Below are 50,000 nucleotides of genomic sequence, written 5' to 3'. Positions count from 1 at the left end.
CCGTGAGGGAAAGGTGAAAAGCACCCCGGAAGGGGAGTGAAAGAGATCCTGAAACCGTGTGCCTACAAATAGTCAGAGCCCGTTAACGGGTGATGGCGTGCCTTTTGTAGAATGAACCGGCGAGTTACGATCCCGTGCGAGGTTAAGCTGAAGAGGCGGAGCCGCAGCGAAAGCGAGTCTGAATAGGGCGTTTAGTACGTGGTCGTAGACCCGAAACCAGGTGATCTACCCATGTCCAGGGTGAAGTTCAGGTAACACTGAATGGAGGCCCGAACCCACGCACGTTGAAAAGTGCGGGGATGAGGTGTGGGTAGCGGAGAAATTCCAATCGAACCTGGAGATAGCTGGTTCTCCCCGAAATAGCTTTAGGGCTAGCCTTAAGTGTAAGAGTCTTGGAGGTAGAGCACTGATTGGACTAGGGGTCCTCATCGGATTACCGAATTCAGTCAAACTCCGAATGCCAATGACTTATCCTTAGGAGTCAGACTGCGAGTGATAAGATCCGTAGTCAAAAGGGAAACAGCCCAGACCGCCAGCTAAGGTCCCAAAGTGTGTATTAAGTGGAAAAGGATGTGGAGTTGCTTAGACAACTAGGATGTTGGCTTAGAAGCAGCCACCATTTAAAGAGTGCGTAATAGCTCACTAGTCGAGTGACTCTGCGCCGAAAATGTACCGGGGCTAAATACACCACCGAAGCTGCGGATTGATACCAATGGTATCAGTGGTAGGGGAGCGTTCTAAGGACAGTGAAGTCAGACCGGAAGGACTGGTGGAGTGCTTAGAAGTGAGAATGCCGGTATGAGTAGCGAAAGACGGGTGAGAATCCCGTCCACCGAATGCCTAAGGTTTCCTGAGGAAGGCTCGTCCGCTCAGGGTTAGTCAGGACCTAAGCCGAGGCCGACAGGCGTAGGCGATGGACAACAGGTTGATATTCCTGTACCACCTCTTTATCGTTTGAGCAATGGAGGGACGCAGAAGGATAGAAGAAGCGTGCGATTGGTTGTGCACGTCCAAGCAGTTAGGCTGATAAGTAGGCAAATCCGCTTATCGTGAAGGCTGAGCTGTGATGGGGAAGCTCCTTATGGAGCGAAGTCTTTGATTCCCCGCTGCCAAGAAAAGCTTCTAGCGAGATAAAAGGTGCCTGTACCGCAAACCGACACAGGTAGGCGAGGAGAGAATCCTAAGGTGTGCGAGAGAACTCTGGTTAAGGAACTCGGCAAAATGACCCCGTAACTTCGGGAGAAGGGGTGCTTTCTTAACGGAAAGCCGCAGTGAATAGGCCCAAGCGACTGTTTAGCAAAAACACAGCTCTCTGCGAAGCCGTAAGGCGAAGTATAGGGGGTGACACCTGCCCGGTGCTGGAAGGTTAAGGAGAGGGGTTAGCGTAAGCGAAGCTCTGAACTGAAGCCCCAGTAAACGGCGGCCGTAACTATAACGGTCCTAAGGTAGCGAAATTCCTTGTCGGGTAAGTTCCGACCCGCACGAAAGGTGTAACGATTTGGGCACTGTCTCAACCAGAGACTCGGTGAAATTATAGTACCTGTGAAGATGCAGGTTACCCGCGACAGGACGGAAAGACCCCGTGGAGCTTTACTGTAGCCTGATATTGAATTTTGGTACAGTTTGTACAGGATAGGCGGGAGCCATTGAAACCGGAGCGCTAGCTTCGGTGGAGGCGCTGGTGGGATACCGCCCTGACTGTATTGAAATTCTAACCTACGGGTCTTATCGACCCGGGAGACAGTGTCAGGTGGGCAGTTTGACTGGGGCGGTCGCCTCCTAAAGTGTAACGGAGGCGCCCAAAGGTTCCCTCAGAATGGTTGGAAATCATTCGTAGAGTGCAAAGGCATAAGGGAGCTTGACTGCGAGACCTACAAGTCGAGCAGGGACGAAAGTCGGGCTTAGTGATCCGGTGGTTCCGCATGGAAGGGCCATCGCTCAACGGATAAAAGCTACCCCGGGGATAACAGGCTTATCTCCCCCAAGAGTCCACATCGACGGGGAGGTTTGGCACCTCGATGTCGGCTCATCGCATCCTGGGGCTGTAGTCGGTCCCAAGGGTTGGGCTGTTCGCCCATTAAAGCGGTACGCGAGCTGGGTTCAGAACGTCGTGAGACAGTTCGGTCCCTATCCGTCGTGGGCGTAGGAAATTTGAGAGGAGCTGTCCTTAGTACGAGAGGACCGGGATGGACGCACCGCTGGTGTACCAGTTGTTCTGCCAAGGGCATAGCTGGGTAGCTATGTGCGGAAGGGATAAGTGCTGAAAGCATCTAAGCATGAAGCCCCCCTCAAGATGAGATTTCCCATAGCGTAAGCTAGTAAGATCCCTGAAAGATGATCAGGTTGATAGGTTCGAGGTGGAAGCATGGTGACATGTGGAGCTGACGAATACTAATAGATCGAGGACTTAACCATATAATATGAAGCAATGTTATCTAGTTTTGAAGGAATATGCCTTCATAGTTTGGTGATGATGGCAGAGAGGTCACACCCGTTCCCATACCGAACACGGAAGTTAAGCTCTCTAGCGCCGATGGTAGTTGGGACCTTGTCCCTGTGAGAGTAGGACGTCGCCAAGCAACTAAAAACACAAGTCATTTGACTTGTGTTTTTTTGTATTGTTAAAAAGAATGGGAAAGAAGTAATGGAAATACAAACACGTTGCCCAAGAGTTAATCATATTATATAAAAGATGGGTGTATATTTTTCTGTAAATTGTTAAGGATTAGAAGTATAAAATAGGTTCACTTAAATAGGGAGGGAAGATTATGAAATTACAAAGTGAAGTTTGTATTGTTTGTGAGACAAAAAGAAAAGAAGGTATATATGTTTATAATAATTTAATATGCCATGAATGTGAAAAGGATATGGTGAATACAGAGACAGATGATCCGAAATATATATATTATTTAAAGCAGCTTCGAAAATTAGAAGTATCATATTTTTAAATAGGCATATGCCTATTATTTTTTTTGTTCTGTATAATAGATAGAGAATGAATAATAAGGAAGAGATGTAGATGAATCAAAATCGTATGCCTTTATATGAGGCGTTAATAGAGTTTAAAGAAAGTGGGCCGTTATCCTTTCATGTTCCTGGTCATAAGAATGGTTTAAACTTCCCTCAGGAGGCAATAAGAGAGTTTAAAGGTATTCTATCTATTGATGTAACTGAATTAGCAGGACTAGATGATTTGCATAGTCCGTTTGAATGTATAGATGAGGCACAACAATTATTGGCTGAAGTTTATAATACAAAGAGAAGTTATTTTTTAATTAATGGTTCAACAGTCGGGAACTTAGCGATGATTTTGTCTTGTTGCGGGGAACATGATATTGTTCTTGTACAAAGAAATTGTCATAAATCAATTATTAATGGTTTAAAACTTGCGGGAGCAAATCCCATTTTTTTAGATCCATGGATTGATGAAGCTTATAACGTACCAGTGGGAGTTCGTAATGAAATTATTAAGAACGCAATTGGAAAGTATCCAAATGCGAAAGCACTTATTTTAACGCATCCTAATTATTATGGTATGGGGATGGATCTAGAGGCAAGCATCGCTTTTGCACATGCACATAAAATCCCTGTTTTGGTAGATGAGGCACATGGGGCACATCTATGTTTGGGAGAACCATTTCCGAAGTCAGCATTAACATATGGTGCAGATATTGTAGTTCATTCTGCACATAAAACATTACCCGCAATGACAATGGGTTCCTATTTACATATAAATAGTCATTTAGTAGACGAAGATAAGGTTACTACTTATTTAAGTATGCTACAATCTAGTAGTCCATCGTATCCAATTATGGCTTCCTTGGATATAGCACGCTTTACAATGGCGCGTATAAAAGAAGAAGGTCACAGTGAAATTGTTGAGTTTTTACGAAGATTTAAGGAACAATTACGTTCTATTCCCCAAATCACCATTTTAGAATATCCGTTGCAAGATGAGTTAAAGGTCACCGTACAAACTCGTTGTCAGTTATCAGGGTACGAATTACAGTCTGTATTTGAAAAGGTCGGTATATATACAGAGATGGCTGATCCGTACAATGTCCTATTTATTTTACCCTTACAAGTAAATGAGGGATATATGAAGGTTATAGAGATGATCCGAGTAGCATTGCAACATTATGAGGTGAAAGACAAGAGGGAATCTATTCGTTATACTTATAATGGTGAATTCTCTCTTTTACCGTATACGTATAAACAACTAGACGGATATGAAACAAAGATAGTATCTATAGAAGAGGCTGTTGGAATGATAGCGGCGGAAATGGTGATTCCGTATCCACCTGGAATTCCATTAATTATGTATGGAGAGAGAATTACTTCAGAGCATAAAGAGCAAATTATGTATTTAGAAAGAGCAGGAGCTCGTTTTCAAGGTAATACGAAATATATGAAAGTGTATGATATAGAAAGTAGGTTTTAGGATGAAGGGATTATTTGTAACAATTGAGGGCCCAGAAGGTTCAGGTAAAACAACGTTAATTAAAAGCTTATTGCCATATTTTGAACAAAAAGCACGGAAGGTAATGGCGACAAGGGAACCAGGCGGTATTGCAATTTCTGAGGACATTAGGACGATTTTACATAAACAAGAATATACGATGATGGAAGCACGTACAGAAGCGCTTCTTTATGCTGCTGCGCGCAGACAACATTTAGTAGAAAAAGTTATGCCAGCACTTAATGAGAACTACCTCGTGTTATGTGATCGTTTTATAGATAGCTCTTTAGCATACCAAGGCTATGCAAGAGGATTGGGTATGGATAAGGTATTTGAAATAAATCGTTTCGCAACAGAGGACTGTATGCCTAGTTTAACAATTTATCTAGACATTGAGCCTGAGGTTGGTTTGGCTCGGATTGAAAAAGATGCAGGACGTGAAGTAAATCGACTAGATATGGAAGATATCTCTTTCCATAAACGTGTGCGCGAAGGGTATTTACAAGTTGTAGAACGTTTCTCGGATCGTATTGTATTGGTAAATGCTGATCAACCGATGGAAAAACTTATAGAAGAAGTTGTTCAGATTATAGAAGATAAATTGTTATAATAGAAGGAAAGAATGAAATAAGTGAGGTATGCATTATGACGAAGACGTGGGAGCAGCTTTCTGCTATACAACCCATCGGTGTAAAAATGTTGATGAATAGCATTGCAAAAGAGCGTATATCCCACGCTTACTTGTTAGAGGGAGGGAAAGGGACAGGAAAGTTTGCCACAGCAATTCAAATGGCAAAGAGTTTCCTCTGTTCTGAGCGGAATGGAGTAGAGCCCTGCCATGTATGTACAAACTGTAAGCGAATTGATTCAGGTAACCACCCTAACTTACATATTGTAAAACCAGACGGATTATCTATTAAGAAGCAGCAAATTCATGATTTACAAGAAGAGTTTTCAAAAACAGGATTAGAGGCAAATAAAAAATTATATATTATTGAGCACGCAGATCGTATGACAGCAAATGCGGCAAATACACTTTTGAAATTTTTAGAAGAACCAAGTAGTGATACAACTGCTATTTTACTTACTGAACAAAGTCATCAAATTTTAAATACGATTTTATCTCGCTGCCAAGTTGTTACGTTTAGACCGTTACCTACGGAATCTTTAATTAGAAGATTACAGGATGAAGGGATTACAGCATCTTTATCGACACTTGCTGCTCAACTTACAAATAGTTTTGATGAAGCTTTAGCTTTATGTAGTGATGAATGGTTTGCACAAGCACGAGCTTTAGTGATAAAATTATGTGAAGCGCTCGAAAAAGATAAAACCTCTATTTTTTTTGTACAAGAAAAATGGGGAAAACACTTTGGAGAGAAAGAACAATTACAGCAAGGTTTAGATATGTTACTCCTTATTTATAAGGATTTATTATATGTTCAACTTGGAGAAGAAGATCGTCTTGTTTTTCATGAGCAGAAAGAGATGTTTGAATCGTTTTCCTATGCTCAGAAGCGCATTGTATCAGCTCTCTTTAATATATTAGAGGCAAAAAATAGAATCAACGCTAATGTAAATGCGCAGCTTGTGTTCGAACAGTTAGTGTTGCGGTTGCAGGAGGGATGACCGTTTTGTATGATGTAGTAGGTGTTCGCTTTAAGAAGGCCGGAAAGGTATATTACTTTGATCCAAACCAGTTCGATATCTCTGAAAATGAGTTTGTCATTGTAGAAACGGTAAGAGGTATTGAATACGGAAAAGTAGTTATTACCAAAAAACAAGTTGATGAAAACGACGTTGTATTACCGCTAAAAAAGGTTATTCGTATTGCAAATGAAAATGATCGTACCATTGTTGAAGAGAACAAACATGCTGCCAAAGAAGCATATCAAGTTTGTCAACAAAAGGTAGTAGAGCATAATCTTGATATGAAACTTGTAGATGTAGAGTATACATTCGATCGTAATAAGATTATTTTCTATTTTACTGCGGATGGTCGGATCGATTTCCGCGAACTAGTGAAGGACTTAGCCGCAATTTTTAGAACAAGAATTGAACTAAGACAAATTGGTGTTCGTGATGAAGCGAAGATGCTAGGTGGTATTGGTCCATGTGGTCGTATGCTTTGTTGTTCTACTTTTTTAGGGGATTTTGAACCTGTATCCATTAAAATGGCAAAGGATCAAAATTTATCATTAAATCCTGCAAAAATCTCTGGTTTATGTGGTCGCTTAATGTGTTGCTTAAAATATGAGAATGATGAATATGAGGCAGCAAAGGAACAACTTCCTGATTTAGATCAACGTATACAAACCCCGCATGGTACTGGCCGTGTTATCGGATTAAATATTTTAGAAAGATTAATTCAAGTGGAACTAGTAGACAAGGAACGGATAGTAGAATATACGTTAGATGAGTTAGTGAATAAAGGGGTCGTTTCGAGTCAAACCACAGATTAATGAGGTGGGTGCTTGTGGAGAAAAAAGATATTTTTGAATCGGTTTCTAGTATGGAAGAGCAAATTGGACATTTATATAAACAGTTGGGAGAGTTAAAACAGCATCTTGCAGAGTTGTTGGAAGAAAACCAACATATAAAAATGGAAAATAACAATTTGCGACACCGTTTTGAAGAAGTGCAGAATAAAGAAAAACAAAAAACTCAAAAACGTAAAGAAGTGAAGCCGAAAACAGATATTGGTGAAGGCTATGACAATTTAGCGAGACTATATCAAGAAGGTTTTCATATTTGCAATCTACATTATGGAAGTGTACGTAAAGAGGGAGATTGTTTGTTCTGTCTTTCATTCTTAAATAAAAAGTGAAATTACCTTTCCAATTATAATTGGAAAGGTAATTTTTTATACATGAAATAGGGTAGGTTAAGGGTAAGAAAAGGAGCAGTATATGAATTTATATGAAGATGAACGTTTAGATTACTTATTAGCACAAGACATGAAGATTATACAAAGCCCATCAGTATTTAATTTTTCTTTAGATGCCGTTTTACTTGCAGATTTTGCATGGGTACCAATTCAAAAGGGGAATTTACTTGATTTGTGTACAGGTAACGCGGTTGTTCCCCTTCTATTAAGTACAAGAACAAAAGGAAATATTACTGGTGTGGAAATTCAAGAACGCTTATATGATATGGGAGTAAGAAGTGTTCAATACAATGGGTTAGAAGAAAGAATTCACCTCATACATGGAGATTTGAAAGATATGCCAGAGAAACTTGGGCGTCATCAATATGATGTTGTTACATGTAATCCACCATATTTTCAAACACCTCAAACTTCAGAGAAAAATATGAATGAACATTTAGCGATAGCTCGTCATGAAATTATGTGTACATTAGAAGATGTTGTATCTGCAAGTAGTCAGTTAGTAAAACAAGGTGGGAAAGTAGCGTTTGTACATCGTCCAGGGCGATTACTAGACATTGTCACATTAATGCGTAAATATAAAATTGAACCAAAGCGTGTGCAATTTGTTTATCCTAAGGTTGGAAAAGAAGCAAATACATTGTTAATTGAAGGAATTAAGGATGGAAATGCAGATTTGAAAATTTTACCGCCTCTCGTTGTATATGAGAACAATAACGAATATACAAAGGAGCTACGTTCAATTTTATATGGAGAAGAATAAGCACTTTTTTTATGTGGTAGAGTGCTCTGATGGAAGTTATTATGCTGGATATACAAACCATATAGAAAAGAGAATTCAGACTCATAATAGCGGCAAAGGGGCTAAGTATACACGCGTCAGGCTTCCTGTCGTTTTAAAATATGTAGAGACCCACGATGATAAGCGTACAGCTATGCAAGCGGAGTATTACTTTAAGCAATTAACGAGAAAACAAAAAGAGGCATATATGCAAAAAGGAGAACGCTATGTGGCAACAAAAAAGCTTTCAACAAAATGAAAAGGGAGTTTTATATTTAGTACCAACTCCTATTGGAAATCTAGAAGATATGACATTTCGTGCAATCCGAATTTTAAAAGAAGTTGATTTAATTGCTGCTGAAGATACGAGACAAACGAAAAAACTTTGTAATTATTTTGAAATTGAAACACCTGTCACGAGTTATCATGAGCACAATAAAGAAGTAAGTGGGAAGAAACTATTAGAGAAATTAGAGGATGGAAAGAATATAGCACTTGTTAGTGACGCTGGTATGCCGTGTATTTCTGATCCAGGTTACGATATTGTCGTTGAGGCAGTAGCTGAGCAATATCATGTAATTCCGCTTCCTGGAGCAAATGCAGCCCTTACAGCATTAATTGCATCCGGTCTTGAAACAAAGCAGTTTTATTTCTATGGTTTCTTGCAGAGAAACAAAAAGGAACGGAAGATGGAGTTAGAAAAGCTTCGTTATGTACAAACTACAATGATGTTTTATGAAGCACCTCATCGTTTAGATGATACTTTAATTTCGATGCAGGAAGTGTTGGGAAATAGAGAGATTGTATTATGTCGAGAGTTAACGAAAAAATTTGAGGAATTTATTCGAGGAACAATCGAAGAAGCAATTGAGTGGACGAAGCAAAATGAAGTACGTGGTGAATTTTGTATTTTAGTAGCTGGTTCAACAGAAGAACCTGCTCCAGAAGAACAATGGTGGGAATCTCTTTCGGTATATGATCATATTGAATATTATATAAATGAAAAAAGTATGAATTCAAAAGAAGCGATTAAAACAGTCGCTAAAGATCGAGATTTGTCGAAAAGAGATGTATATCAAATCTATCATGTCGATAAAAAATAAGCTTCTCATAATTGAGAAGCTTATTTTGCTGTTTCGATATAATCTTGAAGTTCGTTTAAGATTTGCTCAGCGCCTTCTTTGCTTAAGATGATTTTACCTTCAGCTAAAGAAAGGTTACCGTCAGATACTTCACCAGTTACTTGGCAAGTCATGTTTGGTTTATATTTCTTTAAGATGATTTTTTCGTCATCAACATAGATTTCAAGAGCGTCCTTTTCTGCAATACCTAAAGTACGGCGTAATTCGATTGGAATTACTACACGACCTAATTCATCAACTTTACGAACAATACCAGTAGATTTCATAATTTTTTTCCTCCTAAATAAATAGTTTATAAGTTTCGAGTCTATTTTTAGATTCGTCATTTTTCGACAAAATACCCTATGGACATATGATACCAATCATTTACATTTCCGTCAATTCTTAAATTCTATATTTTTTAAAAAGATTTATAGATTTCTTATTTCTTATATATAATAGATTGAGAGGAAATTCCACAATTATTTACATTATTTTCTGAAAAAATGATAAATTCAAAGTGGATATTGTATATTTTTTTGAAATATGAGCAATAGATGATAAAGATATCGAGCATTAAGACCTAAATTGAAAATTAGGTTGGCGTAAAGAAGATAAGTTAGATTTGGGCTGCTCGTAAAAGCCCAATTAACGTGGGCTAATAATTAGTGGGGAGGAACAAAAACCCTACTGATTAAAGTTTCACTTTATATATGAGTTTTTGATATACTGTTTATAAATACATATGAGGTTATTCGGGAGGTCCAAAACAATGACAGAGGAAAATAAGTCCTTTTATATTACTACCCCAATTTATTATCCAAGTGGAAAATTACACATTGGACATGCTTATACGACAGTAGCAGGAGATGCGATGGCACGATATAAGCGTATGCAAGGTTATAATGTGCATTATTTAACAGGAACTGATGAGCATGGACAGAAGATCCAAAAGAAAGCAGAAGAGTTAAATATTACGCCACAGGCATATGTTGATAACATTGTTGCAGGAATTAAAGAGCTTTGGGAGAAGATGGATATTTCTTATGATGATTTTATTCGTACAACTGAAGATCGTCATAAAGATGTTGTCGAAAAAATCTTTAAACAATTAGTAGATCAAGGTGACATTTATCTTGATGAATATGAAGGTTGGTATTCTGTACAAGATGAGACGTTCTATACAGAGCATCAATTAGTAGATCCAATTATGGAAGGCGACAAAGTAGTTGGAGGAAAAAGCCCAGATAGTGGTCATGATGTAGAACTTGTTCGTGAAGAATCTTATTTCTTTAGAATGGGTAAATATGTCGACAGACTATTAAAGTTCTATGAAGATAATCCACATTTCATTCAGCCGGAGTCTCGTAAAAATGAAATGATTAATAATTTTATTAAACCAGGATTAGAAGATTTAGCAGTTTCTCGTACTTCATTTGACTGGGGAGTTCGTGTTCCTGGTAACCCAAAACACGTTATTTATGTATGGGTTGACGCATTATCTAACTATATTACGGCGTTAGGTTATGGAACAGCAAATGAAGAGAAATATAAAAAATTCTGGCCTGCAGATGTGCATTTAGTTGGGAAAGAAATTGTTCGTTTCCATACAATTTATTGGCCGATAATTTTAATGGCATTAGATTTACCTCTTCCGAAGAAAGTCTTTGCTCATGGCTGGATTTTAATGAAGGATGGAAAGATGAGTAAGTCAAAAGGAAACGTAGTAGATCCAGTTACATTAATCGATCGTTACGGATTAGATGCATTACGTTATTACCTACTTCGTGAAGTTCCATTTGGATCTGATGGCGTATTTACACCAGAAGGATTTGTGGAGCGTATTAATTTCGACTTAGCAAATGACTTAGGTAATTTATTAAATCGTACAGTAGCTATGATTGATAAGTACTTTAACGGAGAAATCCCTGCATTTAAAGCAAATGTGACGGAATTTGATGAAACGTTAGTAGCGTTTGCACAAGATACTTTGAAAAAAGTAGAAGAAGCAATGGAGAATATGGAGTTCTCTGTAGCGTTAGGATCTATTTGGCAACTAGTTAGTCGTACGAATAAATATATTGATGAAACACAACCATGGGTATTAGCAAAAGATGAAAATGATCGTGAAAAGTTAGCCTCTGTAATGGCTCATTTAGCAGAAGTACTTCGTCAAACAGGTATTATGCTTATGCCATTCTTAACAGTAGCACCAAGCAAGATGTTTGCTCAGCTTGGCCTTACTGATGAAGCTCATAAATCTTGGGAAAGTCTCTCTACAATTGGCTGCATTCCAGCTGGAACAAAAGTAGAAAAAGGAAACCCAATTTTCCCTCGTTTAGAAATGGAAGTGGAAGTAGAGTACATTAAAGAACAAATGAAAAGCTCTGCTCCTAAAGTAGAAGAGAAAAAAGAAGAAGAACCGAAGGCAGAAGAAATTACAATTGATGATTTCTTTAAAGTAGAATTACGCGTAGCTGAAGTACTATCTGCTGAACCTGTGAAAAAAGCAGACAAGCTGTTAAAAATTCAACTAGACTTAGGTACAGAAAAGCGTCAAGTTGTTTCTGGAATTGCAAAATTCTATTCGCCGGAAGACTTAAAAGGTAAAAAGGTTATTTGTGTAACAAACTTAAAACCTGTAAAATTACGCGGTGAATTATCGCAAGGTATGATTTTAGCGGGTGAAGAGAATGGCGTATTGTCATTAGCATCAATTGACCAAAATCTACCAAATGGTACAAAAATCAAGTAATTAAGACAAGAAAAGAGATGTTTCACGTGTAACATGTGTGAAGCGTCTTTTTTCTTTTTACACTCTCTATTTTTGCATTAAGATTGTAGTATTGTTATCGTTAAGTCATTAAAGAACTTATTTTTGTAGAATAAACTTGATTTCAATATAAAAGGAGTTATGTATTATGTTGTTTGATACACATTCACATTTGAATGCAGAGCAATTCGAAGGAGATTTGCAAGAGGTTATTGCCCGAATGAAAGAAGCGGGAGTTACTTATACAGTTGTTGTTGGATTTGATGAAGTAACGATAAAAAAGGCGATGGAATTAGCTGAAGCCTATGATTTTATTTACGCTGCGGTTGGGTGGCACCCAGTTGATGCAATCGACATGACAGAAGAACATTTAACTTGGTTAGAAGAACTTGCTTCTCATCCTAAAGTCGTTGCACTTGGAGAAATGGGCTTAGATTATCACTGGGATAAGTCTCCAAAAGAAATACAGAAAGAAGTATTCCGTAAACAAATTGCATTAGCGAAAAAAGTAAAATTGCCGATTATTATACATAACCGCGATGCAACTCAAGATATTGTTGATATTCTAGAAGAAGAGAATGCAGCTGAAGTAGGAGGCATTATGCATTGCTTTAGCGGCAGCGTAGAGGTAGCAGAGCGATGTGTTGATATGAACTTTTTAATTTCGTTAGGTGGACCAGTTACATTTAAAAACGCTAAGAAGCCGAAAGAGGTTGCTACGGAGATTCCATTAGAGAAATTGTTAATAGAGACGGATTGTCCGTATTTAACACCGCATCCATTTCGAGGGAAACGAAATGAACCGAGTTATGTAAAACTAGTAGCAGAAGAAATTGCGAATTTAAAAGGAATTTCTTATGAGGAAGTAGCAGAAATGACAACTAAAAATGCAAAAGTTTTATTTGGTGTTGAATAAAAAAGAATGGGGAAACCTGTTCTTTTTTATTTTGAGGAAAACTAGTAGAAGTGATGAAGAAAATAAATGTGAATGATGAAGTGTTACAATAAGGACAGAGAACAAAGATTTTTCTATTCTATTTTTTAAAATATGAGAATGGGGAAAATAATAATGGAAAAGTCGTCATTTTTTTGTTTTACTAAGTAGAGACGAAATGAGTGTGGAGGCAAGCATGAAAATAAAAGAGATTATCGTTGTAGAAGGTAAAGATGATACAGTTGCGATTAAGCGTGCTGTTGATGCGGATACAATTGAAACGAACGGTTCAGCAATCGGTGATCATGTTATTGAGCAAGTTAAATTAGCGCAGCAAAAAAGGGGCGTTATTATTTTCACAGATCCGGATTATCCTGGAGAGCGTATTCGAAAAATTATTTCTGACAAGGTTCCTGGCTGTAAGCATGCCTTTTTACCGAAGGAAGAAGCGCTTGCTAAAAGGAAAAAGGGTGTTGGGATCGAACACGCTTCTAATGAGTCGATTCGCCGCGCTCTAGAGAATATACATGAAGAAATGGAAGCTTACACAAGTGAAATTAGTTGGAGCGATTTAGTCGATGCAGGCTTAGTGGGCGGAGAAATGGCAAAGAGCCGCAGAGAAAGAATGGGTAAGCTATTAAAGATTGGTTATACAAATGCAAAACAGTTACATAAACGATTACAGATGTTTCAAGTTTCAAAGGAATCATTTGCAGAAGCTTATAAGCAAGTAATACAGGAGGAAAAAAAATGAAGGATATCGCAACGCCAAATCGTACAAAAGACATTGTTGAAAAGTATGGATTTTCATTCAAAAAAAGTTTAGGACAAAACTTTTTAATTGATACAAATGTATTAAATCGTATTGTCGATCATGCAGAAATTGGTTCAGAAAGTGGTGCAATTGAAATTGGACCAGGTATTGGTGCATTAACAGAGCAATTAGCAAAGCGTGCTAAAAAAGTAGTGGCTTTTGAAATTGATCAAAGACTATTACCAATTTTAGATGAGACGTTAGCGCCATATGGTAACGTTACAGTTATTAATAAAGACGTACTAAAAGCAGATGTACATGAAGTATTTAATGAGCAATTTGAAGAAGGGCAAGATGTAATGGTAGTAGCTAACTTACCATACTATATTACAACGCCAATTTTATTTAAATTGCTTGAAGAAAAGTTACCAGTTCGTGGATTTGTTGTTATGATGCAAAAAGAAGTTGGAGATCGTTTAGCTGCTAAACCTGGAACGAAAGAGTATGGTTCTTTATCGATTGCCATTCAGTATTATACAGAGGTTGAAACAGTTATGACTGTACCGCGTACAGTGTTTGTACCACAGCCAAACGTTGATTCTGCAATTATCCGCCTTCTAAAGCGTCCTAAACCGGTTGTAGAGGTGACAGATGAAACGTTCTTCTTTGAAGTAGTACGAGCAAGTTTCGCACAGCGCCGTAAAACTTTAATGAATAATTTATCAAATAATTTAAATGGTTTCCCGAAAGATAAGGAGTTATTGGATCGAATTTTAACAGAAGTAGGAATTGATCCAAAGCGAAGAGGCGAAACGCTATCTATTGAAGAGTTTGCAACATTAAGTAATGCATTAGTTCTTCATAAATTAGCATAAGAATATGAAAGGGACAGTTCAACTTGAACTGTCCCTTTTGTCACCTTTCTCTCTCTAAATTCATACTTTAAAAACAGGTAAGATGGCCTAATGAGTTTGGAGGTAGGAGAATGGTTTTACATGTTGGAGAATTAGTGGAACGATATTCTCATAAGAGGGATATTCTTTTTCGTATTATAGAAATAAAAGGTGAGATAGCTATATTGTTTGGAGAGGAAATTAGACTGGTGGCGGATGCGCCACTTGAAGATTTAATTAGTATAGATCAAAGAGAACATAAAAAAAGGGTGAAGCGTGAGAAAGAAACAATGGAGCGCACGTATCGTTTATTTCAACAAGATTATGTACTGATGAAACAAAGGCATGAACATACTTCAACTGGTGGATACACAAGTGAGGTGAATTATTTTCAAATGCCGGGACGTGTATTGCATATAGATGGAGACCCTTTATATTTGCGCAAGTGCTTAGACTTATATAACAAAATTGGCGTTCCTGTTCAAGGTATTCATTGTAAAGAAACGGAGATGCATGAAAAAGTAGTAGACTTAATAGATCACTTTCGCCCAGACATTCTCGTTATTACAGGGCATGATGCATATACAAAATCAAAAGGAGTGAAGGGAGATTTAGCGGCATATAGGCATTCAAGGCATTTTGTACAGGCTGTTCGTGAAGTGCGAAAAAAATATCCATCACTGGATCAACTTGTTATTTTTGCTGGGGCATGTCAATCACATTTTGAGGCACTAATTCGTGCAGGGGCCAATTTCGCTAGTTCACCATCTAGAATTAATATTCATGCACTAGATCCTGTATATGTAGTTGGTAAAATTAGTTTTACTTCATTTATGGAGAGAGTCAATGTATGGGATGTCGTACGTAATACAATTACTGGTGAAAAGGGACTAGGTGGAATTGAAACGAGAGGGATTTTACGAACGGGATTACCTTTTCAACATTACGAAGAGTAAGCAGGATACATATGTATCTTGCTTTTTTGTATGGAAGGATTTAAATGAATTTGGATAAAAAGAGGTAAGAACGTACAGACTACGTAATGATACTTTTACAATATAGTATTTCTTCTATCTATTCAAACGCAGGATGATATTAGCTGTGAATCGCGGTTAATAATTAGGATAGATATATCGTGCTTTAAGTGTTCAATCTAAATTACAGCGAGGTGTAGCGAAGTATATGTCAAAACGTTTAGATGAAATTAAAAGCGAATTAGATCACCATCTTGGACAACGACTTATGTTAAAAGCAAATAGTGGAAGAAGAAAAACTGTGGAGCAATCAGGTGTACTAGCAGAAACATACCGTTCCGTTTTTGTTGTACAATTGGATCAACAAGAAGATGCGTTGCAACGTGTATCTTATAGTTATGCAGATGTTTTAACAGAGACAGTAGAGTTAACATTTTATGGAGACCCTCATAATGAGGTCATTTTATAATCCGTATATCATTACATATATTCCCATAAATGAAAAGCTATATTATTTTGCATACTAACTATACCGTAGCAAAATAAGGAGGGACTCTGCATTGAGTAGACGAAGAGGTGTCATGTCAAACCAATTTAAAGAAGAGCTAGCAAAAGAGCTTGGCTTTTATGATGTTGTTCAGAAAGAAGGATGGGGCGGAATTCGTGCGAAAGATGCTGGTAACATGGTGAAACGTGCTATAGAAATTGCAGAACAGCAATTAATGAAACGAAACCAGTAGTTGTAAGATACTTTCTATGCTACGGTAGCCGAGGAGACATTCCTCGGCTTTTTGTACTCTAAAAGGTGCCATCATTTTACATAAGTAGTTTCATTCTGAATGCTTTTCGTTATAATTAGGGAAGTGTCATCGTCTTACTATAAATTTATGGTAAAATAAACGATAAAAGATTGAGTACATAGAGTGGGTGAATAGATTGAAGCTACTAGTGAAAGCACCAGCAAAGATTAATCTGTCGTTAGATGTACTGGGAAAAAGACAAGACGGATATCATGAAGTGAAAATGATTATGACAACCATTGATTTAGCAGATCGTCTAGAACTAACGGAATTAGCAGAAGACCGTATTGAAATTTTATCCCATAATCGGTATGTCCCAGACGACCAACGAAATTTAGCTTATCAGGCAGCGAAATTATTAAAAGAGAAGTTTAATGTAAAAAAAGGTGTATCTATTACTATTGAAAAAACGATTCCAGTAGCAGCTGGATTAGCAGGTGGAAGTAGTGATGCAGCAGCGACATTACGTGGTCTTAATAAATTATGGAATTTAGGGCTTACAATTGATGAGTTAGCAGAGCTTGGCGCAGAAATTGGATCAGATGTATCGTTCTGTGTATACGGAGGCACAGCAATTGCCACTGGAAGAGGAGAGAAAATTGAGCATATAAAGACTCCGCCTTCTTGTTGGGTTATTTTAGCGAAACCACATATAGGTGTATCTACTGCTGATGTGTATGGAAATTTAAAGTTAAATCGAGTTACACATCCGAATGTAGATAAAATGGTTGATGTCATAAATTCTGGTGATTATAAAGGAATTTGTGATACTGTTGGTAACGTTTTAGAAGATGTAACATTTGGAATGCATCCTGAAGTTGCCCGTATTAAATCACAGATGAAGCGATTTGGAGCGGATGCTGTATTAATGAGTGGAAGTGGTCCAACTGTATTTGGACTTGTACACCATGATTCACGAATGCATCGCATTTATAACGGATTAAAAGGATTTTGTGAACAAGTCTATGCGGTACGTTTATTAGGAGAGCGAGAAACGCTTGAATAAAGACGTATAATACGTTATGATTTGTTTAGAATATTCGTGATTTGAGGTGAGAGTATGAAAATTAGAAGAAGTACAAGGTTAGTCGATATGACTTATTACTTGCTACAAAACCCTCGTCAGCTAGTATCTCTCACTTTTTTTGCTGAAAGGTATCAATCGGCTAAGTCTTCCATTAGTGAAGATTTAGTTATTATTAAGCAAACGTTTGAACAACAAGGGGTCGGCACATTGCAAACGATACCAGGAGCAGCAGGAGGAGTGAAATATATACCGTATATAAGTGAAGAAGAGGCAGATCTAATTATTGATGAGCTTTGTGGCTTATTTGAAAACCCAGATCGTATTTTGCCTGGCGGTTACTTATACATGACAGATTTATTGAGTAATCCTCGCCATATTAATGGCGCAGGTCGTTTGTTTGCTTCTGTTTTTGCTAGGCAACCAATTGATGCAGTTATGACGGTGGCAACGAAAGGGATTCCACTTGCTTATGCAGTGGCAAATTACTTAGATGTACCAGTTGTAATTGCAAGGAAAGATAATAAGGTAACAGAAGGTCCGACTGTTAGTATTAACTATGTGTCGGGTTCTTCTAAACGAATTCAAACAATGACGTTAGCAAAACGCAGTCTTCCAGAAGGGTCGAATGTTTTAATTATTGATGACTTCATGAAAGCTGGCGGAACAATTCAAGGTATGATGAGTATGTTAGAAGAGTTCAAGGCTAATGTTGTTGGTATTGGTGTATTAGTAGAATCCACAGATATTGAAGAACGATTAATTAATAATTTTGTATCATTAATTCGTCTATCGGAAGTTGATGTGAAAGAAAAAACGATTCAAGTGGAAAAAGGGAATTATTCTCTTGCGCCATTTGATGAAGGGCTTGTAGAGGCGGAATAAAAGATAGAGCAGATAGCTCTATCTTTTTTTATTTTATTTATAGATTATAAAATAGGTGGACAAACTGCCTTTCGTACACTATTTTTAAAGAGTAAAATAAATAATAAAAGGGTGAAAAGTATGAAAGTTGTTCAAACAAGCAAGGCACCACAAGCAATTGGACCTTATTCACAGGGGATTATTGTAAATAACATGTTCTATAGCTCAGGACAAATTCCATTGACGGCAAATGGGGAGCTTGTAACAGGAGATGTAACAGTACAAACAGAACAAGTATTTCAAAATTTACAAGCGGTATTAGAGGAAGCAGGTGCTTCATTTGATACAGTCGTAAAAACAACAGTATTTTTAAAGGACATGGATGATTTTAATGCTGTGAATGAAGTATATAGCTCTTATTTCTCTACTCATAAACCAGCTCGATCTTGTGTGCAAGTAGCAAAATTACCGAAAGATGTTTCCGTTGAAATTGAAGTAATCGCTCTAGTTAAGTAACCTTTTGTAAGCGATAACCTCTACTAATCTCTATATTCAACTACATTAAAAATTTTTATCTTAAAAATTTTTAAAAAATTAAAGGGAAAATAGAAAATTTGTGGAATTTATACAAATATATCGCTTATTTAGAAAAGGGTGGTGAACACAAGATGGAAGTGACTGACGTAAGATTACGCCGCGTAAACACAGAAGGCCGCATGAGAGCAATTGCCTCTATTACTCTAGACCATGAATTTGTTGTTCATGATATTCGTGTAATTGATGGTAATAATGGATTATTTGTAGCAATGCCAAGTAAACGTACTCCAGATGGAGAGTTCCGTGACATTGCACATCCAATTAATTCTGGTACACGCTCTAAAATTCAAGATGCGGTTTTAACAGAGTATCATCGTTTAGGCGAGTTAGAAGAGGTTGAGTTTGAAGAAGCAGGTGCTTCGTAAAATTCGAATGAAAAGGGCTTTTGACAAAAAGCCTTATAATTTTGTAGCAAACTCCTGTAAGCATTTACAGGAGTTTGTTTTTTTTGCTTTATATTTGGAAACTGCATAATTTATTAACATAAAAAGAAGAAACTACTAATTTTTTCAAAATCATTTTAAATAGTATAGCTTATTTCTTAAAAAAGATACTAAAGAGTAAAACATCTTATAAGAATTATGGTAAAATTTAATAGTTAAAATGTGTTTCTTGAAATATATGATGATTTAGGATAATATCTTTAATGGATAAATAGGTTGCGATGGAGGGTCTATATGTCAAACAGATTTGCAGTGATTCTAGCTGCAGGTAAAGGCACACGTATGAAGTCTAAGCTATACAAAGTGCTGCATCCTGTATGTGGAAAACCTATGGTACAACACGTAGTCGATCAAGTATCTCAATTAGGATTGCAGAAACTTGTAACGGTTGTTGGACATGGTGCTGAAATGGTACAAGAACAGCTAGGGAACGTAAGTGAATTTGCATTACAAGCAGAACAACTTGGTACAGCACATGCTGTAGATCAAGCTGCAAGTGTACTTGCAAATGAAGAAGGAACAACTTTAGTTATTTGTGGTGATACGCCTCTAATAACTGCTGAAACAATGGAAGCATTACTTCAGCAACATAAAGAAGCAGGAGCAATGGCGACGGTGCTAACAGCATACATAGAAGAGCCTGCTGGATATGGCCGTATTGTTCGTAATGAGAATGGTCATGTTGAAAAGATTGTTGAGCATAAAGATGCAAATGAGAAAGAATTAGCTATTAAAGAAATCAATACAGGTACGTATTGTTTTGATAATAAGGCTTTATTTGCTTCACTTTCTAAAGTTTCAAATGATAACGTGCAAGGTGAATATTACCTTCCAGATGTTATTGAGATTTTAAAAAATGAAGGTCATATCGTATCAGCTTATCAAACAGAGCAGTTCGACGAAACGTTAGGTGTTAACGACAGAGTCGCTCTATCGCAAGCGGAAATTATTATGAAAAACCGTATCAACCGAAAGAACATGGTAAACGGTGTTACAATTATTGATCCAAGTAACACTTATATTTCTGCTGATGCAGTTATCGGTAGTGATACAGTTATTCATCCAGGAACAATTATTGAGGGGAACACTGTAATTGGCTCTGATTGTGAAATTGGACCGCATACAGTAATTCGCGATAGTGAAATTGGAGATCGTACGACAATTCGACAATCTACTGTACATGATAGTAAGCTTGGTACAGAAGTATCGGTTGGTCCATTTGCACATATTCGCCCAGATTCAGTTATTGGAGACGAAGTACGCGTTGGAAACTTCGTGGAAATCAAAAAAACTGTCTTTGGTAATAGAAGTAAAGCTTCACACTTGAGTTATATCGGGGATGCACAAGTTGGAGAAGACGTGAATCTTGGTTGTGGTTCAATTACGGTGAACTATGACGGTAAGAATAAATTCAAAACTGTGATTGGTAATGGGGTATTTATTGGATGTAATTCAAACCTTGTTGCTCCAGTAACAGTTGAAGATGGTGCTTATGTGGCAGCAGGCTCTACAATTACAGAGAATGTTCCATCAAAAGCATTATCGGTAGCACGTGCACGTCAAGTTAACAAAGAAGACTATGTTGATCAATTGCTGAATAAGAAAAAATCATAATGTGGAGGGTTAATCTAGATGTCGACTCAATATCTAAATTCTAATTTGAAAGTATTCTCTTTAAACTCTAATAAGGAACTTGCTGAGCAGATTGCAAAGCATATTGGAGTAGGGCTAGGAAAATGTTCTGTTGATCGTTTTAGTGATGGAGAAGTTCAAATTAACATTGAAGAAAGTATCCGTGGTTGCGATGTATTCATTATTCAATCTACAAGCTTCCCAGTAAACGAACATATCATGGAATTACTTATTATGATTGATGCATTAAAGCGTGCATCTGCGAAAACAATTAATATTGTTATTCCTTACTATGGTTATGCGCGTCAAGACCGTAAAGCGCGTTCTCGTGAACCAATTACATCGAAACTTGTAGCAAACTTGCTTGAAACAGCAGGTGCAACTCGTGTAATCACTCTAGATTTACATGCTCCACAAATTCAAGGGTTCTTTGATATCCCAATCGACCACTTAATGGGTGTACCGATTCTTTCAGATTACTTTGAAACAAAAGGTCTTAAAGATATCGTAATCGTGTCTCCTGACCATGGTGGTGTAACTCGTGCAAGAAAAATGGCAGATCGTCTAAAAGCGCCAATCGCTATTATTGATAAGCGTCGTCCTCGCCCGAACGTATCAGAGGTAATGAACATTATCGGTAATATTGAAGGTAAAACAGCGATTTTAATTGATGACATCATTGATACAGCTGGTACAATTACATTAGCAGCAAACGCTCTTGTTGAGAACGGTGCTTCTGAAGTATATGCTTGCTGTACACACCCAGTATTATCTGGTCCAGCAATTGAGCGTATTCAAAATTCAAATATTAAAGAGTTAGTTGTAACGAACTCTATCGTATTACCAGAAGAGAAGAAAATCGACAAAGTACATGAACTTTCAGTTGCTCCATTAATCGGAGAAGCAATCATTCGTGTATACGAAGAAGAATCTGTGAGTGTATTATTCAATTAATTGGATAGAATGAGACGTAACCAAAATTGGTTACGTCTTTTCGTATCGAAAAAAGAAAGTAGTGGTACAAGAATGAAATTGATAGTAGGACTTGGGAACCCAGGTAGAGAATATGAATTAACAAGGCATAATATTGGATTTATGGCCATTGATGAACTTGCGAAGCGTTGGAACATTTCTTTGAATGAACAAAAATTTAAAGGTGTATTTGGTGCAGGGTTTGTTAATGGAGAAAAGGTAATCTTATTAAAGCCCCTAACATACATGAACTTATCTGGGGAAAGTATTCGTCCACTCATGGATTATTATAAAATTGATGTTGAGGACTTCGTTGTTATGTACGACGATTTGGACATTCCTGTAGGTAAATTGCGTCTTCGCATGAAAGGTAGTGCTGGTGGACATAATGGTGTAAAGTCAACGATTTCGCACCTAGGAACACAAGAATTTCAACGTATCCGTATGGGAATCGATCGCCCGAAAAATGGAATGAAGGTAGTCGATTATGTATTAGGACGCTTTACATCTGAAGAGATTCCGGATGTTAACCATTCTATTGAAAAAGCAGCGGATGCATGTGAAGAGTGGCTAAATAAGCCTTTTCTCCAAATCATGAATACTTTCAATAGTTAAAAATGAGATTGGGAATATTTCTCTTTTGTTTTACCCATACTAGTAGTAATTGAATTTTTAGGAGGCTAGTATGGAAGGGTATTATTATTGCAGACACTGCGGAGGTAATGTAGGCTCCATTAACGCAGAAAAAGTATATAGCGACGTTTTATTTCAACTAACAGAGCAAGAAGTAGTAGAAATGATTCATTTTCATGAGAATGGAAATATATATATAAAAACGATTTGTGAATCGTGTCAAGAAACGCTCGCATCTTATCCTGAGTATTATGAGTATGAAAAATTTCTGCAATAAAATGTTGTCGCTTTGGCATGTCCAAAGCATTTTTCTGTTTTCCTTTTCCAAAATATTTGCATAAAATAGAATGACTTGCTCTTTATGTTGAGAGGAGTTTTAAAAATGATAGGTTTATTAGAGCAATTTTATAAAAATGAAGAGATACAATCGGTTATTAATGGATTAGAAGATGGGTTAAAAGAACAACTTATATCAGGGATGGCAACGTCTTCTCGTTCGTTATTAATGGCGGCTTTATATAAAAAAACAAAAAAATCACAATTAATCGTGACACATAACTTATACCAAGCACAAAAAGTACATGAAGATTTAGTGGCGTTACTTGGTGAAAAAGATGTGTGGCTATATCCAGTGAATGAACTGATAGCATCGGAAATTGGGGTTGCAAGTCCAGAATTGAAGGCGCAACGTATAGAAGTGTTAAATCGCTTGGCTGCGGGAGAGAATGGAATCATTGTAGCGCCAGTGGCAGGATTGCGTAGATTTTTACCAATAAAAGAATTGTGGAAGCAAAAGCAAGTTGAAATCAATCTAGGGCAAGAGATTGATTTAGATGCGCTCTTGCATACTTTACATCATATTGGCTATGAACGTAAGTCGATGGTAGAAGCTCCAGGGGAGTTCAGTTTGCGTGGGGGAATATTAGATATTTATCCTTTAACTGAAGAACTACCATTTCGTATTGAATTCTTTGATACAGAAGTCGATTCTATTCGATTATTTGATGTGGATGAACAGCGTTCTCAAGGTAAAAAAGAAAGCGTTAGGTTTGGTCCGGCAACAGAGTTTTTATTTTCACAGGAAGAATTAAAATCAGGAATTCAGCATCTTGAAGAAGGTTTAACTAAGACGATGCAAAAACTTTCTGATGATAAACTAAAGACTACAGTGCTTGAGACGGTAAGTCATGAAATTGAGATGTTGAAAAACGGACAAAGTATAGAACAGATGTTTAAATACTTATCTATTTTCTATAAAGAACCTGCTAGTCTGATAGATTATTTACCAGAAGACGGTGTTGTAATTTTAGACGAGATTTCCCGTATTCAAGAAACAGCATCGCATCTTGAAACAGAAGAGGCGGAATGGTATATATCACTTCTTGGTGAAGGAACAATTATTCAAGATTTATCTTTCTCTCACCCATTCGAGGAGTTTCTTCATCATAAAAAAAGAAGTTTTGTATATTTAACGTTATTCTTGCGTCATATCGCACACACACATCCGCAAAATATTGTTAATGTAACATGTAAAACAATGCAAGATTTCCATGGACAGATGAATTTGTTAAAAACAGAAATTGATAGATGGAATGAAGGGCATTTTACGACTGTTGTACTTGGAACAGATGATGAACGTGTGAAAAAATTACAACATATTTTAAGTGATTATGATATTGAGGCAGATATTGTAGAAGGTACAGATATCTTATTGCCTGGAAGGTTACAAATTGCTGTAGGTGATTTACATGCAGGATTTGAAATGCCGATGCAAAAGCTTGTTGTCATTACTGAAAAGGAGCTTTTTCATAAGAAAGTTAAAAAATCACAACGTAAACAAAAGTTATCGAATGCTGAACGTATTAAAAGTTATTCGGAATTAAAAGTTGGAGATTATGTAGTTCACGTAAATCATGGTATAGGTAAATTTTTAGGTATTGAGACATTAGAGATTAATGGTGTTCACAAAGATTATTTAAATATTAAATATCAAGGTAATGATAAGCTATACGTTCCAATTGAACAAATTGATCAAGTCCAAAAATATGTAGGATCTGAAGGTAAGGATCCGAAAGTTTATAAATTAGGTGGTAATGATTGGAAAAAGGTTAAAACGAAAGTTGAAAAATCTGTACAAGACATTGCGGATGACCTAATTAAACTATATGCTGAGCGCGAAGCTTCAAAAGGCTATGCATATACACCAGATACGGCAGAACAACAAGAGTTCGAATCCTCTTTCCCGTATCAAGAGACAGAGGATCAGTTACGTTCTATTGACGAGATTAAAAAAGATATGGAACGCGGACGCCCGATGGATAGGCTCCTTTGTGGTGACGTAGGGTATGGAAAGACTGAAGTGGCTATTCGTGCGGCATTTAAAGCAATTATGGATGAAAAACAAGTTGCAATTTTAGTACCGACAACGATTCTTGCGCAGCAACACTATGAAACAATTCGAGAGCGTTTTCAAGATTATCCGATCAATATAGGCTTATTAAGTAGATTCCGTACGAGAAAACAACAAAATGAAACAATTAAGGGCTTAAAGGATGGAACAGTAGATATCGTAATCGGAACACATCGTATTTTATCTAAAGATGTTACGTATAAAGATTTAGGGCTTCTTATTATTGATGAAGAACAAAGATTTGGTGTAACACATAAAGAAAAAATTAAACAATTGAAGGCAAATGTTGACGTATTAACATTAACGGCAACTCCGATTCCGCGGACGCTTCATATGTCTATGCTTGGTGTGCGCGACTTATCTGTTATTGAGACACCACCAGAAAATCGTTTCCCAGTCCAAACGTATGTAGTCGAGTATAATCCAGCGTTAATGCGAGAGGCAATAGAGCGAGAGCTTGCAAGAGGTGGTCAAGTTTACTTCCTATATAACCGTGTAGAGGATATTGAAAGAAAAGCAGATGAAATTTCGATGTTAGTTCCAGATGCCCGCGTAACGTACGCACATGGGAAAATGAACGAAAGCGAATTAGAGTCTGTTATGCTATCATTTTTAGAAGGACAGCATGATGTTCTTGTAAGTACAACAATTATTGAGACGGGTGTAGATATTCCGAATGTAAATACGTTAATTGTATTTGATGCAGATCGTATGGGATTATCACAGTTGTATCAGCTTCGTGGGCGTGTTGGACGTTCTAATCGTGTTGCGTATGCATACTTTGCATATAAACGTGACAAAGTGCTGTCAGAGGTTGCAGAGAAGCGTCTACAAGCAATTAAAGAGTTCACGGAACTTGGATCTGGTTTCAAAATTGCGATGAGAGATTTATCTATTCGTGGAGCAGGTAATTTGTTAGGGGCAGAACAGCATGGATTTATTGATTCTGTCGGATTTGATCTATATTCGCAAATGTTAAAAGATGCAATTGAACAGCGTAGAGGAACAGATGGGGCTGAAAATATAGTTAATGTTGAAATTGACTTAGAGGTAGATGCATACTTACCAGATGCTTATATTTCAGATAGTAAGCAAAAAATTATGATGTATAAACAATTTAGAGGTGTTTCTGCAATTGAGGATATTGAAGAATTGCAGGAAGAAATGATCGATAGATTTGGCGATTATCCACAAGAAGTTGGTTATTTATTACAAATTGCAAATATTAAAGTGTTGGCAATGAAAGAACAAATTGAATTAATTAAGCAGAATAAATTTGAAGTAACATTCCTGTTTTCTGAACAAGCAAGTCAAAATATTGATGGTGGAAAATTATTCATGCTCGGAAATAGTTTTGGACGTATGATCGGTTTAGGAATGGAAGGATCACAATTGAAAATTGTTATGAAAACAAATGGCTTAGAGACATCGAAGTGGTTAACAATTGCTGAAAATTTATTAAAAGGCTTACCAGATGTAAAAAAAGAAGTAATAAATGCCTAAAATAAGATAAAAAAATACAATTCGACGTGCATAGAAGAACTAATGTGTAAAATACTATGTCTAACAGTTGGTGATTTTTACATGAACAGGTAAATTCACCACTTTGATCATCAGTAGAAAGTGAGGCAGCATTAGAATGAAAGCAACTGGAATCGTACGTCGAATTGATGATTTAGGCAGGGTAGTAATCCCGAAGGAAATTCGTAGAACTTTACGTATTCGAGAAGGAGACCCACTAGAAATATTTGTTGATCGCGATGGAGAGGTAATTTTAAAGAAGTATTCTCCAATTAGTGAGCTAGGTGATTTTGCGAAAGAATATGCTGATGCTTTATATGACAGCTTAGGACATAATGTGCTTGTGTGTGATCGAGATTCTATCATCGCAGTATCAGGCGTATCGAAAAAAGAATACTTAAATAAAAGTGTTGGCGATCTAATTGAAAAAACGATGGAAGAACGAAAGTCTGTTATTATGACGGATGAAAGTGATATTTCCATTATTGATGGTGTAACAGAAAAGGTTCATTCTTATACAGTTGGACCGATTGTTGCAAACGGAGATCCGATTGGAGCCGTCATTATTTTTTCAAAAGAAGCCATTATAAGCGAGATCGAGCATAAAGCGGTTAATACTGCTGCCAGTTTCTTAGCGAAACAAATGGAACAGTAAGGGTATATTGATTTTAGAAGTAGCAATCTTTCCTAATTATGATCTTTCTTTTTGAGAAATCAATTATTTGGAGATATATGTATATTGAAAAAAGGTAGCACTTTGCTACCTTTTTTCATTGAATATTTTTAACATTTAGGAACTCATTATTACCCGTGTTGGTAAGGGAGTTTGTTCTTTTCTTTATGATATAATACGAGAGGTGAGAATAGAAAAAGGAGTTTTCTTGTATGGAAGCGAAGAAGTATCAAGCCTTTTGGCGTGGGGCTATTATATTAACGATTGCAAGTTTCGTTACAAAAGTATTAAGCGCTTTTTACCGTATTCCATATCAAAATATAGCGGGGGATATTGGGTTTTATATTTACCAACAAATTTACCCGTTTTATGGATTTTGTTTAATTTTAGCTACTTATGGATTTCCTGTTATCATTTCGAAAATGGTTGCAGAACGACTAGAGCGGGGAAAACAAAAAGAAGCAGAAGAAATTATTTGTATATCTTTTTGGTTCTTATTAGGGATTGGTTTTATAGGCTTCTTTACACTGTTTTTTGGGGCCGAAACAATTGCGATAGCTATGGGCGATATACACTTAGATAAGTTACTACGTGTTATTTCATTTTCATTCTTATTGATGCCATTTTTGTCTGTAGCAAGAGGGTATTTTCAAGGATTCAATAATATGATGCCAACGGCTGTTTCGCAAGTAATAGAACAAACAATTCGAGTTTCTATTATTGTATTTTTATCGATATTCCTAATTGCTCACGGATTTGATTTATATACAGTTGGTGCAGGGGCTATGTTAGGCTCAATTGCAGGTGGACTTATTGGGATTATTGTACTTATATTGTATATGCGTCAAGATTTTCGTTCTATATTCTTCAAAAGTGCAGCGAGAATTAAGGGTAAAAGGAAGATAGTTAAAATCCTTTTTTGGCAGGGGTTAGCGATTTGTGTTAGTAATTTAGTGCTTATTTTTATACAGATGGCTGATTCAGTGTCCTTTTACAGCTTACTTATTGGTGCGGGAGAACAGGCTGAAAATGCAAAGGTATTAAAGGGTGTTTATGATAGAAGTATTCCGCTAATGCAATTAGGTACTGTTGTGACGACTTCTTTCTCGTTGTCACTTATTCCGATTATTACAGCGGCGAAGGAAAGAGGAGATCTTTCCTTTATTCAAGAAAAGGTAAAGTTAGCAATGAAAATAACATTTGTTATTGGACTTGCAGCAGCTATTGGACTAACTTGTATTATTCAACCTACGAATATTATGTTGTTTGAAAACAGTGATGGATCAGATGTTTTATCTATTTTATCGTTATCTATTTTATTTAGTTCATTGTCAATTACGACAGCTTCTATTTTACAAGGATTGGGGCAAACGTTTAAGCCAGCGTTATTTGTTGTATTTGGAGGTTGCTTAAAGTTAGCGTTAAATTATATATTCATGCCTTATTTTGGTGTGAAAGGCGCAGCTTTTGCGACTTTATGTGCGTTAATTATAATCTCTGGATTAAATAGTTTGTTGCTTACGAGAGCTGTATCAGGGTCACTTATTAATAAGCGAAATATGTTAGGGATAGTAATTAGTGGTATCTGTATGGGGTTTGTATTAATGATGTTCACACGTGTGTTACAGATGTCTGGATTAGTAATTAATACGGAACATAGAGGAAGCGCGACGCTTGAAGCGTTGTTAGGTGTAGCCATCGGCGGATTGACATATATGTTTTTTATTTTGAAATTACGTGTATTTACAAAAAAAGAATTAGGAACCGTTATGAAACAAGAGAAAAAAGAAGGTTCATTGAAGAAGAGTGGATAGAGGTGACTGGTTGTGAGTGGAATCATTACTATTTTAGGTTTAGGAGCTGGTGAATTAGATCAGCTAACGATGGGTGTATATCGAAAAATAAAAGAAGCAGACCATCTGTTTGTTAGAACGAAGGAACATCCAGTTATAGAAGAATTGGAGAAAGAAGGCGTACAATATACGTCTTTTGATGCTGTATATGAAGCGCATGATACGTTTGAAATTGTATATGAAACAATTGCGAATAAATTGCTAGAACAAGCTGAAGGTACAGAAATTATCTATGCTGTTCCCGGGCATCCACTTGTAGCAGAAAGAACAGTTCAGCTGCTGTTAGAAAAAGGAGAAGTTTCAAATGTTGAAGTGCGAATTGAGGGTGGACAAAGTTTCCTTGATCCTATGTTTGCAAGTCTAAAGATTGATCCGATTGAAGGATTCCAATTACTTGATGCTACATCATTTGAAAGAGGGCAATTAGAACTGCGTCAACATTTAATCTTTTGCCAAGTATATGATGCATTCGTTGCATCTGATGTGAAATTAACATTAATGGAGATGTTACCAGATGATTATGAAGTGTATATCGTAACAGCTGCAGGAACTTCATTTGAACAAGTAAAGAAGGTACCGTTGTACATGTTAGATCATGAAACGGAATTGAATAATTTAACGAGTGTGTACGTGCCGCCAGTTCAGGAGCGTGCGTCCTTGTATCAACAGTTTGATGTTCTTAGAGAAATTATTGCGGAACTTCGTGGTCCAAATGGTTGTCCGTGGGATAAAAAGCAAACACATCAATCATTAAAGAAATATTTAATTGAGGAAGCTTATGAAGTGTTGGAAGCAATCGATGAAGAGGATGATGATCACTTAGTAGAAGAATTAGGTGATATATTATTACAAGTTATGCTTCATGCTCAAATCGGAGAAGATGAAGGTTGGTTCTCTATAGATGATATCATTCGAACTCTATCTGAGAAAATGGTTCGTCGCCATCCGCATGTGTTTGGAAATACGGATGTAAACAGCGCTGATGAAGTGATTGCAAATTGGGAAGAAATTAAAAAACAAGAAAAAGGATTCGTGAAAGAATCTGTTTTAAATGGCGTTCCCAAAAGTTTGCCACAGTTACTACGCGCCTATGAAATTCAGAAGAAAGCTGGTAAGGTTGGATTTGATTGGGTTGATGTGCAACCGATGATAGAGAAAGCTTTGGAAGAATGGCAAGAGTTCCAACAAGAGGTTACAAATATGGATGAGGAAAAGATGCTGGGTGAGTTTGGTGATTTACTATTTGCATTTGTTAATATAGCTCGTCATTACAAAATAGATCCAGAAGAGGCGTTACGTTCAACTAATGAGAAATTTACTGGTCGTTTTTTATACATGGAGGCAAAAGTAGCTGAAATGAATAAAGAGATGAAAGATTTATCATTAGAACAGTTAGATGTTTTATGGGAAGAAGCGAAACAAACAGAGCGTTAATAGGGGGATTTGATATGCGTCTAGATAAGTTTTTAAAAGTATCACGTTTAATTAAAAGAAGAACATTAGCGAAAGAAGTAGCTGATCAAGGAAGAATATCTATTAATGGTCAAGTGGCAAAAGCGAGTTCTGATGTGAAAGTAGCTGATGAATTAACAATTCGTTTTGGTCAAAAAATAGTGACTGTGAAAATAAATGAATTAAAAGAAACAACTAAAAAAGAAGATGCAGCAAATATGTATAGCTTAGTTCGTGAAGAAAAAGTAAAAGCGGAAGAAGGCTTGTTCTAAAATCATGTATCCCCTCATACATTACTATTAGCTAGTAAAAACCTATGGGGGGATTTACGTGAATAATGGTTACTCACCTACGTCTTCTAATCAACAAAATGTTTCTGTAGAGCATGACATTATTATGCGTGGCAGGCGTATAATTGATATTACCGGTGTGAAGCAGGTAGAGAGTTTTGATAGCGAAGAGTTTTTACTAGAGACCGTAATGGGTTTTTTAACGATTCGTGGTCAAAATTTACAAATGAAAAATTTAGATGTGGAAAAAGGTATTGTGTCGATTAAAGGGAAAGTTAATGAGATGCTGTATATTGATGAAAATCAAGGGGAAAAAACTAAAGGTTTCTTTAGTAAGTTGTTTAAATGAGCTTAACAATTCAGTTGTATACAATGCTTTCAATGATTGGAATGGGTGCTTGGATTGGAGCGTCTTTAGATACATATCAACGTTTTTTAAAGCGCCAAGAACGTAAACGTTGGCTTGTATTTATACATGATATATTATTTTGGATTGTCCAAGCATTATTCGTCTTTTATGTATTGCTTCTCGTAAATGAAGCTGAGCTACGTATATATGTGTTTTTAGCATTATTATGTGGTTTTGCGGCATATCAAAGCTTATTGAAGGCACTATACATGAAGCTGTTAAATTTTCTCATCTATATTTTTATGCAAACAACATATTTTTTTGTTCGAATTATACAGCTACTCATGATAAAACCTGTTATTATTATAGCGCAGCTATTTATTGCATTTATATTATTCTTATTTCGTATACTGCTTTCAATTGGACATGTGTTATGGAAAATGGTGATTTGGATATTACTTTTCATATGGAAAGTTTTTTTCTGGCCTGTTCGATTTATTGCTTCGCTCATATGGAAACTTCTCCCTAATCGTGTTAAACTTTTTATAGTGAAACATATAGGGTTCCTGCAATATATAGCAAAATTGAAGGGACATATCTTCCAACTATGGGAGCATATAAAAAAGAAGTTAGGGGGACCTCGGAAATGAGGGAACTGAGACAAAGAACAATCGAAAAACAGAGTCCAAATCCTGTTAAAGAGCATATAATACAAACGGATGAGAACAGGAAGCGACTTTATCGCCGTTTAGCGGTTTTTCTTGTCTTTACTTTTACAATTATTGCGAGTATTAGTGTAACGTTTTATCAACAAAACAGTTCCATTAAAGCAAAAGAAGCAAAAGTTAAGGACATGAAAAAAGAACTGGATTCATTAACGAATAAAGAAAAAAGTCTAAAAGACGAAGTTCAAAAGTTAAATGATGAAGAGTACGTATTAAAGATTGCTAGAAGGGATTATTTCTTCTCTGGTAAAGGGGAGATAATTTTTCCTGTTTCTAAGTAGAGTATGTCTTATTGACACTATATTTTAGGATTATATATAATAAAGTAAAATTTGACTTTTTAACCACTAAGGAGGAGCATTTTTTTTATGTCAATCGAGGTAGGCAGCAAGTTACAGGGTAAAGTAACAGGTATTACAAATTTTGGGGCTTTTGTGGAGCTGCCAGAGGGCTTAACGGGTCTTGTTCATATTAGTGAAGTTGCTGATAACTATGTAAAAGATATTAACGATCACTTAAAAGTGGGCGACCAAGTAGAAGTAAAAGTTATTAATGTTGAAAAAGATGGAAAGATTGGTTTATCTATCAAAAAAGCGAAAGAACGTGAAAAAACAGAAGGAGATCGTCCACGTGGTGAATACCAACGCGGTGGTGATCAACAACGTTCTGGACGTCCACAACGTAATAATCGCTCTTTCAACAGAGATAATCGCGGTGGCGGTAACGACCGAGCTCCGAAAGAAACATTTGAGCAAAAGATGGCACGCTTCTTAAAAGATAGCGAAGATCGTTTAACTTCTTTAAAGCGTAACACAGAGTCTAAACGTGGTGGCCGTGGCGCGCGTCGCGGATAATAAGGACGTTTAGTTTTTAACATATAGAGAGGTACCCAGAGTAATGTCTCAGGGTGCTTTTTTATATGTAAAAAATATTTTCAAAAAAGTTTTTGAGATGTGTTGACTTTAATTAGTATCTGATGTAAGATACTAATTGTCCGTTAAATAAGACGACATGGCGGTGTAGCTCAGCTGGCTAGAGCGTACGGTTCATACCCGTGAGGTCGGGGGTTCGATCCCCTCCGCCGCTATATTTAATTTAACGGCCCGTTGGTCAAGTGGTTAAGACACCGCCCTTTCACGGCGGTAACACGGGTTCGAATCCCGTACGGGTCATCTAAAAAGATCATGCAAATTTGCATGATCTTTTTTTGTTAAATAAATGAAGATATACAACACTTCTACAAAATCACCCTATATTTTCTGAATGTTTAATTAAAATATCGAAAATAACTTACATACCCTGTATATCTGTAGAGTTATTTCGAATAAAAAGTCGAACGATTATAAAAGTGAAAACTGTTGTTTTGACAAAAAAACCAACAATCATCTTTTATAATGACAGTAATTAAACTATGCAGGTGGTGTTAAAAATATGCCTAAAGCAGGAAGGAATACTATGAATACAAGTGCATTGGCAATGAATGAGAGTCAGCTTGATGGAATAAAGTGGACGAGTAAGTTGCGAATGAAATTTGAGCAAGTTTTCTTTAGATGGGGATTTATTATTGTTGTTATTGGTTTTCTTTTGGGACGAGCATATATATTAACAAATATTTTACCGTTTGCACTGCCATTTTTTGCTGCTGTTTATGTTATGAAGCGGGATAAGATGCCGCTAGCATTTTTAGCTCTAATGGGAGGAGCTCTTTCAGTATCGATAGATAATTTGTTTTTTACATTTGCATCTATCTTTACCTTCTTCATTTATAATATCTTCTTTAGTCGATTTACACGTAAAACTGTTGGACTTGTTCCATTTCAAGTATTTATCTCCGCATTAACCGCACACTTAGTTGTTGTATATTTTGCGCAACAAACTGTCACCATGTACGATTTACTCGTTAGTACCATTGAGGCTGGGCTTAGTTTTGTATTAACTATGATATTTTTACAAAGTGTCCCACTTTTAGTGGAAAGGAAAGGAAAACAACAGGCATTAGAGACGGAAGAAATTGTTTGTTTGATTATATTACTAGCATCTGTTTTAACGGGTACAACAGATTGGTTTGTATATGATGCTTCTATTCAACATATTTTTACAAGGTATTTAGTGCTAGTATTTGCATTTATTGCGGGTGCTGCCACAGGGTCTACAGTGGGGGTTGTAACAGGACTAATATTAAGTTTAGCAAATGTGTCTAGCTTGTCTCAGCTTAGCCTTCTTGCTTTTTCTGGATTGCTTGGTGGATTGTTAAAAGAAGGAAAGCGTTTAGGTGTTAGTTTAGGTTTATTAATTGGGACAAGCTTAATTACATTATATGTAGACAAACAGACAAATATTGTAACAACTTTAATTGAGTCAGGTGTAGCGATTGTTATCTTCTTATTAACACCGAAGCTTGTTTTGGATCGTATTGCTAAATTTATGCCAGGTACACAAGAGCATTCGCAAGATCAACAACAATATTTAAGAAGGATGCGTGATGTTACAGCAAATAAAATCAACCAATTTGCAAATGTATTTGCTGCTTTATCTAATAGCTTTTCTGTATATGGGTATGTAGAGGAAGAAGATAAAGAGACAGAAGCAGATTTGTTTTTGAGTACAATTACTGCGAAAACATGTCAAACATGCTTTAAAAAGGATCAATGCTGGGTAGTGAATTTTGATAAAACGTACGATTATATGAAACAAATAATGAATGAAACGGAAGAAGGAACCCTGCAACATAATCGTAAATTAGTTCGTGAGTGGGACAAGCATTGTGTGAGAGGGAAAAAAGTGACGGATTTAGTAGCCGGTGAATTAGATCACTTCTATGAGGGACAAAAGTTACGAAAACAAATGAAGGAAAATCGTAGAATAGTAGCGGAGCAACTATTAGGTGTATCAAAGGTTATGGAGGATTTTGCTAAGGAGATACAACGAGAGCGTGAAAATCATCAAGTGCAGGAAGAACAGATTATGCAAGCGTTCCGAGATTTTGGTGTCGAAGTAGAGCATGTTGATATTTATTGTTTAGATAGAGGAAGTATTGATATTGAAATGTTAATTCCAGTTGCATCTAATGAACATGGTGAGTGTGAAAAGTTAGTTGCACCGATGCTTTCAGATATCCTTAAAGAAAATATTGTCGTTAAACATGAAGAAAAGTCTTCTTATCCAAATGGCCATAGTTTAATATCATTTGGTTCGGCGAAGACGTATTCTCTTGATACAGGATTGGCTACAGCTGCAAAAGGCGGTGGATTTGTTTCGGGTGACTCTTATGCGATGATGGATTTAAGTGTTGGTAAATATGCACTTGCGATTAGTGATGGTATGGGTAATGGGCAAAGAGCTCATATGGAAAGTAAGGAAACGGTGAAATTATTACAAAAAATACTCCAATCAGGCATTGATGAAGAAATAGCAATTAAGTCTATCAATTCAATTCTTTCTTTGAGAACGACAGAAGAGATGTTTACGACGTTAGATTTAGCTATGGTAGATTTGCGGGATGCGAGTGCAAGGTTTTTAAAGATTGGATCGACGCCGAGTTTTGTTAAACGCGCAAATAATATTTTGAAAATTGAAGCAAGTAATTTGCCGATGGGAATCATTGAAGATGTTGAAGTTGATGTGGTGGGTGAACAATTAAAAACGGGCGATATTCTTATTATGATGAGCGATGGGATTTTTGAAGGAGCACAGCATGTGGAGAATCATGAATTGTGGATGAAACGAAAAATTAAAGAATTGCAAACCGAAGACCCGCAAGAAATTGCTGATATCATTATGGAAGAAGTGATTCGCTCTTGTGATGGTTATATAAATGATGATATGACTATTGTAGTGGCAAAAGTGAAGAAAAATATGCCGAAGTGGGCTACGATTCCGATTGTAGGAATGCAGGCACAGTAAAATGTAAGTGGAATGTTTATCTATAATTTGATTTTAAAAACCTAGGTGAATACCTAGGTTTTTTTGTGGAAAAAGGTAATGTTATTAATTTTGTGAATATACACGGAGGATGTAAGATAAAAATGTAATTTTTGTATATCTTTTTTTTGCACAATGTTTGTAAAAGTTGTACCATTGTAGACAAGGCAACTAACGTTGCTGTTCTTGTTTAATGAAAGGTGATTACGAAGTTGAAAGATACATTTGTTGAAAAAGTAGATGACTTTGTAAAGCAGCATGATGTATTAAAGAATGATTCAACAATTGTTGTGGGAGTTTCTGGTGGTCCTGATTCGTTAGCGCTTTTATATTATTTATTAGAAAAAAGAGCGGAAAAACAGTTGGAAATTGTAGTAGCTCATGTGGATCATATGTTTAGAGGTGATGAATCTCATGAGGATTTACGATTTGTGCAGGGTCTTTGTGAAGAACTGGGAATTATTTGTGAAACGATAAGGATTAATGTATCACAATATCAACAGCAATACGGAATGAATGCACAGGTTGCTGCTAGAGAATGCAGATATGCATTTTTGGAAAGAATAATGAAGAAATATGATGCAAGATATGTTGCTCTTGGACATCATGGGGATGATCAAGTCGAGACAATTTTAATGCGTCTTGTAAGAGGGAGTACTCCGAAAGGATATGCAGGAATTGCAGTGAAGCGTCCTTTTCATAATGGGTATTTAATTAGGCCGTTACTTGGGGTAACGAAGGAAGAAATTGTTGATTACTGTAATAAGCTAAATTTAATGCCACGTATAGATCCGAGTAATAAAAAGGAAGTATATACAAGGAATCGATTACGTAAATATGTCCTTCCTCATTTGAAAGAAGAAAATCCACAAGTGCATGAGAAATTCCAAAAATTTAGCGTGCAGATGCAAGAGGATGAGGCTTATTTGCAGGAATTAGCTTTTGAGAAAATGAATAAAGTAATTACAAAAAAAAGTGATAAACAAATTAGCTTATCAATTCCTGCCTTTGAATCCATGTCTATGCCTTTACAAAGAAGAGGGATTCAACTAATATTAAACTATCTTTATGAATATAAGATTCCATCTTCTCTTTCTTCCATACATATTGACAAGGTGATTGAGTTTTTTAAGCGGACACAACCTTCAGGTTCACTTGATTTTCCAGGTGATTTGAAAATTGTTCGTACATACGAGGAGTGTAGCTTTAGATTTAAACAAGAAATTGTTTCTCCTTTTTTACAAGATTTATCAGTACCCGGGACCATTACGCTATTGAACGGGGATGAATTTGTAACAGAGGTGAGCGAAGATATACCAAGTAACATGAATGAAACAGTATTTGTTGCTAAGTATAATGATATATCATATCCACTTCGTATTCGTTCTAGGGAAAATGGAGATCGCATGTCAATACAAGGTATGAATGGCACGAAAAAGATAAAAGCTATTTTTATCGAAGCGAAAGTACCGAAAGAAAAAAGAGAAGAATGGCCGGTCGTTTGTGATGCAAGTGGGACTATTATTTGGGTACCCTTGTTGAAGCGATCTGCATTTGCAATTTCGAAAGAGATGGCAAAGAAGGATAAATATATGATTATTCACTACAAAAGCAAGGAGTCTTCCGGGAGGATAATGAAATGATGAATCAAGATATCGAAAAAGTATTAATTTCTGAAGAGCAAATACAAGAAAAGGTGCGCGAACTAGGTGCAATTGTTGCAGAGGATTATAAAAACACAGTACCTCTTGCAATTGGTGTATTAAAAGGCGCAATGCCATTCATGGCAGATTTATTAAAGAGAACAGATACATATCTTGAAATGGATTTTATGGCTGTATCTAGTTACGGTCACTCTACAGTTTCAACAGGCGAAGTGAAAATTTTAAAAGATCTTGATACTTCTGTAGAAGGTCGCGATATTTTAATCGTCGAAGATATTATTGATAGTGGTCTTACACTAAGCTACTTAGTAGACTTATTCAAATATCGTAAAGCGAAGTCTGTAAAAATTGTTACATTATTAGATAAGCCAACAGGCCGTAAGGTTGATCTGAAAGCGGATTATGTTGGATTTACTGTTCCACATGAATTTGTAGTAGGATATGGATTAGATTATAAAGAGCAATACCGTAATCTTCCTTATGTAGGCGTATTAAAACCAAGCGTTTACTCAAATTAATTAAATATAGGCTTCACAATTGTATAGGAAAGTTTTTCTATGTTACGATTTACTATAGTGTTTATGCCGTGAGAGGAGGTTAGGAATGAATCGTATCTTCCGTAATACCATCTTTTATTTACTGATATTCTTAGTAGTAATTGGAATCGTGAGCTATTTTAATGGTTCGACACAAAAAACGACATCAGTTAGCTACGACAAATTCATTACTAAACTAGAAAGCGGTGAAGTGCGTAATGTGCAACTTCAACCGAAAAATGGTGTATTTGAGGTAAAAGGACAATTTAATAACTCTAGCCAAGGAGAACAATTTGTTACTTATGCACCAAATACTGAGGAATTACAAAAGAAAATTAATGATAAAGCGAAAGGTGCCGAAGTTAAGTATCAACCAGCAGAAGAAACAAGTGCTTGGGTAACATTCTTTACTTCAATCATTCCATTTGTCATCATCTTCATTTTATTCTTCTTCTTATTAAACCAAGCTCAAGGCGGCGGTAGCCGTGTTATGAACTTCGGGAAAAGTAAGGCGAAGTTATATAATGATGAAAAGAAAAAAGTTCGTTTCAGAGATGTTGCTGGTGCGGATGAAGAGAAACAAGAACTTGTTGAGGTAGTTGAATTCTTGAAAGACCCTCGTAAGTTCTCTGAAGTTGGTGCTCGTATTCCAAAGGGTGTCCTATTAGTTGGACCTCCAGGTACAGGTAAAACTTTATTAGCACGTGCTGTTGCAGGTGAGGCTGGCGTTCCATTCTTCTCTATCAGTGGTTCTGACTTCGTAGAGATGTTTGTCGGTGTCGGTGCATCACGTGTACGTGATTTATTTGAAAATGCAAAGAAAAATGCTCCTTGTATCATTTTCATTGATGAAATTGATGCAGTAGGTCGTCAACGTGGCGCAGGTCTTGGTGGTGGTCATGATGAGCGTGAGCAAACATTGAACCAATTACTTGTTGAAATGGATGGATTCGGTGCAAACGAAGGTATTATTATCGTTGCTGCGACAAACCGTCCAGACATTCTTGACCCAGCGTTATTACGTCCAGGTCGTTTTGACCGTCAAATTACAGTAGATCGTCCAGATGTAAATGGCCGTGAAGCTGTACTGAAAGTACATGCGCGTAATAAACCACTTGATGAGCATATTAATTTAAGAGCAATTGCGACTCGTACACCAGGATTCTCTGGTGCGGATCTTGAAAACTTATTAAACGAAGCTGCTTTAGTAGCTGCACGTCAAGATAAGAAGAAAATTGATATGAGTGATATCGATGAAGCGACGGATCGTGTTATTGCAGGTCCAGCTAAGAAAAGTCGTGTTATCTCTGAAAAAGAACGTAATATCGTTGCTTTCCATGAAGCAGGTCATACTGTAATTGGTGTTGTTCTCGATGAAGCAGATGTCGTTCATAAAGTAACAATTGTCCCTCGTGGTCAGGCTGGTGGATATGCGGTAATGCTTCCGAAAGAAGATCGTTACTTCATGACGAAACCAGAGTTACTTGATAAAATCACTGGTTTACTTGGTGGCCGAGTAGCTGAGGAGATTGTATTTGGTGAAGTGAGTACAGGTGCTCATAATGACTTCCAACGTGCGACTGGTATTGCAAGACGTATGGTTACGGAATTTGGTATGAGTGACAAACTTGGACCGATGCAATTTGGTAGCTCGCAAGGTGGTCAAGTGTTCTTAGGAAGAGACTTCCACTCAGAACAAAACTATAGTGATGCGATTGCACATGAAATCGATATGGAAATGCAATCAATTATGAAAGAATGTTATGCTCGTGCAAAACAAATTCTTACTGAAAACCGTGATAAACTAGATATTATCGCACAAACGTTACTTGAAGTAGAAACGTTAGATGCAGAGCAAATCAATCATTTATGTGATTACGGCAGATTGCCAGAACGTCCAACATCTTCAGATGATGTGAAAGTAAACATCAACATGAAGAAAGACGATGAAGATAAAGAAGATAAGTAAGAAGTGAAGGAGTGACTATTGTCACTCCTTTTTTGTTTGTTAAAATCTTTGTTAATTACTATTGAGAACTTAGTGGATAAAGTAATTTAAGTAAAACTAGTATTAAAAATTGAAATAGAGAGCAATCTTTTTGTAAAATGATGAGGATAGGAAAGCTGATTATATAAGTATGTGTGATATGATGTTTTTATAAGTTTTATACATACTGCACAAATATAGATTAAATAAGATAAGTGGTGAGAATATGATTTTTGTATTGGATGTAGGGAACACAAATGCTGTACTAGGTGTGTTTGAAGAGGGGGAACTTCGTCAGCATTGGCGCATGGAAACAGATCGTCATAAGACAGAAGATGAATATGGAATGCTTGTAAAGCAATTGCTTGAGCATGAAGGTCTTTCGTTTGAAGATGTGAAAGGTATTATTGTGTCTTCAGTCGTACCACCAATTATGTTTGCTTTAGAGCGCATGTGTGAAAAATATTTTAAAATTAAACCGCTTGTAGTAGGGCCTGGGATAAAAACAGGGCTAAATATTAAATATGAAAATCCGCGTGAAGTAGGCGCAGACCGAATTGTAAATGCAGTAGCAGGAATCCACTTATATGGAAGTCCGCTTATTATTGTTGATTTTGGTACGGCTACTACATATTGTTATATTAACGAAGAAAAGCATTATATGGGTGGAGTTATTACGCCAGGAATTATGATTTCAGCAGAGGCTTTATATAGCAGAGCAGCAAAACTTCCTCGTATCGAAATTACAAAACCAAGCAGTGTAGTTGGGAAAAATACAGTAAGTGCGATGCAATCGGGTATTCTTTATGGTTATGTTGGACAAGTGGAAGGTATTGTTAAGCGTATGAAAGAAGAAGCTAGACAAGAACCTAAAGTTATTGCAACAGGTGGATTGGCAAAATTAATTTCCGAAGAATCGAATGTAATTGATATTGTAGATCCATTTTTAACGTTAAAAGGTTTATACATGTTATATGAACGTAATGCAAATTTACAGCATGAGAAAGGTGAATAAATACGTATGAAAGATTATTTAGTAAAAGCGTTAGCGTTTGATGGAGAAGTGCGTGCGTATAGTGTACGTACAACAAATACAGTAAGTGAGGCGCAAAGACGTCATGATACATGGAGAACAGCTTCAGCGGCACTAGGGCGTTCTTTAACTGCGGGTACAATGATGGGCGCAATGTTAAAGGGCGAGCAAAAGTTAACGATTAAGGTAGAAGGTAACGGTCCGATTGGTCCTATCTTAGTAGATGCTCATGCAAATGGAGATGTACGTGGTTATGTAACGAATCCGCATGTTGATTTTGAAGGAACAGAACAAGGGAAGTTACGTGTATATCAAGCGGTAGGTACAGAGGGGTTTGTAACTGTAATTAAAGATATTGGAATGCGTGAGCCGTTTATTGGTCAATCTCCAATCGTTTCAGGAGAATTAGGAGAAGACTTTACGTATTATTTTGCAGTTTCTGAACAAACGCCTTCTTCTGTAGGTGTTGGTGTTCTTGTAAATGGAGATGATAGCATATTAGCGGCAGGTGGATTCATCCTTCAAATTATGCCGGGTGCGCAAGATGAAACGATTTCATTTATTGAAGACCGTTTACAAAAGATTCCACCTGTATCAACGTTGATTGAACAAGGCCTTTCTCCGGAAGAGCTACTATATGCAGTTCTTGGAGAAGATAAAGTAAAAGTATTAGAAACAATGGATGTTCAATTTAATTGCACATGCTCACGCGAGCGTATTGAGAGTGTATTAATTAGTTTAGGTAAAACAGAGTTAGAGCAAGTTCGTGAAGAAGAGGAAGAGACAGAAGTTCACTGTCATTTCTGTAATGAACGATACAAGTTCTCTAAAGAAGATATTACAAATTTAATCGAGACTTTGTAATAAGGGAATTAAGAGGAGCAATCCTCCAAATGAATTGACAAACAGGGAATTTTCTGACAAAATCTAAATATAGATAAAACCAATAAAAATACTCGGTGTTAGGAGTGACAGGAATGCGAGTGGCACAATCAGTTTCAGAATTAATCGGGAAAACGCCGATCGTTAAGTTGAACCGCATCGTAGAATCAGACAGCGCAGATATATACTTAAAATTAGAATTTATGAATCCGGGGAGTAGCGTTAAAGATCGTATCGCATTAGCTATGATTGAAGATGCTGAAAAAAATGGATTATTAAAAGAGGGCGATACAATCATTGAGCCGACAAGTGGTAACACAGGAATTGGTTTAGCGATGGTAGCGGCTGCTAAAGGATATAATGCAATCTTAGTAATGCCAGAAACAATGAGTATTGAGCGTCGTAATTTATTACGTGCTTACGGTGCGGAATTAGTATTGACTCCAGGGCCTGAAGGAATGGGTGGAGCAATTCGTAAAGCGACTGAATTAGCAAAAGAGCATGGCTACTTTATACCACAACAGTTCAAAAACCAATCGAATCCAGAAATTCACCGTTTAACAACAGGTCCAGAAATTATTGAACAAATGGGCGACCAATTAGATGCGTTTATTGCAGGTATTGGTACAGGTGGAACGATTACTGGTGCTGGTGAAGTACTGAAGGAAGCGTATAAAGATATTAAAATTTATGCAGTAGAACCTGCAGATTCACCAGTATTATCTGGCGGGAAACCAGGTCCACATAAAATCCAAGGAATTGGGGCGGGATTTGTTCCGGAGACGTTGGATGTAGAAGTATATGATGAAATTATTCAAGTGAAAACAGAGCAAGCATTTGAATATGCGAGAAGAGTGGCTAAAGAGGAAGGTATTTTAGTTGGTATCTCTTCAGGCGCAGTTATTTATGCAGCAACAGAAGTTGCGAAAAAGTTAGGTAAAGGGAAAAAGGTACTTGTTATTATCCCGAGTAACGGTGAACGTTATTTAAGTACACCACTTTATCAATTTGAATCATAATGAAACGCGATTGAAAAAGCATCCTTGAAAAAGGGTGCTTTTTCTTTTGGGATTGGAAATAGGAAAAGAGTGAATGACTAGAAAACTTCATGTAAAATAAGAGGTAGTATAATTAAATTATTTTCACTAGCCTTCGAGTATAATCAATCTCTATATAAATAACTTATGTAGTTTGAGCTGGTTAATCTAAGAGGGTGGGATAAAAGAAGACGGGGTGTTGATATGCAACGAAGAAAATCTTTAGCGCTTTCTATTCCATATCAGTTAGATTTCTTTAAGCAATATAAATTTCTTTCTCAGGGTAAATCGCAACATATTTTGTTAGAAAGCGGCCGTGGCGGTCGTTATAACATTGTAGGGCTGAATCCAGTAGCGGTAATCCGAGGGAAGGATGAAACGTTACATATAAGTGAAAGTGGTAAGGAAACAATAAAACGAGGGAATCCGTTAGATTTAATGCAAGAATATATGGAACAATGGAAGACGGACTATAACCCAGAGTATCCGCCTTTTCAAGGTGGTGCAATTGGCTATTTCAGTTATGACTGTATCCGTTATATTGAAAAGCTGCCTTCTCTTGCGGAAGATGATATTAATATACCTGACATCTTCTTTTTATTATTTGATGACGTATTTGTCTATGATCAAAAAGAACAAGTGTTATGGGTTATTACGCATTATGTAGATAAATATGAAGAGGCAAAAGAACGGCTAAATGAGTGGAAGAGTCTTTGGATGACAGAAGCGCCTGAAGTGACTGTGCCCTTTGAAAGTCCTGAAAAGAAAAGTGAAGCAGTTGCTTTTACTGAAGCCGGCTTTATGAAGGCAGTTGAATGTATTCAAGAATATATTGGGGCGGGTGATGTGTTCCAAGTAAACTTGTCGACGAGACAAGAAAGAACGTTGCAGACACACCCACTAGAAATTTATACAAGTCTTCGTGAAATTAATCCATCTCCATATATGGGTTACCTGGAGCTTGGGGATTTTCAAATTGTTAGTGGATCGCCAGAGTTGTTAATTAAGAAACAAGGAACTGAAGTAAGTACAAGACCAATTGCTGGAACGAGATCTAGAGGCGCGGATGAGCAAGAGGATGAAGAATTAGCAAGAGAATTAATTGAGAACGAAAAAGAAAGAGCAGAGCATGTAATGCTTGTGGATTTAGAAAGAAATGATTTAGGACGTGTTTGTAAATATGGCACTGTAGAAGTAGATGAATTTATGGTAATTGAGAAATACTCACATGTCATGCATATTGTTTCTAATGTGCGTGGTGAGGTGGAAGAAGATAAAGATGCTTTTGATTTAGTGAAGGCTGTATTCCCTGGGGGAACAATTACTGGTGCCCCGAAAATACGTACGATGGAAATTATTGAGGAATTAGAACCTGTTCGAAGAGGGATTTATACAGGTTCAATCGGTTGGATTGGTTATTCTGGAGATACAGAATTGAATATTGTAATTAGGACACTTCTTGCTAAAGATGGAAAAGCTCATGTACAAGCAGGGGCGGGAATTGTAATTGATTCAAATCCAGAAAATGAATATAAAGAGTCGTTAAAAAAGGCGATTGCTTTATGGCGTGCAAAAGAACGTAGCGAAGAAATGGTTAGGTGAGAGAAATGATATTAATGATTGATAATTATGATTCTTTTACATTTAATTTAGTGCAGTTTCTTGGAGAACTTGGACAAGAGCTCGTTGTTGAACGTAACGATGAAGTGACCATTTCAGATATTGAGAATATGAAACCAGATTTTCTAATGATTTCTCCAGGTCCATGTAGTCCTAATGAAGCGGGGATTAGTATGGAAGTTATTAAATACTTTGCTGGAAAGATTCCGATTTTTGGAGTTTGTCTAGGGCATCAATCTATTGCACAAGTGTTTGGGGGAGAGGTTGTCCGTGCAGAGCGATTAATGCATGGAAAAACGTCGCTTATGCATCATGATGGAAAGACGATTTTTTCGGATATTCCTAATCCGTTTACTGCGACGCGCTATCATTCCCTTATTGTTAAGAAAGAGACGTTACCCGATTGCTTAGAGGTAACATCTTGGACAGAGGAAGGAGAAATTATGGCACTTCGTCATAAGACATTGCCGATAGAGGGTGTGCAATTCCATCCGGAATCTATTATGACTTCTCATGGGAAAGAGTTGTTACAGAATTTCATTTGTAAATACAGTCCAAGTGCAACATTATGTTAATTTACGTAAATGGTCAGTATGTAGAAGCAAGTGAAGCGAAAATTTCTCCTTATGATCATGGTTATTTATATGGTCTTGGAGTTTTTGAAACGTTTCGTATTTATAATGGTCATCCTTTCTTATTGGATGATCATTATGACCGTTTAATAGAAGCGCTGGATACATTGCAAATTAAATGGACAATGACAAAAAATGACGTGATGCTTATTTTGAAAAATTTACTCGCTAAGAATGAATTGAAGCATGCATATGTACGTTTTAATGTATCAGCGGGTATAGATGAAATAGGATTACAAACGGAAATGTATGAAGAGCCTTCGGTTATTGTTTTTATAAAACCTTTAACAGCTCCAGGAGATGTAGTGGAAAAAGAAGGTGTTATTCTAAAACAAGTGCGAAATACACCGGAAGGAACATTTCGTCTGAAGTCTCATCATTATTTAAATAATATTTTAGGGAAGCGTGAAATTGGAAATGTTGTGAGTAAGGAAGGTATTTTTCTTACTGAAGCAGGTTATGTTGCAGAGGGTATTGTTTCCAATCTGTTTTTTGTGAAAGGTGATGTTTTATATACACCTTCGTTAGAGACAGGGATTTTAAATGGTATCACTCGTGCATTTATTATAAAGAGTGCTGAAGAATTAAATATAGAAGTAAAGGAAGGTTTCTTTACAAAAGATGAGCTACTTTCAGCGGATGAAGTCTTCGTAACAAACTCCATTCAAGAAATTGTTCCGCTTTATCGTATAGAAGCGCAGGATTTCCCGGGTAAAGTAGGAGTGGTTACAAAAAGTTTAATGGACCTTTATGGAATGCAAAGAGAGAAATTATGGAGCAGAAATGAATTACGAAGAGGAGATGTGTAGTTTGAAGTGGGATTATGATTTACGCTGCGGCGAATATACATTGAATTTAAATGAAAAGACATTAATTATGGGGATTTTAAATGTAACACCAGATTCGTTTTCTGATGGTGGGAGTTACAACGAGGTAGATGCTGCGGTACGTCACGCAAAAGAAATGCAAGGTGAAGGTGCTCATATTATTGATATTGGTGGCGAATCTACTCGCCCAGGTTTTGCTAAAGTATCAGTAGAAGAAGAAATAAAGCGAGTTGTCCCGATGATTCAAGCAGTTTCAAAAGAAGTAAAATTGCCTATATCTATCGATACATATAAAGCTGAAGTTGCAAAGCAAGCAATTGAGGCTGGTGCTCATATTATTAATGATATTTGGGGAGCGAAGGCGGAGCCGAAAATTGCTGAAGTCGCAGCTCATTACGATGTACCTATCATTTTAATGCATAACCGCGATAACATGAATTATCGTAATTTAATGGCGGATATGATTGCTGATTTATATGATAGTATTAAAATTGCTAAAAATGCTGGTGTGCGAGATGAGAATATTATTTTAGATCCAGGTATCGGTTTTGCTAAAACACCTGAGCAGAACTTAGAGGCGATGCGTAATTTAGAACAGTTAAATGTGCTAGGTTATCCGGTTCTCTTAGGTACTTCGAGAAAGTCCTTTATTGGGCACGTATTAGATTTGCCAGTAGAGGAACGCCTTGAGGGAACGGGAGCTACTGTTTGTCTTGGTATTGAAAAGGGCTGTGAGTTTGTTCGTGTCCATGATGTGAAAGAAATGGCGCGTATGGCTAAAATGATGGATGCGATAATTGGTAAGGGGGTAAGGTAATTGGATAAAATTTATATCCATGATATGGAATTTTATGGTTATCATGGTGTGTTCCCAGAGGAGAATAAATTAGGTCAGAGATTTAAAGTTGACTTAACGGTGGAGTTGGATTTAAAGCGTGCAGGGGAAAGTGATGACTTAGAGCATTCGGTCAATTATGGAGAGCTTTTCGAATTATGTAGAAAAGTTGTTGAGAATAGAAAGTATAAGCTTGTGGAGAGTATCGCTGAAAATATTGCTGCAGATATATTAAAACAATATGAAAGTATTTCGCGCTGTACAATTAAGGTAATTAAGCCGGATCCACCGATACCGGGTCATTATCGTGCTGTAGCAGTAGAAATTACGAGAGGACGTCCATGAACAATATAGCTTACATTGCATTAGGGTCAAATATTGGGGAGCGTTATACCTATCTAACTGAAGCGATTCAGTTTTTAAATAAAAATCCTTATATTCAGGTTGATGATATTTCATCTGTATATGAAACTGAGCCAGTTGGCTATACTGACCAAAGTTGCTTTTTAAATTTAGTTATAAAAATTTCTACCAATTTATCACCACAAGAATTATTGAAAGTAACACAAAAAGTAGAAAATGACCTAGGAAGAAAAAGGGAAATTAGGTGGGGGCCGAGGACTATCGACCTTGACATTTTACTTTATAATCAAGAGAATATTGAAGCAGAGAATCTTATTGTTCCGCATCCGCGGATGTTTGAAAGGGCTTTTGTTATCGTTCCGTTGTTAGAGATTAATCAAGACATAAAACAAAACATTTCACGTTCACAAGTAGAAGAAATGAAAAGGCGAGAGGGAGTAACGGTATGGAAGCAGAAAAATGGGGAAGACGCATTCGTGCTTTTCGAAAGCTAAAAGGTTACACACAAGAAGGTTTTGCTAAAGCACTAGGGGTATCTGTATCTGTTTTAGGTGAGGTTGAGAGAGGGAATAGATCGCCTTCTCAAGATTTTGTAGTAGAAGTTGCTAAGGCATTAAATGTTTCGATAGAGGAATTAATGCCAAAGTGACTGTACAGGAAGGAGTAGATTGATTGTTAAAGATTGCAAATATCGAGATGAAAAATCCGGTTGTACTAGCACCGATGGCGGGAGTGTGTAACTCTGCATTCCGTTTAACAGTAAAAGAATTTGGTGCCGGCTTAGTTTGTGCTGAAATGGTAAGTGATAAGGCAATATTACTTAATAATAAAAGAACATTAGATATGTTATATATCGACGAGAGAGAAAAGCCATTAAGTTTACAAATTTTTGGTGGAGAGAAAGAAACTCTTGTAGATGCTGCGAAATATGTAGATAAATATACGACAGCAGACATAATTGATATTAATATGGGTTGTCCAGTGCCGAAAATCGTTAAATGTGATGCTGGAGCAAGGTGGCTTTTAGACCCGAATAAAATATATGAAATGGTAGCAGCGGTTGTAGATGCTGTTGAAAAGCCGGTTACAGTTAAAATGCGTATCGGTTGGGATGAAGAACATATTTTCGCAATAGAAAATGCTAGGGCTGTTGAGCGTGCTGGTGGCCAAGCTGTGGCGGTTCACGGACGTACACGAGTGCAAATGTATGAAGGAAAAGCGGATTGGGATATTATTAAACAAGTAAAACAATCTGTAAATATCCCGGTTATCGGAAATGGTGATGTCGCAACGCCGCAAGATGCAAAGCGTATGCTTGATGAAATTGGTGTAGATGGTGTTATGATTGGTCGTGCTGCTCTTGGAGATCCGTGGATGATTTATCGTACGGTAAAGTATTTGGAGACAGGTGAATTAATGCCGGAACCAACAGTGCGCGAGAAAATTGATGTATGTATGTTGCATCTAGATCGTCTTATCGACTTAAAGAATGAAAGTGTCGCTGTAAGAGAGATGAGAAAACATGCAGCTTGGTATTTAAAAGGTGTTCGTGGTAATGCGAGTGTACGTAATGGTATTAATGCTTGTAACACACGGGAAGACCTTGCGAATGTGTTAGGTACATTTGTAGAAGAAGTGGAAGCGAAACAACAAACAATTTACGTTGGCTAATAATGGACATAGGAGATTGACATTCTTCTATACACTTCCTATAATTACGTGAAAGAAAGAAGAGCTGCCAGTTAGTTGCTGGCAGTTTTTCTAGTTGAGTAGAAAATGCTATACTGTATATATTGTAAAATTAAATAGAGCTGGAGTGATATCAATATCATGGATAACATGAACCACGAAGAATTAAACGACCAATTGATTGTTCGTCGTGAAAAGCTACATAATTTACGTGAACAAGGAATTGACCCGTTCGGTAAAAGATTTGAACGCACAAATTCAACAACTGACTTAGTGAGTCTATATGGAGAGTTCTCTAAAGAGGAATTAGAGGAGAAGGAAATCGCTGTTTCTATCGCTGGTCGTATTATGACGAAACGCGGAAAAGGGAAAGCTGGCTTTGCACATGTTCAAGATTTACATGGACAAGTTCAAATTTATGTTCGTAAAGATGCTGTTGGAGATGACGAGTACGAATTATTTAAAACAGCAGATTTAGGTGATTTAGTAGGTATTGAAGGTAAAGTGTTCAAAACAAACGTTGGAGAACTTTCAGTAAAAGCAACAGGCTTTACGCTATTAACGAAATCTCTTCGTCCATTACCAGATAAATACCATGGATTAAAAGATGTTGAACAACGCTACCGTCAACGTTACTTAGACTTAATTACAAGTATGGAAAGTCGTGAAACGTTCGTTACTCGTAGTAAAATCATTCGTGAGATGAGAAGATACCTAGATGACAACGGTTATCTTGAAGTGGAAACACCTATGATGCATGCAATTGCAGGTGGAGCTTCTGCGCGTCCTTTCACTACACACCATAATGCGTTAGATATGGAATTATATATGCGTATCGCAATTGAGCTACATTTAAAGCGTCTTATTGTGGGTGGTTTAGAAAAAGTATATGAGATCGGCCGTGTATTCCGTAATGAGGGTGTATCAACTCGTCATAATCCTGAGTTTACGATGATTGAATTATATGAAGCATACGCTGATTATAAAGATATTATGAAGTTAACAGAAGATATGGTTGCTCATATCGCGAAAAAAGTACTGGGTACAACAACAATCCAGTATGGTGATTATGAAATTAATCTAGAACCAGAATGGACACGTCTTCATATGGTAGATGCGATTAAGCAATACTCTGGAGCTGATTTCTGGAATCCGATGAG

50 protein-coding genes, 2 tRNA genes and 2 rRNA genes (2 of these 54 running past the window's edge) are annotated in these 50,000 nt (G+C 36.8%); 53 read left to right on the top strand and 1 reads right to left on the bottom strand.

Translation table 11 applies throughout. The features are described 5' to 3' along the window. From MKY38_RS22155 to rsmI, 11 genes are all read left to right on the top strand, one after another. Positions 1-2,415: ribosomal RNA gene (locus tag MKY38_RS22155) — 23S ribosomal RNA — on the top strand (it extends 507 nt beyond the left edge of the window). A 48-nt stretch (positions 2,416-2,463) separates the two neighbouring features. Next, a 5S ribosomal RNA gene (gene rrf, locus MKY38_RS22150) occupies positions 2,464-2,579 on the top strand. Between the two features lie 189 nt (positions 2,580-2,768). After that, positions 2,769-2,948 carry a sigma factor G inhibitor Gin gene (locus MKY38_RS22145; protein ID WP_000776278.1) on the top strand — a complete coding sequence of 60 codons (180 nt, stop codon included), beginning with the start codon at positions 2,769-2,771 and terminating at the stop codon, positions 2,946-2,948. A gap of 71 nt (positions 2,949-3,019) precedes the next feature. After that, the gene (locus tag MKY38_RS22140) at positions 3,020-4,441 is read left to right on the top strand and encodes an aminotransferase class I/II-fold pyridoxal phosphate-dependent enzyme (RefSeq protein WP_341049702.1); all 1,422 of its coding nucleotides are present in this window, start codon (positions 3,020-3,022) and stop codon (positions 4,439-4,441) included. Between the two features lies 1 nt (position 4,442). Further along, positions 4,443-5,069 carry a dTMP kinase gene (tmk, locus tag MKY38_RS22135; protein ID WP_341049700.1) on the top strand — a complete coding sequence of 209 codons (627 nt, stop codon included), beginning with the start codon at positions 4,443-4,445 and terminating at the stop codon, positions 5,067-5,069. Between the two features lie 35 nt (positions 5,070-5,104). Further along, on the top strand, positions 5,105-6,088 hold the full coding sequence (holB, locus tag MKY38_RS22130; protein ID WP_000169564.1) for a DNA polymerase III subunit delta': 984 nt from the start codon (positions 5,105-5,107) through the stop codon (positions 6,086-6,088). Positions 6,089-6,093: 5 nt separating this feature from the next. Next, positions 6,094-6,921, top strand: a complete 828-nt coding sequence (locus MKY38_RS22125; protein ID WP_000272429.1) for a PSP1 domain-containing protein — start codon at positions 6,094-6,096, stop codon at positions 6,919-6,921. Between the two features lie 14 nt (positions 6,922-6,935). Continuing rightward, on the top strand, positions 6,936-7,286 hold the full coding sequence (yabA, locus tag MKY38_RS22120; protein ID WP_000412063.1) for a DNA replication initiation control protein YabA: 351 nt from the start codon (positions 6,936-6,938) through the stop codon (positions 7,284-7,286). An 82-nt stretch (positions 7,287-7,368) separates the two neighbouring features. Beyond that, positions 7,369-8,109, top strand: a complete 741-nt coding sequence (locus MKY38_RS22115) for a tRNA1(Val) (adenine(37)-N6)-methyltransferase (RefSeq protein ID WP_001055366.1) — start codon at positions 7,369-7,371, stop codon at positions 8,107-8,109. After that, entirely contained in the window at positions 8,096-8,386 is a 291-nt protein-coding gene (locus MKY38_RS22110) for a GIY-YIG nuclease family protein (protein ID WP_000414350.1), read from the top strand. The genes MKY38_RS22115 and MKY38_RS22110 overlap by 14 nt, the downstream gene beginning before the upstream one ends. Next, entirely contained in the window at positions 8,355-9,230 is an 876-nt protein-coding gene (rsmI, locus tag MKY38_RS22105; RefSeq protein WP_285601605.1) for a 16S rRNA (cytidine(1402)-2'-O)-methyltransferase, read from the top strand. The genes MKY38_RS22110 and rsmI overlap by 32 nt, the downstream gene beginning before the upstream one ends. A gap of 20 nt (positions 9,231-9,250) precedes the next feature. Here rsmI and MKY38_RS22100 read toward each other — a convergent pair whose 3' ends face one another. Further along, positions 9,251-9,535 (bottom strand): AbrB/MazE/SpoVT family DNA-binding domain-containing protein, encoded by a 285-nt coding sequence (locus MKY38_RS22100; RefSeq protein ID WP_000843036.1) that lies wholly within the window; start codon positions 9,533-9,535, stop codon positions 9,251-9,253. Between the two features lie 485 nt (positions 9,536-10,020). Here MKY38_RS22100 and metG point away from each other — a divergent pair, with 485 nt between their 5' ends. The 42 genes from metG to lysS all read left to right on the top strand — a co-directional run. Next, entirely contained in the window at positions 10,021-12,003 is a 1,983-nt protein-coding gene (metG, locus tag MKY38_RS22095) for a methionine--tRNA ligase (protein ID WP_000134132.1), read from the top strand. A gap of 166 nt (positions 12,004-12,169) precedes the next feature. After that, entirely contained in the window at positions 12,170-12,937 is a 768-nt protein-coding gene (locus MKY38_RS22090; protein ID WP_341049692.1) for a TatD family hydrolase, read from the top strand. A gap of 214 nt (positions 12,938-13,151) precedes the next feature. Beyond that, on the top strand, positions 13,152-13,709 hold the full coding sequence (rnmV, locus tag MKY38_RS22085) for a ribonuclease M5 (RefSeq protein ID WP_000692835.1): 558 nt from the start codon (positions 13,152-13,154) through the stop codon (positions 13,707-13,709). Then, positions 13,706-14,584, top strand: coding sequence for a 16S rRNA (adenine(1518)-N(6)/adenine(1519)-N(6))-dimethyltransferase RsmA (gene rsmA / locus MKY38_RS22080; RefSeq protein WP_063535453.1), 879 nt, complete (start codon positions 13,706-13,708; stop codon positions 14,582-14,584). Before rnmV ends, rsmA begins: the two co-directional genes overlap by 4 nt. Positions 14,585-14,694: 110 nt before the next feature. Then, positions 14,695-15,558, top strand: coding sequence for a sporulation peptidase YabG (gene yabG, locus MKY38_RS22075; protein ID WP_000242868.1), 864 nt, complete (start codon positions 14,695-14,697; stop codon positions 15,556-15,558). A 226-nt stretch (positions 15,559-15,784) separates the two neighbouring features. Next, the gene (gene veg / locus MKY38_RS22070; RefSeq protein ID WP_000044347.1) at positions 15,785-16,045 is read left to right on the top strand and encodes a biofilm formation stimulator Veg; all 261 of its coding nucleotides are present in this window, start codon (positions 15,785-15,787) and stop codon (positions 16,043-16,045) included. Positions 16,046-16,136: 91 nt separating this feature from the next. After that, a complete protein-coding gene (sspF, locus tag MKY38_RS22065; protein ID WP_002094215.1) occupies positions 16,137-16,316 on the top strand; it encodes an acid-soluble spore protein SspF in 180 nt (59 codons plus the stop codon). Positions 16,317-16,512: 196 nt separating this feature from the next. Further along, entirely contained in the window at positions 16,513-17,382 is an 870-nt protein-coding gene (gene ispE, locus MKY38_RS22060; protein WP_000772104.1) for a 4-(cytidine 5'-diphospho)-2-C-methyl-D-erythritol kinase, read from the top strand. A 54-nt stretch (positions 17,383-17,436) separates the two neighbouring features. Then, positions 17,437-18,285, top strand: a complete 849-nt coding sequence (gene purR / locus MKY38_RS22055; RefSeq protein WP_000702466.1) for a pur operon repressor — start codon at positions 17,437-17,439, stop codon at positions 18,283-18,285. Between the two features lie 120 nt (positions 18,286-18,405). Beyond that, positions 18,406-18,780, top strand: a complete 375-nt coding sequence (locus tag MKY38_RS22050) for a RidA family protein (protein WP_000869815.1) — start codon at positions 18,406-18,408, stop codon at positions 18,778-18,780. A 152-nt stretch (positions 18,781-18,932) separates the two neighbouring features. Then, the gene (gene spoVG / locus MKY38_RS22045; protein ID WP_000454041.1) at positions 18,933-19,226 is read left to right on the top strand and encodes a septation regulator SpoVG; all 294 of its coding nucleotides are present in this window, start codon (positions 18,933-18,935) and stop codon (positions 19,224-19,226) included. Positions 19,227-19,538: 312 nt separating this feature from the next. Further along, entirely contained in the window at positions 19,539-20,918 is a 1,380-nt protein-coding gene (gene glmU, locus MKY38_RS22040) for a bifunctional UDP-N-acetylglucosamine diphosphorylase/glucosamine-1-phosphate N-acetyltransferase GlmU (RefSeq protein WP_065223761.1), read from the top strand. A gap of 18 nt (positions 20,919-20,936) precedes the next feature. Continuing rightward, positions 20,937-21,890 carry a ribose-phosphate diphosphokinase gene (locus MKY38_RS22035; protein WP_000107420.1) on the top strand — a complete coding sequence of 318 codons (954 nt, stop codon included), beginning with the start codon at positions 20,937-20,939 and terminating at the stop codon, positions 21,888-21,890. Between the two features lie 72 nt (positions 21,891-21,962). Further along, on the top strand, positions 21,963-22,523 hold the full coding sequence (gene pth, locus MKY38_RS22030) for an aminoacyl-tRNA hydrolase (protein WP_000767702.1): 561 nt from the start codon (positions 21,963-21,965) through the stop codon (positions 22,521-22,523). A 70-nt stretch (positions 22,524-22,593) separates the two neighbouring features. Beyond that, positions 22,594-22,818, top strand: a complete 225-nt coding sequence (locus tag MKY38_RS22025) for an anti-sigma-F factor Fin family protein (protein WP_000399438.1) — start codon at positions 22,594-22,596, stop codon at positions 22,816-22,818. Between the two features lie 105 nt (positions 22,819-22,923). Continuing rightward, positions 22,924-26,454, top strand: coding sequence for a transcription-repair coupling factor (mfd, locus tag MKY38_RS22020; protein WP_065223762.1), 3,531 nt, complete (start codon positions 22,924-22,926; stop codon positions 26,452-26,454). 136 nt (positions 26,455-26,590) lie between these two features. Then, the gene (gene spoVT / locus MKY38_RS22015) at positions 26,591-27,127 is read left to right on the top strand and encodes a stage V sporulation protein T (RefSeq protein WP_000648302.1); all 537 of its coding nucleotides are present in this window, start codon (positions 26,591-26,593) and stop codon (positions 27,125-27,127) included. Positions 27,128-27,357: 230 nt separating this feature from the next. After that, positions 27,358-28,959, top strand: coding sequence for a putative polysaccharide biosynthesis protein (locus MKY38_RS22010; protein WP_341049687.1), 1,602 nt, complete (start codon positions 27,358-27,360; stop codon positions 28,957-28,959). 12 nt (positions 28,960-28,971) lie between these two features. Continuing rightward, complete coding sequence (gene mazG, locus MKY38_RS22005) at positions 28,972-30,432, top strand: nucleoside triphosphate pyrophosphohydrolase (RefSeq protein WP_000014239.1); 1,461 nt, start codon at positions 28,972-28,974, stop codon at positions 30,430-30,432. Between the two features lie 14 nt (positions 30,433-30,446). After that, positions 30,447-30,722 carry an RNA-binding S4 domain-containing protein gene (locus tag MKY38_RS22000; protein WP_001234876.1) on the top strand — a complete coding sequence of 92 codons (276 nt, stop codon included), beginning with the start codon at positions 30,447-30,449 and terminating at the stop codon, positions 30,720-30,722. 58 nt (positions 30,723-30,780) lie between these two features. Beyond that, a complete protein-coding gene (gene yabP, locus MKY38_RS21995) occupies positions 30,781-31,089 on the top strand; it encodes a sporulation protein YabP (protein WP_001059104.1) in 309 nt (102 codons plus the stop codon). Further along, positions 31,086-31,739, top strand: coding sequence for a spore cortex biosynthesis protein YabQ (gene yabQ / locus MKY38_RS21990; protein ID WP_000059772.1), 654 nt, complete (start codon positions 31,086-31,088; stop codon positions 31,737-31,739). Before yabP ends, yabQ begins: the two co-directional genes overlap by 4 nt. Further along, positions 31,736-32,095 carry a cell division protein DivIC gene (divIC, locus tag MKY38_RS21985; RefSeq protein ID WP_001208739.1) on the top strand — a complete coding sequence of 120 codons (360 nt, stop codon included), beginning with the start codon at positions 31,736-31,738 and terminating at the stop codon, positions 32,093-32,095. The genes yabQ and divIC overlap by 4 nt, the downstream gene beginning before the upstream one ends. A gap of 87 nt (positions 32,096-32,182) precedes the next feature. Then, the gene (locus MKY38_RS21980) at positions 32,183-32,668 is read left to right on the top strand and encodes a S1 domain-containing RNA-binding protein (protein WP_000021451.1); all 486 of its coding nucleotides are present in this window, start codon (positions 32,183-32,185) and stop codon (positions 32,666-32,668) included. A 159-nt stretch (positions 32,669-32,827) separates the two neighbouring features. After that, positions 32,828-32,901: transfer RNA gene (locus tag MKY38_RS21975), tRNA-Met, on the top strand. A 13-nt stretch (positions 32,902-32,914) separates the two neighbouring features. Next, positions 32,915-32,986, top strand: a tRNA-Glu gene (locus MKY38_RS21970). 259 nt (positions 32,987-33,245) lie between these two features. Next, entirely contained in the window at positions 33,246-35,717 is a 2,472-nt protein-coding gene (spoIIE, locus tag MKY38_RS21965; RefSeq protein ID WP_001123541.1) for a stage II sporulation protein E, read from the top strand. A gap of 230 nt (positions 35,718-35,947) precedes the next feature. Continuing rightward, positions 35,948-37,378: a tRNA lysidine(34) synthetase TilS gene (tilS, locus tag MKY38_RS21960; RefSeq protein ID WP_000655458.1), complete on the top strand. Its 1,431-nt coding sequence runs from the start codon at positions 35,948-35,950 to the stop codon at positions 37,376-37,378. Then, positions 37,375-37,917, top strand: coding sequence for a hypoxanthine phosphoribosyltransferase (gene hpt, locus MKY38_RS21955; protein ID WP_000981844.1), 543 nt, complete (start codon positions 37,375-37,377; stop codon positions 37,915-37,917). The genes tilS and hpt overlap by 4 nt, the downstream gene beginning before the upstream one ends. Positions 37,918-38,002: 85 nt before the next feature. Further along, positions 38,003-39,904: an ATP-dependent zinc metalloprotease FtsH gene (gene ftsH, locus MKY38_RS21950; RefSeq protein ID WP_001079674.1), complete on the top strand. Its 1,902-nt coding sequence runs from the start codon at positions 38,003-38,005 to the stop codon at positions 39,902-39,904. A 244-nt stretch (positions 39,905-40,148) separates the two neighbouring features. After that, positions 40,149-40,937, top strand: a complete 789-nt coding sequence (locus MKY38_RS21945; protein WP_000578368.1) for a type III pantothenate kinase — start codon at positions 40,149-40,151, stop codon at positions 40,935-40,937. A gap of 6 nt (positions 40,938-40,943) precedes the next feature. Next, positions 40,944-41,819 (top strand): redox-regulated molecular chaperone HslO, encoded by an 876-nt coding sequence (gene hslO / locus MKY38_RS21940; protein ID WP_065223764.1) that lies wholly within the window; start codon positions 40,944-40,946, stop codon positions 41,817-41,819. 113 nt (positions 41,820-41,932) lie between these two features. Beyond that, positions 41,933-42,856 (top strand): cysteine synthase A, encoded by a 924-nt coding sequence (gene cysK, locus MKY38_RS21935; protein WP_001261719.1) that lies wholly within the window; start codon positions 41,933-41,935, stop codon positions 42,854-42,856. A gap of 222 nt (positions 42,857-43,078) precedes the next feature. After that, on the top strand, positions 43,079-44,476 hold the full coding sequence (pabB, locus tag MKY38_RS21930; RefSeq protein WP_065223766.1) for an aminodeoxychorismate synthase component I: 1,398 nt from the start codon (positions 43,079-43,081) through the stop codon (positions 44,474-44,476). A gap of 5 nt (positions 44,477-44,481) precedes the next feature. Then, the gene (pabA, locus tag MKY38_RS21925) at positions 44,482-45,069 is read left to right on the top strand and encodes an aminodeoxychorismate/anthranilate synthase component II (RefSeq protein ID WP_070179609.1); all 588 of its coding nucleotides are present in this window, start codon (positions 44,482-44,484) and stop codon (positions 45,067-45,069) included. Then, positions 45,063-45,935: an aminodeoxychorismate lyase gene (gene pabC, locus MKY38_RS21920; RefSeq protein ID WP_065223768.1), complete on the top strand. Its 873-nt coding sequence runs from the start codon at positions 45,063-45,065 to the stop codon at positions 45,933-45,935. Before pabA ends, pabC begins: the two co-directional genes overlap by 7 nt. Continuing rightward, the gene (folP, locus tag MKY38_RS21915; protein WP_065223769.1) at positions 45,910-46,770 is read left to right on the top strand and encodes a dihydropteroate synthase; all 861 of its coding nucleotides are present in this window, start codon (positions 45,910-45,912) and stop codon (positions 46,768-46,770) included. The genes pabC and folP overlap by 26 nt, the downstream gene beginning before the upstream one ends. After that, entirely contained in the window at positions 46,771-47,133 is a 363-nt protein-coding gene (folB, locus tag MKY38_RS21910; RefSeq protein WP_065223770.1) for a dihydroneopterin aldolase, read from the top strand. It begins immediately after the preceding gene. After that, positions 47,130-47,645, top strand: coding sequence for a 2-amino-4-hydroxy-6-hydroxymethyldihydropteridine diphosphokinase (gene folK / locus MKY38_RS21905; protein ID WP_001059450.1), 516 nt, complete (start codon positions 47,130-47,132; stop codon positions 47,643-47,645). The genes folB and folK overlap by 4 nt, the downstream gene beginning before the upstream one ends. Continuing rightward, entirely contained in the window at positions 47,597-47,800 is a 204-nt protein-coding gene (locus MKY38_RS21900; protein ID WP_000387024.1) for a helix-turn-helix domain-containing protein, read from the top strand. Before folK ends, MKY38_RS21900 begins: the two co-directional genes overlap by 49 nt. 23 nt (positions 47,801-47,823) lie before the next feature. After that, entirely contained in the window at positions 47,824-48,822 is a 999-nt protein-coding gene (gene dusB, locus MKY38_RS21895; RefSeq protein WP_000912251.1) for a tRNA dihydrouridine synthase DusB, read from the top strand. Between the two features lie 159 nt (positions 48,823-48,981). Continuing rightward, positions 48,982-50,000 carry the 5' portion of a lysine--tRNA ligase gene (lysS, locus tag MKY38_RS21890; RefSeq protein ID WP_000369668.1) on the top strand. The gene runs 481 nt beyond the window's last position, so only the first 1,019 of its 1,500 coding nucleotides appear in the window; it begins with the start codon at positions 48,982-48,984; its stop codon lies off the right edge, out of view.

The organism is Bacillus sp. FSL R5-0585, assembly GCF_038004545.1.
Lineage (GTDB): Bacteria > Bacillota > Bacilli > Bacillales > Bacillaceae_G > Bacillus_A > Bacillus_A cereus.
The sequence above is the reverse complement of the archived record's forward strand: the minus strand, read 5'-3'. Positions and strand labels throughout refer to the sequence as shown.

What these genes read in the sequence shown, in the direction of transcription:
- MKY38_RS22145 (WP_000776278.1), top strand. Translation starts at nt 2,769, where the DNA reads ATGAAATTACAAAGTGAAGTTTGTATTGTTTGTGAGACAAAAAGAAAA.
- MKY38_RS22140 (WP_341049702.1), top strand. Translation starts at nt 3,020, where the DNA reads ATGAATCAAAATCGTATGCCTTTATATGAGGCGTTAATAGAGTTTAAA.
- tmk (WP_341049700.1), top strand. Translation starts at nt 4,443, where the DNA reads ATGAAGGGATTATTTGTAACAATTGAGGGCCCAGAAGGTTCAGGTAAA.
- holB (WP_000169564.1), top strand. Translation starts at nt 5,105, where the DNA reads ATGACGAAGACGTGGGAGCAGCTTTCTGCTATACAACCCATCGGTGTA.
- MKY38_RS22115 (WP_001055366.1), top strand. Translation starts at nt 7,369, where the DNA reads ATGAATTTATATGAAGATGAACGTTTAGATTACTTATTAGCACAAGAC.
- MKY38_RS22110 (WP_000414350.1), top strand. Translation starts at nt 8,096, where the DNA reads ATGGAGAAGAATAAGCACTTTTTTTATGTGGTAGAGTGCTCTGATGGA.
- rsmI (WP_285601605.1), top strand. Translation starts at nt 8,355, where the DNA reads ATGTGGCAACAAAAAAGCTTTCAACAAAATGAAAAGGGAGTTTTATAT.
- MKY38_RS22100 (WP_000843036.1), bottom strand. Translation starts at nt 9,535, where the DNA reads ATGAAATCTACTGGTATTGTTCGTAAAGTTGATGAATTAGGTCGTGTA.
- metG (WP_000134132.1), top strand. Translation starts at nt 10,021, where the DNA reads ATGACAGAGGAAAATAAGTCCTTTTATATTACTACCCCAATTTATTAT.
- MKY38_RS22090 (WP_341049692.1), top strand. Translation starts at nt 12,170, where the DNA reads ATGTTGTTTGATACACATTCACATTTGAATGCAGAGCAATTCGAAGGA.
- rnmV (WP_000692835.1), top strand. Translation starts at nt 13,152, where the DNA reads ATGAAAATAAAAGAGATTATCGTTGTAGAAGGTAAAGATGATACAGTT.
- rsmA (WP_063535453.1), top strand. Translation starts at nt 13,706, where the DNA reads ATGAAGGATATCGCAACGCCAAATCGTACAAAAGACATTGTTGAAAAG.
- yabG (WP_000242868.1), top strand. Translation starts at nt 14,695, where the DNA reads ATGGTTTTACATGTTGGAGAATTAGTGGAACGATATTCTCATAAGAGG.
- veg (WP_000044347.1), top strand. Translation starts at nt 15,785, where the DNA reads ATGTCAAAACGTTTAGATGAAATTAAAAGCGAATTAGATCACCATCTT.
- purR (WP_000702466.1), top strand. Translation starts at nt 17,437, where the DNA reads ATGAAAATTAGAAGAAGTACAAGGTTAGTCGATATGACTTATTACTTG.
- MKY38_RS22050 (WP_000869815.1), top strand. Translation starts at nt 18,406, where the DNA reads ATGAAAGTTGTTCAAACAAGCAAGGCACCACAAGCAATTGGACCTTAT.
- spoVG (WP_000454041.1), top strand. Translation starts at nt 18,933, where the DNA reads ATGGAAGTGACTGACGTAAGATTACGCCGCGTAAACACAGAAGGCCGC.
- glmU (WP_065223761.1), top strand. Translation starts at nt 19,539, where the DNA reads ATGTCAAACAGATTTGCAGTGATTCTAGCTGCAGGTAAAGGCACACGT.
- MKY38_RS22035 (WP_000107420.1), top strand. Translation starts at nt 20,937, where the DNA reads ATGTCGACTCAATATCTAAATTCTAATTTGAAAGTATTCTCTTTAAAC.
- pth (WP_000767702.1), top strand. Translation starts at nt 21,963, where the DNA reads ATGAAATTGATAGTAGGACTTGGGAACCCAGGTAGAGAATATGAATTA.
- MKY38_RS22025 (WP_000399438.1), top strand. Translation starts at nt 22,594, where the DNA reads ATGGAAGGGTATTATTATTGCAGACACTGCGGAGGTAATGTAGGCTCC.
- mfd (WP_065223762.1), top strand. Translation starts at nt 22,924, where the DNA reads ATGATAGGTTTATTAGAGCAATTTTATAAAAATGAAGAGATACAATCG.
- spoVT (WP_000648302.1), top strand. Translation starts at nt 26,591, where the DNA reads ATGAAAGCAACTGGAATCGTACGTCGAATTGATGATTTAGGCAGGGTA.
- MKY38_RS22010 (WP_341049687.1), top strand. Translation starts at nt 27,358, where the DNA reads ATGGAAGCGAAGAAGTATCAAGCCTTTTGGCGTGGGGCTATTATATTA.
- MKY38_RS22000 (WP_001234876.1), top strand. Translation starts at nt 30,447, where the DNA reads ATGCGTCTAGATAAGTTTTTAAAAGTATCACGTTTAATTAAAAGAAGA.
- yabQ (WP_000059772.1), top strand. Translation starts at nt 31,086, where the DNA reads ATGAGCTTAACAATTCAGTTGTATACAATGCTTTCAATGATTGGAATG.
- divIC (WP_001208739.1), top strand. Translation starts at nt 31,736, where the DNA reads ATGAGGGAACTGAGACAAAGAACAATCGAAAAACAGAGTCCAAATCCT.
- MKY38_RS21980 (WP_000021451.1), top strand. Translation starts at nt 32,183, where the DNA reads ATGTCAATCGAGGTAGGCAGCAAGTTACAGGGTAAAGTAACAGGTATT.
- spoIIE (WP_001123541.1), top strand. Translation starts at nt 33,246, where the DNA reads ATGCCTAAAGCAGGAAGGAATACTATGAATACAAGTGCATTGGCAATG.
- hpt (WP_000981844.1), top strand. Translation starts at nt 37,375, where the DNA reads ATGATGAATCAAGATATCGAAAAAGTATTAATTTCTGAAGAGCAAATA.
- ftsH (WP_001079674.1), top strand. Translation starts at nt 38,003, where the DNA reads ATGAATCGTATCTTCCGTAATACCATCTTTTATTTACTGATATTCTTA.
- MKY38_RS21945 (WP_000578368.1), top strand. Translation starts at nt 40,149, where the DNA reads ATGATTTTTGTATTGGATGTAGGGAACACAAATGCTGTACTAGGTGTG.
- hslO (WP_065223764.1), top strand. Translation starts at nt 40,944, where the DNA reads ATGAAAGATTATTTAGTAAAAGCGTTAGCGTTTGATGGAGAAGTGCGT.
- cysK (WP_001261719.1), top strand. Translation starts at nt 41,933, where the DNA reads ATGCGAGTGGCACAATCAGTTTCAGAATTAATCGGGAAAACGCCGATC.
- pabB (WP_065223766.1), top strand. Translation starts at nt 43,079, where the DNA reads ATGCAACGAAGAAAATCTTTAGCGCTTTCTATTCCATATCAGTTAGAT.
- pabA (WP_070179609.1), top strand. Translation starts at nt 44,482, where the DNA reads ATGATATTAATGATTGATAATTATGATTCTTTTACATTTAATTTAGTG.
- pabC (WP_065223768.1), top strand. Translation starts at nt 45,063, where the DNA reads ATGTTAATTTACGTAAATGGTCAGTATGTAGAAGCAAGTGAAGCGAAA.
- folP (WP_065223769.1), top strand. Translation starts at nt 45,910, where the DNA reads ATGAATTACGAAGAGGAGATGTGTAGTTTGAAGTGGGATTATGATTTA.
- folK (WP_001059450.1), top strand. Translation starts at nt 47,130, where the DNA reads ATGAACAATATAGCTTACATTGCATTAGGGTCAAATATTGGGGAGCGT.
- MKY38_RS21900 (WP_000387024.1), top strand. Translation starts at nt 47,597, where the DNA reads ATGGAAGCAGAAAAATGGGGAAGACGCATTCGTGCTTTTCGAAAGCTA.